The following is a 57,671-nucleotide window of genomic DNA, read 5'->3' as shown; positions in this document are numbered from 1 at the left end:
TCGCTATTTCAAAGCTTGTAGCGGAAGCTGATGCTACAGGTGACAGATCGAAAGTGAAGAAAATTTTAATCGTTTCACTCGCCATCACTGGTGTTCTAAGTATATTGATCACGATTGCTTTATTTATTGCAGCCCCGTTGTTAGCTCAATACTTTTTTACAGATAAAAGAACGATATGGCCGCTGCTCGCGATTGCACCTGTTGTTCCTGTAATCGCTGTATCCTCTGTATTGAGAGGATACTTCCAAGGACTGCAGAACATGAGACCTTCCGCTTATTCACAAGTGATCGAGCAGGTTGTCAGGATTGCCCTCGTAGCTCTTTTAACCGGCCTTTTTCTGCCATACGGCGTTGAATACGCAGCGGCTGGGGCGATGATCTCTGTAATCATCGGAGAACTCGCATCTCTGTTATACATGTTTTCCATGTTCAAAGTAAAAAAGAAAATGCGCATACGAAAAGGCTTCTTCAAACAGTTAAAAGAAGGACACGAAACACTGAAAGACCTTTTGAATATTGCACTTCCTACAACAGGAAGTCAATTGATCGGTTCGGTTTCGTACTTTTTCGAACCAATCGTTGTTGCAAAAAGTTTAGCACTTGCCGGAATCACCACAGCTTTAGCCACAGCCCAATATGGGGAACTTGCAGGCTATGTTATTCCTTTATTGTTTTTGCCAACGTTCATAACCTATTCTCTTTCTGTGTCTTTGGTCCCTGCTATAAGTGAAGCGAATGCACAAAAAAAATACCATCTTATCGAGCACCGGCTTAATCAAGCGTTGAAGCTCTCCATGCTATCAGGTGGTATTGCGGCAGTTGTAATGTATGTTTTTGCTGTTCCCATCATGGACTTGATGTATGATTCACCAGCATCTGCTTCTTATGTAAAGATTATGACTCCTTTTTTCTTTTTTCTCTATTTTCAAGGTCCATTGCAAGCTGTTCTTCAAGCCCTAGACTTGGCTCGGTCTGCGATGATCAATAGCCTTATTGGTGCACTAGTGAAATTAACAGCCATCTTTGCACTTGCTACACGTCCAGAATTTGGAATTATGGGCGCTGCTCTCGGTATAGTAATTAGTATAGTTGTCGTAACATTGCTGCACTTTGCTACAGTTATAAAAGCAATCAGCTATACAATCGTTGTGAAAGATTTTGTATTTTGTTTGCTAGCTATAATCATTACAGGCGGAGGCGCAGTATACTTATACCGTTATATGATGCCACAGTTTCCACCACTGCAAGGTCTAATCATCTGTGTTACAGCAACATGCTGCCTTTATTTGTTCACACTGATCTTTTTTAAGCTTTTAGGAAAAGAAGATTTAAAGCACATACCATTCATAAAAAAATGGGTATAAAACAGCCGCTCGGCTGTTTTATTTTTTCTTATTCATTTCATCAACATATAGTGATCCATCATCGTTAATTGTGCAGAAGGAAATGGTTTTAATATCTTTATAACCAACTTTTTTCAGCTCTTGTCTCAGCCAAAAAGGAGTTTTGTCCATTTTTTCTAAGTTGTCCTCTAACATTTTCCCGTCCAATATAAGTGGTAAGATCATCTGGAACGGAGTCTTGTTTGAATCTTCATTTTTCTTAATTACAGATAGTTTTCCTGTTGTTTCTAAAACACCAAATTCCACTTCATTTAAACTTTTTATGTTGTTCTCTCTTAATTGTGTGAGAAGGTCATCAAAATTATATCGTTGTTTTTTCATTTCTTCTTCATCTACTTCACCTTCACGAATGATTAAAGAAGGTTTTCCGTCAACAATCTCTCTCATTCTTCTGCTCTTCAAAGAGACTAAAGCTAACAAAAGCTGAATACCAAGCAATACAAAAATGGATACGAGGGAATTTAACATTGGAATTTTCGGATCTTCAATGGATATGACCGCTAACTCAGCAATCATGATGGATACGACAAAATCAATAATGGACAATTTTCCTATCTCTCGTTTACCCATCATACGAAAGATAACCATAATTAAAAAATATATAAAAAGCGTTCTAAATATAATCGTATAAAGCTCCATAATCCCCCTCCTTCCATAATCTTTCTCATCACATTCCATTTGTTAGTGTGGCACAGAAATGAAAAAACATGATACGAAGGTTTTGCCAATAACTAAGAAATGGGAACTGAAGGGAAAATACCTTGCTTGTACTTCTAATTCTGAAAAAGACTGAATAAAGTATATAGAAAGCTTGTAGGAATAAGGAGGATCAAAAGATGGGGATTAAGCATATGGCTTCTTCTATGGGACGGGGTTTGATAGCAGTACTTCTTATGATTTTGCTATGCAGTTTGGTTCTTTCACTGATATTACGATTTACCGGACTGACAGAAGCATCACTCAAATGGGTAACGATCGGCTTATCTTTTTTATCATTATTTATTGGCGGGATGATTTCTGGAAAAAAAGGACAAAGTAAAGGCTGGCTTTTAGGCGGCGGTACAAGTATTCTGTTCTCTTTTCTTGTTTTCCTCATTCAATATTTAGGTTACCAAAGTACATTTAACTCTTCTCAGTATATGTATCATGGGCTTTTTCTTCTGTTAGCAATGATCGGCGGTATTATGGGCGTTAACTTAAGTAGTCATAAGCAAACATATAAATAAGACCCGTTACATAACGGGTCTTATCTTTTTGCTATAGAGCAGCTTCTTCTTTTACTTCACGAATCGCGTTGCGGTCAAATGTTAGTTTTGCACCATCATTTGAACGAATAACTGCAACATTGTCATCAATGCTATCCAGCGTTCCGTGCAATCCACCGATAGTTACTACTTTGTCGCCTTTTTTCAGATTAGACTGCATTTCACGAACCGCTTTCTGTCTTTTTTGCTGCGGTCGGATCAACAGGAAATAAAAAATAGCAAACATTAAAATAATCGGTAATATTCCTCCAAGATTTCCCATACTTATTCACCCCTTTCTATAAGTTAAAGACTGTTTTCGAATACATCATTGCTTCCTGAAAGTGGTTGATTTCCGTTACAGGTGCTTCGCTTTCCGCGGGGCAGGCGGTGAGCCCCTTGCCGCTTTGCGCCCTAAGGGTCTCACCTGACCGCTTGTCCCGCAGGAGTCTCACACCTTCCACTACAATCAACTTGTCAATGCAGAGAAAGGACAAAATTTCTTTAAAGCAATGTTGCATGCTTTGCAGAAAGGCCTAATCTTATTTAAAAGTTACGAGCGTTTGGTTTATTAAAGCCGTACATTTCGAAAAATTCATTTCTAAAGTCAAGAAGCCTGTCTTCCATGATCGCTTGTCTTACTTGCTTCATTAAGTTTACCAAAAAATAAAGATTGTGGTAACTTGTTAATCTAAATCCGAATGTTTCGTTTGCTTTTACAAGATGACGAATATACGCTCTGGAATACGTTCTGCACACATGGCAATCACACTTTTCATCGATTGGACGGAAGTCTCGTGCATACTTTGCGTTTCGAACCACGAGTCTTCCTTCGCTTGTCATACATGTCCCATTTCTTGCGATACGAGTAGGCAGAACACAGTCGAACATATCTATTCCTCTAATCGCACCGTCAATAAGTGAATCTGGAGACCCAACACCCATCAAATAACGAGGCTTGTTTTCCGGAAGATGCGGAGTAGTGAAATCTAACACTCGGTTCATCACATCTTTTGGTTCTCCTACAGAAAGACCTCCAACGGCATAGCCAGGAAAATCAAGTGATACAAGGTCTCTAGCACTTTGTTTTCTAAGCTCTTCGTACTCTCCGCCTTGAACAATACCGAACAGAGCTTGATCCTGAGGTCTAGCATGTCCTTTTAAGCAACGTTCAGCCCAACGGCTCGTACGTTCTACAGATGCCTTCATATACTCATATTCAGCTGGATATGGCGGGCACTCGTCAAATGCCATCATAATATCGGAGCCTAGTGCATTTTGAATCTCCATTGCTCCCTCAGGACTTAAGAAAAGTTTTTCACCACTAAGGTGGTTTCTGAAGTGAACGCCTTCTTCCTTAATCTCTCTAAGGTCACTTAAAGAAAAAACTTGAAAGCCACCTGAATCTGTGAGAATCGGACGATCCCAATTCATAAATTTATGCAGTCCTCCTGCTTCTTTTACGATATCATGGCCCGGTCTTAGCCAAAGGTGATACGTATTGCTCAGGATAATCTCTGCACCGAGCTCTTTTAGTTCTTCAGGACTCATCGTTTTTACCGTAGCTAACGTTCCAACAGGCATAAAGATAGGAGTCTCGAACGTTCCATGCGGGGTATGGACTTTCCCGAGTCTAGCTCCTGACTGTTTACACGTTTTAATTAGTTCATAAGTTACTGCTGGTTTCATAACTAAAATATATCCCCCTTAAAGTATAAGCATCGCGTCACCGAAACTGAAAAAACGATACTTTTCTTCAACGGCTTCATGATATGCTCTTAAAACGAAATCTTTCGTTGCGAATGCGCTCACCAACATAATTAACGTTGATTTCGGCAGATGAAAGTTTGTGATCAGACCGTCGATCGCTTTAAACGTATATCCCGGATAAATAAAGATATCTGTCCAGCCCGAGTCTTCCTTAAACTCTCCATCAAATTTGTTTGCTACCGTTTCAAGTGTACGAGTACTCGTAGTTCCAACGGTAATGATCCTTCCGCCAGCCGCTTTAACTTCATTCAGTAGTTCAGCTGTCCCTTTTGTAATCTGATAAAACTCTGCATGCATGTCATGTTCGAAAATGTTTTCTACACTCACAGGACGAAACGTGCCTAATCCCACGTGTAGCGTTATAAACGTAACATGTACACCCATCGCTTTAATATCTTCAATCATCTCAGTTGTAAAATGCAGTCCAGCAGTCGGTGCTGCTGCTGATCCTTGATGCACAGCATAAACCGTTTGATAGCGGTCTTTCTCTTCAAGCTGTTCTTTAATATAAGGAGGAAGCGGCATCTGCCCAAGGTCATCGAGAAGTTCATAGAATATCCCTGAGTAGATAAACTTTAACTGCCTGCCGCCATGGTAGCTCTCACCCGTACAGACCGCTTTTAAGCGTCCGTCTCCAAACGTGATTTCCGTTCCAGGCTTTATGCGCTTTGCTGGTTTAACCAATGTCTCCCATGTGTCGTTTCCTTCTTCTTTTAAAAGAAGAACTTCAACCTTTGCACCTGTATCAGACTTTTGCCCAAAAAGTCTTGCTGGCAGAACACGTGTATCATTTAAAACAAGGCAGTCTCCTTCTTTTAAGGACTGCTTTAAATCATAAAAATGTTTATGCTCAATTTTTTCTTGTGATCTATCTAACACCATCAGCCTAGAAGAAGTTCTGTTCTCCAAAGGTGTCTGAGCGATTAGTTCTTCAGGCAGATGGAAATCAAAATCATTTACGTTCATGTATTGTATTCCTGCTTTCTATTTAAATCGACCTATAATCATAAAGATCAAGGAAAGAACAACACTGATGATAATGGAAGTCATGATTGGAAAATAAACAGTTGTGTTTCCTTTTTTCCAAACCATATCACCAGGAAGTTTGCCAATATACGTACCTACTAATCCTATTATAATCAGAACGATTCCTGCAATAATTAAGAGCCGATTCAATCTCCGGACGCCTCCAGTCCAAAATAATGATAGGCTTGTTCAGTTACCATCCGTCCACGAGGGGTACGCTGTAAAAAACCAATCTGCAGAAGATACGGTTCATACACATCTTCAATCGTCATGGACTCTTCTCCTATTGTAGCCGAAATGGTCTCTAGCCCGACAGGACCGCCCTTGTACGTGTGAATGATCCCTAGTAATAATTTATGGTCAATATGGTCCAAACCTAAACGGTCTACTTGCAGAAGTTCAAGTGCTTTTTGGCAGATGGGCAGCGAAATGGTATCTTTGCCTTCCACTTGTACAAAATCCCGAACCCTCCTTAAAAGACGGTTTGCGATCCTCGGTGTTCCTCTTGATCTTCTTGCAATTTCCTCAGCTGATAAATCATCAACCTTTACGCCAAATACATCACCGGTACGCCTTACAATTTCACCAAGTTCATCCGGTTTATAATATTCAAGCCTAGCGAGTACTCCAAAACGATCTCTAAGCGGAGCTGACAAAGACCCGGCTCTTGTAGTTGCTCCTATAAGCGTAAAAGGAGGAAGGTCCAGCCGAACAGACCTCGCCACCTCTCCTTTTCCAATCACGATGTCTAAGCAAAAGTCTTCCATCGCCGAATATAAAATCTCTTCAATGGCACGTGAAAGTCTATGTATCTCGTCTATAAATAACACATCACCAGGTTCTAATGAAGTTAGAATGGCTGCTAAATCTCCCGGGCGTTCGATCGCAGGACCACTGGTTGTCCTCAAATTAACTTCCATCTCGTTTGCAATAATTGAAGCCAAGGTCGTCTTACCAAGACCAGGAGGCCCATAAAGCAGGACATGATCAAGCGGCTCATTGCGGAGCTTTGCAGCTTTAATAAATATCCGCAAATTATCTTTTACGGAAGTTTGACCAATGTATTCATCTAACACTTCAGGGCGCAGGCTTAACTCGATGTTTGCTTCATCTTGACGTTCCTCTGAAGAAACAATTCTCTCTTCCATCCATCCTCACGTCCTTATGCATTCATTAACTTCTTTAATGCTGCTTTAACATATTCATTAGCAGACATCTTTTCTTTCTTTAAAGAGGGAAGTATCTTTTGGATTTCTTTTCTTCCATATCCTAAAACAGCCAGTGCTTCGAGTGCTTCATCAAGTTCATCACCAGCTGTTTCAACTTCAGCAAAAAGACCCTCTGTAATTTCAACATCAGCAAAGATAGACAGCTTGCCTTTTAAATCTAGAATCATTTGACGCGCTGTTTTCTTTCCTACACCTGGGAATTTCGTTAAGAACTTTTCATCTTCATGTTCAATGGCATTCACTACTTGTTCAGGCTGACCAAAAGCAACAATTGCTAGTGCTCCTTTAGGCCCAATACCTGAAACATTTAATAACTTTAAAAACAGATCCCGTTCTTTTCGATTTTTAAAACCGTATAATGCAAGAATATCTTCACGCACGTATTGATACGTATACACTGTTTTTTGTTCGTTTAGCTTATAGATAAATGGGTTTGGACATAACACTTTATAGCCGATCCCGTTATTATTCAATACTATATATTCTGCTGTTATGTAATCTACATTTCCAGAAATACTTTCTATCAACTTCTTCTCTCCCTAACGCTAAACCGAGCGTATGTTTCTATCCCCATTGTAACATAGCCCACCCCCTAATTCCTTATAAAAAGTGAATTTGGTTACTTTGTGTGCCCATTTGCTGAACTCTTTGGTTGAGTCGTGTTTTGTCGAATCGCCTATATTTTTCAATTATCGACTCAATTCTTTATATAATCGCTTTATACACTTTAGAAAACGCTTAATTTGGCCAGAAATCAACTTAATTCTCGCTCAACAAAAAAAGAACTGCTCAAAAGTTGAATAAACTTTTGACAGTTCTCTAAAGCTAGCGGTTGTTTTCGAAAGGACGTTTTATAGCATTTCCAAGATCGCTTCCTGCATTTACGATGTCTTTACTGATTCCGCGTACATCTGATTCAACTTCCGTGTATGCACGGCCATCACGCAGGTCATTATCAACATTCTCAATGCGGTTCACCATTTTTTGATCAGAAACAACCTTCACATCACGATTTGGCGCCAAATTAGCAGTGGTTTCCCTGACTTTTTTAGTCAGTTCTTCCCTTTTACTCTCATCCGTGTCTACTCCTACAATGACGTTGTTATCCTCAAGAATAACGTGAGCATCGTCTACACCCCGGATATTGTTTACTTTATTGGCGATACGTTCAGCGAGCTTACCATCATAATCTTCGTGGTAAGTTGAGGCATGATCGTTTACATCTCGGTCAGCCATATCAGAAATAAATCCACTACCACGGTCAAGATCACCACGATTATCTCCCTCATTGGAATAATATCCGATTGGGCGAGTATCGTTGTCATTCCTGTCCTGTGATTCATTTACACCGTTACAGCCTACAAGACCACTAGCAAGAATTGTTACGGTAAGTGTCTTTATCAATGCATTCAATGGAAAAACCTCCTTTCACCATTAGCTTGGCAAGAGAAGGTCTTAAATAATCTGTTAAATGTAGGATGTCATTTAATTCATTTTTTTTATGATTTTCTCAACAAATTTTTTTCTGTGAGAATAATCACGCAATGTAAATCTCGTTACGGCCTCAATCATGCCTTGGTCTTGATATTTCAAGGCCCTATTCCACTCCCTATAAAGATCTGTAGGAAAGACTAAACAACTGACAAACCATCTTTTTGTAAACATTTTCAAGAAATCCTCGTTACCCATTTCTTCCATTTTTTCATAAGACCAATACCAAAATGGTAAGATTCGATTCGCGTATTGCAGCCAGTCAAAAGCTTGAGGAACGGCCGCAAACAGATCAAAGTCAATCAGATAAGCTTTATTGGATTTTTCTTTATTGATTACAAAGTTATGCGGTGCCACATCTCCATGCGTAATTTCTTTTCTTTTATGCGCTTTTTTCTCAAGTGCTTCAATTGCATCATGATCAAAATTCTTTAAGCTCCAATTTCCCCACATTAGTATGTCAGAAATGAGCGGCTGCATTTGATGACTCCATTTTGCTGATTGAGCATGATATTTAAACGTATCAAACCTATCGCTCCACTTTTTGTAAAGTGAATAAGAGGATAATTGATCATAAACAGAGGAAGGAATGTTTTTTGAAAAAGAATGAAAACGACTGATTGCATCCATTCCTGCACTTACATCGGATTGATTGCCGAAATGAAGTCCTTCTCCTTTATAAAAAGGCATGATTGCCCATATATATTCTCCAAACTCCATCGACTTCTTTTGATTGGGATAAACGGTATAAGTTCCCATGATTCTAGGTTTTTGACCATGATAAAGTTTAGATAACTTTAATTGTTTTTTGCATGTTTCCGATCGGCTGAAACCCTTTAGAACATACTTACCTTGCCTAGTATTAATCCAAATTACATTATCACGGAAGAACCCGAAATCAAGGATTTCAAGACCCATTTCTTTCATCTTTTTTAAAAAAAGACGATCTCCTTGGAAACCGTCCCTACCATCCCTATTCATCGTCTTCGTTTTCTTCCGCAAAATCTTCCTGAAGATCACGAGACTGAGCTTGTGAATATGGGTTAGGCATGTTAACCATTCCTTGACCTTGTGGCATCATTTGAGGCATCATACCCATCTGACCCATTTGGGGCATTACTGGCATTCCTCCACCCTGTGGCGTCATACCCATCTGACCCATCTGCGGCATTCCTGGCATTCCTCCACCCTGTGGCATCATACCCATCTGACCCATCTGCGGCATTCCTGGCATTCCTCCACCCTGTGGCATCATACCCATCTGACCCATCTGCGGCATTCCTGGCATTCCCATTGGCATCATGCCCATCTGACCCATTTGCGGCATTCCTGGCATTCCTCCACCCTGTGGCATCATGCCCATCTGGCTGATCTGTGGCATTCCTGGCATTCCCATCGGCATCATACCCATCTGGCCCATTTGAGACATCTCTCCGCCTTGTGGCATCATGCCCATCTGTGGCATTCCTGGCATTCCCATCGGCATCATGCTCATTTGGCCCATTTGCGGCATCCCAGACATACCCATTGGCATCATACCCATATCACCCGATTGCTGCATGCCCATCTGCATTCCTTGCATGCCTTGTTGAGCACCAGGTGTATATTCTCCAGCTGGCATTTGATCCATTTCTGAATCAGGATATTCACCGAATGGCATGGAACCACCTTGCTGCATTCCAGCACCCGCTTGTTGACCTCCTTGTGGATACCCTCCACCGTAAAGTTGCGGCATACCACTAAATCCTTGAGGAGGCATCATACCATAACCTTGTGGCATCTGAGAATACGTTTGCGGCTTAGGAAACATCGACGGCATAGAGCCATACATATTTTGCATCATACCTGAGGACTCTTCCATTAAAAATTGATGTTTATTAGGTCCATAACCATCTTTTCCTGGATACAACCCATGTTTACTGGCTACATCAGGCTGGTTTGCCATATTTGGCTGATTCGCCATGTTTGGCATGTTTGCCATATTTGGCTGATTCGCCATGTTTGGCAAGTTTGCTATATTTGGCTGATTTGCTATGTTTGGCTGCTGATTTGGATAACCCATCGGAACATAATGGCCTAGGTTTGAAGACTCCATCATTCCGGCAAAATCTTTGTCATGAAGGGGTGCCATTGGTTCCTTCATAGGTGCTTTCATATGCGCCTTCATCGGTACATCTTTTTGCATAGGAGCATCTTTTTTCATTGGTGGTGCAACATCTTTTTTCATTGGCACATCTTTTTTCATCGGCACGTCTTTTTTGTCCATCTTAGCCGGGGCTGGTTTCATCGGCGCTGGTTTCATCGGTGCCGGTTTCATTGGCGCAGGCTTCATTTCTTGTTTTATAGGTGCCGGTTTCATTGGTGCTGGTTTCATCGGCGCTGGCTTAACCGGAGCTGGTTTTGGAGCCTCCTGTATAGGTGCTACCGGTTTTTCTTTCACTGGTACTATAGGCTGCTCTTTTTTCATTCCAGGCATCTTGATCGGGATTTTAATCTTTTCCCCCCGCTCGATTACATCTGTTTTGGAGAAACCAGGATTTGCTCTTCTTAGTTCTTGAACTGGAACATCGTATTTTTCAGCTATTTTGTCAAGTGTGTCCCCTTTTTGCACAATGTGAATTCTCACGCTGCAAAACTCCCTCCTGCCAAATTTCCTTACAGTATATGAACATTTGGGCATATTGCTACATCTTAATGAAGTGTCATTATTCCTTTATCAATTTATGCCTGATAAAAGAAGGATATGACAGAGGGGAGTTAGAGCTCTTACATCATTCGATTTAATGCCATTACGGCATATTTTTTTGTTTCATCATCCACTTTAATAATATTCTCCAGCTTACCATCTATAATATTTTCTAAAGACCATAGCAAGTGTGGCAGATCAATGCGATTCATTGTTAAACATGGACAAAGATTAGGGTTTAATGAAACGATTTTCTTATCTGAAAACTGTTGAGCTAACCGGTTAACTAAATTCATCTCTGTCCCGACTGCCCATTTTGTTCCTGGTGCTGCATGTTTTATGGTTTCAATGATGTAATGTGTTGAACCGTTCAGATCGCTTGCACTTACTACTTCATGCGTACATTCGGGATGAACGATGATTTTATAATCTGAGTAGTTTTGTCTAAAGTCTTGAATTTGATTAACTGTAAACTTTTCATGAACTGAACAATGGCCCTTCCAAAGAATCACTTTAATTTGCTCGATATCAGATCCTTCAAAGATAAGCTCATTTTTTATCGGATCCCAAATCGCCATATCCTGCAGCGGAATCCCCAGGGCAAAGGCAGTATTTCTTCCTAGGTGCTGATCAGGTAAGAAAAGCAGTCTTTCCTTTTGTTCAAATGCCCAGCTTACCATCTCTTTAGCATTGGAAGAAGTAACCGTAGCTCCTCCATTCTTACCGCAAAACGCTTTAATTTCAGCCGTTGAATTCACATAAGTCAGTGGAAGAATGGTGTCACCAAAAATTTTATTCAGTTCGTCCCAGGCTCTTTCGGTTTGATGAATATTAGCCATGTCCGCCATCGAACAGCCTGCTTTTAAATCAGGAAGTATGACAATCTGATTTACGCTGCTCAGCATATCAGCTGTTTCAGCCATAAAATGAACACCACAGAAAACGATAAAATCAGCTTCTTTGTTCCGAGCTGAAATTTTAGCAAGCTGAAGAGAATCACCCGTAACATCTGCAAATTGTACCACTTCATCTTTTTGATAATGATGCGCAGGAAGAAATAGCTTATTTCCTAGCATCTTCTTTATTTCCTTAATCCTGAGTTCCATTTCTGTTGTTGTCATATCTGAATAGCGAGCTGGCAATGTCTTATTCTTAGAAAAGGTTTTGAGTATAGTCATGCTTTATAACTCCTTTAACGTTCATGCTGATATCCAATGCTTTGTATGAGTGAGTTAAGTAACCTAATGAAATATAATGGACCCCTGTAAGGCTATACTCTGGAATCATCTCAAGTGTAATGCCGCCGGATGCTTCTGTAATCATGCCTTGAGGTACATGCTTCATCCTCTGTACGATTTCTTCTGGCGTACAGTTATCGAACATAATAATATCTGCTCCAGCCTGCACTGCTTGAATTACTTGTTCTTCCGTCTCAGTTTCAACTTCGATTTTTACCGTATGTCCAAACTTTTGTCTCGCTGCTTCAACTGCTGCTTGAATAGATTGAAATCCTGCAAGGTGGTTTTCCTTCAACATCACCGTGTCGTATAATCCAAATCGGTGGTTAAATCCTCCTCCGCACCTTACTGCATATTTTTCTAGCATCCTAAGTCCAGGTGTTGTTTTTCTTGTATCACAAATTCGTGTTTGTCCGTTGCAATTAGAAACAGCTTTTGCTGTGACCGTCGCGATGCCTGAGAGACGCTGCAGCAAGTTTAACAGCACTCTTTCTCCAGATAATACACTTTGTCTTTTACCAGTAATTTCTGCAAGTTTAGTACCAGCTTCAAACCATTCACCATCACTCACATAAATGTTTGTTTGAAGAGTTGTGTCAATCAGTTCATAACCTGCTGAAAGTATCTGTCCACCTGCAAATACACCTTGATCCTTTGCAATAATCGTTGCGGTAACTTCTGCGTTTCCTTCAAACAGTGAAGCTGACAAGTCTCCTGATCCAATATCTTCAATTAAAAACTCTTGCAGCTGCTTTTTGAGCAATAATGGATTCATCATGCCGTAAACTCCTTATAATCTTTTTTTGTTCCCACTCACTTTGTGGAAATGGATAGTCCTTTCGATAATGACTGCCCCTGCTTTCTTCACGCTTCAGAGCGCTCGTTAAGGTTAGCCAAGCCATTGTTTGCATATTTAATCTCTTAATCACAGATAAAGGCTCATTGATAAGTAGTGGATTCCAAGTTGTTAACTGCAGCATCTCTGCCGCTGCTTTTAATCCTTCTTCGTGCCTACAAATACCAGCATGCTTATCCATTATGGATCGAATCTGCTCTTCACTAAGCAGTTCCGATGCTAGCGCATAGTCCTGAGTTGGCGTTTCTAATTCGCGAAAAGAAAATGAACTCGTGTTACAGTCATCTGTGAGAAGGATACTTTGTGCTGCCGACTTTGCAAAAACTGCTCCCTCTAAGAGAGAGTTGCTAGCGAGACGATTCGCTCCATGTACTCCTGTATTCGCACATTCTCCTATCGCATATAGTCCTGCCATTGATGTTTTGCCGTTCTGATCTGAAACAATACCACCCATTGTAAAATGAGCACCCGGGGCTACGGGAATCAACCCTTCGTTTAACGAAACCCCCGCTTTTTCGCACAACATACTTACACCAGGAAAGTGTTTTTCAAAACCAGTAATACCTCTAATATCGAGATAAACTCTTTCACCATGATTATGAATCTCTTCAAATATTCTTCTTGAAACGATATCTCTCGGTGCCAAGTCTTTAAGAGGATGAACACCTTCCATAAAAGGAATTCCTTTAGAATTGACTATGACACCACCTTTGCCTCTTACTGCTTCTGTAATCAATCCAACTGTATTTCTCCCCGTTAGTAATGTTGGATGGAATTGAACAAATTCCAAATCAGAAAGTTCAACACCCGCTCGGTATGCCATACATAAAACGCTTCCATCAGATCCAAAAGCGTTAGAAGTAGTCGCATAGATTCCTGCATAACCACCACCTGCTAAAATCGTATTCTTCGCATGAAAGAAGGTAGAATTACCTGCATCATCCTTACAATACACTCCGGTACATTTGTTATTCTGTATGATTAAGTCTACGGCGTATTGATATGTAATCACCTCGACTTTATCCTTTACTCTGCGTATAAGAGCGTCCATAACCTTTTTGCCAGTTTGATCTCCACCTGCATGAACAATTCGATTTCGGTGATGCCCACCTTCTTTTCCAAGCATAAAAGAACCATCTTCTGTTCTGTCAAACCGCACTCCCCACTGTGCAAGAGTATGGATGACGTTTTTTCCTTCTTGAACGAGGTTCTTTACCATCTCATGATCATTGTGAAGATGACCGGCTTTAATGGTGTCTAGAAGATGCTCCACCCATGAGTCTTCTTTATCAACGGCTGCAGAGATCCCGCCTTGTGCTAAATAGGAATTTGATTGCTCTTCAGAAAACTTTGTGATAACTATCACATTCTTATGCGAACTTAAATATTCAGCAGCCATCAATCCAGCGATTCCTCCACCGACAATTAATACATCTGCTTCAATATGAGTCATTCATTAGAACACCTCTACTTTACACGTGTCTTGACACCTATATTTACATAGATTTAAACTAGATACAACTATTTTATTTAAACAGAGGTGAAAACCTTGATATATCTCGATTTTGCTGCTACTACTCCTATGTCAGAAACAGCTTTACAAGCATTTATCCATACATCAAAAGTTTTTTTTCACAATACGGAAAGTCTCCACGATGGCGGTTTAAACGCAAAGGATTTATTGGAACATGGTAGAACTTCATTAGCAAATTTATTAGGAATAGAAGGAGAAGGAATCTATTTTACTGGCGGAGGTTCTGATGGGAATTTTCTTGCCATTACTTCTTTAGCGTTTGGCGCACAGAAAAAGGGGAGACACATTATTACTTCAAACATAGAACACCCTTCTGTTGAATACGTTCTTACCTTTTTAGAGAAGAATGGATATGAAGTTTCAAGAATTCCTGTGAACAATAACGGGAAAATTTCTATCGATCAATTGCAAGCCACAATCCGGAAAGATACCATTCTGGTTACCATTCAACATGTAAACAGTGAGACAGGAATGGTTCAAGACATCAAGGAAATAGGAACCTTCTTAGCCGATAAAGATATCTTGTTTCACAGTGACTGTGTTCAATCATTCGGAAAATATAGCATTGACTATTTCAGCTCAGCTTTCATAAATTCTTTTACTGTCTCTGCACATAAAATTCATGGACCAAAAGGAACGGGAGCTGTTTACATCTCACCGTCAGTTCATATAAAACCACTTCTTTCTGATGTAACACATGAGCGTGGCTTCCGGCCAGGAACGGTTGACATGCCCTCCATTGTAGCTTTTGTTACTGCGGCAGATGAGTATATAAGTAAGCAACCTGTCGTTTTTCAGCATGCTGAAGATATGCGAAAAAGGTTCTTATCGCTTATACTTACAAATAAAGATATTATCTTTGAAGGAAAAGCTGATAGCTCGCCTTTCATCATTCCAATCAGAATTTTAGGAATGGAAGGGCAAATTGTTATGCAGGAACTTAACAGAAGGAAGATTGCCGTTTCCACAGGATCTGCATGCAAAAATGGTCAGCAAGAACCATCTAAAGCATTACTTGCAGTAGGAAGAACTGACAGTGAAGCCCATGGTCTAGTACGGATTTCACTTAGTCACCAAACAACGATAGAAGATATCACGATGTTAGGAAAAGCACTTAATGAGATTACAAATAAATTCAGATCTGTTAGTGAGGTTTTATCCAGATGAGCAAACTCGATAAATTAAAAGGTGATGATAGAAGGTCGCTGCTTATATCATGGCTGATAGAAGCTGAAGAGCCCCTTAGCGGTTCATTACTCGCCGCCAAAACAAACGTTAGCAGACAAGTTATCGTTGGGGACATGTCGCTACTTAAAGCGAGCGGTGAGCCGATTATGGCAACTGCACAAGGCTATGTTTATATTAAGCCCGATATTAAAAACTCTTTCACGCGCGTGATTGCTGCAAACCATCTTCCAGAAGAAACGATCGACGAACTCCATACAATCGTGGATTACGGTGTAACCATTGAAGATGTTACAGTTGAACACCCTGTTTATGGAGATATTAAAGCTTCACTAAAGCTCTCCACTCGGAAAGATGTTGAGAATTTGATTAAGCGGCTTAAAGATACGAACGCCACTCTGTTAAGTGAGTTAACAGAAGGCATTCATATGCATACACTCTCATCTGATTCGCAGGAAAAGTTAGATAAAGTTTGTGATGCGTTACAAGAAAAGGGATTTTTATTGTAGTTTTTTTGGAAAACTTTGTTGTTTTGGAAGTGATTGATTTCCGTTCCAGGTGCTCGCTTTCCGCGGCGCAGGCGGTGAGCCACATTTGTACGTTTCACTCTTAAGTGTCTCACCTGCCCGCCTGTCCCGCAGGACAAGGAAGGCTACGGCAGCGAAACATCGCACGAAGAAAATTTGAAGTTTAATTTTCGAGGAGGCTCGCCCCTTACACTCCAATCAACTGTCACAGAAGAAAATAAAAGTGAGGTTTGAAAGTAACCGCCTTTTAGAAATACTGTTGCGTAATCGTTGTACTCTTGTAAGTATTGCTCTCTATTTGGTTGGTCTTAACACTCGGATGGCGCTCGTATTTCTCGGATGGCGCTCGTATTTCTCGGATGGCGCTCGTATTTCTCGGATGGCGCTCGTATTTCTCGGATGGCGCTCGTATTTCTCGGATGGCGCTCGTCCAGCGAGCTTATCATCCGCTGAACGAGCGCAAATCTCCATGAACCGACTTTCACCCACCTTTTCAAGATTCATAAAAACACCCCCTAACTTAATTAGCTAGGGGGTGTTGTCTTATGCACCTGTTCCTACGACCTCTACTCGTTCGACGGTTTCCATTCTATTAAGCGTACTTAACAGATCCTTTAAGTCACCTTGCAGCATGTTCGTTTCAATCGTTAATGTAATATGTGCTCGTCCTTGTAATGGGATCGTCTGATTAATTGTTAATACGTTGCAACCTTGAGAAGCAACAACTGTTAAAAGGCTCGACAGGGCACCGGATCTGTCTTCAAGATGAATAGAAAGCGTAATAATTTTCTCTTTTACCATTGTATGAAACGGAAAGATTCCATCGCGGTACTTGTAAAACGCGCTTCGGCTCAAGCCCACTTTCTCAGCAGCTTCTGCTACCGTCTTAACTTTTCCTCTATCTAAGAGAGATTTAGCTTCCAAAGCTTTTTGCATAGATTCAGACAAAACATCTTCTCTAACCATATAATATTGCTGATCATTTTTCATATAACTTTCCTCCGGTGTCAATCTTACCTCTATTATAAATAAAATAAAAGAAAATGTCTATTCCAGGCGGACATTTGTATACAAAAAGACAGCCTATAAAATAGGCTGCCTCGTATTAATCAATAAATTCGAATTCATATTTCAAGATACGAACAACATCACCGTGCTCTGCACCCCGATCACGCAGCGCCTGGTCAACACCGAGTGTACGCATCTGACGCGCAAAACGTTTCGTCGCTTCTTCGCGAGAAAAGTCTGTCATCTTGAACAGCTTTTCGATCTTTGGACCATTAATAACAAAAGTTCCTGCCGGATCACGAGTAATATAAAAACCTGCATCCTCTTTTTCGTGCTTATATAGAACCCTTTGCTGCTCCACACCATCATCATGGATAAGCGGGAATTCAGGAGTCACTTCAAGAATATCAGCGGTCGTAAATAATACTTCACGAATTCCTTGACGAGAAATTGCTGAAATCGGAAATACTTGAACATCTTCTCCGACTTTTTCTTTGAACTCTGCAAGGTTTTCTTCTGCGCCCGGAATGTCCATCTTGTTTGCAAGTACAATTTGCGGACGTTCCATTAATCGCATGTTGTATTGATTAAGCTCTTCGTTGATTTTCACAAAATCATCGTAAGGATCTCGGCCTTCCATCCCAGACATATCGATAACGTGAAGAATTACACGTGTTCTTTCGATGTGTCTTAAGAACTGGTGTCCTAGCCCAACACCCTCATGAGCCCCTTCAATCAATCCTGGCAAGTCAGCCATAACAAAGCTGCGACCATCTTCTACTGCAACTACTCCTAAATTCGGAGTGATTGTTGTAAAATGATATTCCGCAATTTTCGGTTTAGCTGCAGACACGATCGATAAGAACGTTGATTTTCCTACACTAGGGAAACCAACTAATCCAACATCCGCTAACACTTTTAATTCTAGTGTAACTTCACGTTCTTCACCTGGTTCACCATTTTCCGCGATCTCAGGAGCCGGATTCGCCGGAGTTGCGAAACGAGTGTTTCCACGTCCTCCACGACCACCCTTTGCTACAATCGCTTGCTGCTGATGATGAACTAGGTCTGCAATCGTTTCACCTGTATTAGCATCTGTCACAACAGTCCCTGGAGGAACTTTTACGATCATATCATTAGCTTTTTTTCCATGCATGCCCTTAGACATACCATGCTCGCCACGTGGCGCTTTAAAATGACGGTTGTAACGAAAATCCATCAGCGTACGCAAACCTTCTTCTACTTCGAAAATCACGTTTGCACCTTTTCCTCCGTCACCGCCTGCAGGACCACCATCTGGAACATATTTTTCACGGCGAAATGCTACCATTCCGTTTCCGCCGTCACCTGCTTTTAAATAAATTTTGACCTGATCGACAAACATTTAATTCTCCTCCTTCCTTTAAGAAGTTAACTGAATATCAAAATAACACTTATTTTCCTGGTTATAGCTTTCGATGAGTAACATGCTTTTATGTGTTGAAAAAATATTCTTCATGTTTTCAAAGGTACTCTCCCCGTCTGTCAGTGCCCCTTGAAAGGCGTAACAAACACGAAGAGCTGCAGGATCAAATGTAACAGTAAGTGAGTATTCATCATAACCCGAAATGGAATTGTTCAACACATCGCATACTTCTTTCGTTGTATGTAACAATTCGTCTTCAAATAAGCTGAAATCCCCGCTTTCCCCATTTACTTTTCCATACAATTTAACCGGATGTTTCAACCAATTATATGTTAATAAGTACTCCGATAAATTCGGGGTTTTCAGGTTAGAGATTCTTGATTCTTCCCGGGATAGTTCAATTACTTCATTCATAATCTCTTTTGCCCGCTCAGTGCGGTCAAGTGATAAGTTTGCTTTAATAAGCTGTAGCTGGTTTAGCCAGTCATGCCTGGCGTGGCGCAAAAGATCGACAGTTGTCCATTTTTTTGACATTATCGCACTCCTAGCCTTTCCTTTTAATATGGCTATACCTTACACCAACAAATTTAGCGCAGTACTTAAATTCAATAAAGCAAAGAAAAAACTCTAACCAATCTGGTTAGAGTTTTCATCTCCCTCTTACGCTTCTTGCGCGATTGGGTAAACACTTACCTTTTTGCGGTCACGGCCATAACGCTCGAAACGAACGATTCCGTCTACCTTAGCAAATAGTGTGTCATCTCCGCCTTTACCTACGTTTGTACCAGGATAGATCTTAGTACCACGTTGACGATAAAGAATTGAACCACCAGAAACGAATTGTCCGTCAGCACGCTTAGCGCCAAGACGCTTAGACTGTGAATCACGACCATTCTTTGTGCTACCTACCCCTTTTTTAGAGGCAAAGTATTGAAGGTTTAATTTAAGCATTCGTTGCACCTCCTTCATGTTCAGTCAATTTTATATACTCGTTGTACCCTTCTTCAATTGAAGCAAGAGATACAATCATGCCTTCCAAAAGCCATTGCGTTTTTTGATAGGTAGAATCATCAAGATTATTCGGTACTTTACACTTTAGAAACCCACCATCTTCATGAGTGGTCACTTCCGGCTCAAAGCCGCAAAGCTTTTCAATAGCATTAATTGTACCGAACGACACGGCTGTTGCGGCTGCACAAACCAAATCTTGGCCATGTGGAGCAAAATCAGCATGTCCATCCATCGTAAACGAAAGTATGTTTTGATTACGGTTTCTGTAAATAGAAACTTTAATCATGAGAATTACCCGTTAATCTTGTCAATCACAACTTTTGTGTATGGTTGACGGTGTCCTTGCTTACGACGATAGTTCTTCTTCGCCTTAAACTTGTAGACAACGATTTTTTCGCCACGGCCATGTTTTTCAACTTTTGCCGTAACTGTAGCACCTTCAACTAAAGGAGCTCCTACTTTCAAGCTGTCTCCACCGACCATCAATACATCTTCGAATGTTACTGTTTCACCAGCTTCAACATCTAGTTTTTCAACATAGATTGCTTGACCTTCTTCAACTCGAACTTGCTTACCACCAGTTTGAATAATTGCGTACATCAACGTGCACCTCCTCTTATACTCAGACTCGCCATCCTAGGCGTATAAAAATACTTAAAACCTAGTCTGTGCGGTTGGAGCGGGTGCTCCAAACACTAACGAAAAAAGGATACCATGTTTGGCACCCTTGTGTCAATCTGAATCTTTTAACATTCTGCTTCTTACTTCGTTTTCTTTGCCTGACTGCCTCACGATTATTTCACGGTTTGATGAGCCTGCCGATAGAAACAAAACGAGTCCAGTTTGTTCCTTAATCACTTTCAGTTTGTCGGGATTTTTTTGCATCCATTCTGAAAAGTGATGAGGCACTTCTATCCATAACGCTTCTACATCTTCAAATGTGTATTCCTTAACCAACCGCTCCATTTTGAAATACAGTGTTTCTGAACGAAGTATATACCCATCCATCATATGGCTTTGCTTTTCCGCTAGCGTTTCTAGAAGTGATGGACGTTCTTTTTTTCTAGTCATCTCAAACAATCCCATTTTTGTGAAGCCATGTAAAACCATGGTGGAAGAATCTTTTCTCACTTCCTCGCGCATTGCCTTAATAATTTGTTCTTTGTCTTCATTTGATTGCATGGTAATAAAATCGATAACGATCATCCCCGCTATATTGCGTAAGCGGAGCTGTTTCATTATTTCTTTGGCAGCGATTAAGTTCGTCTCAACCACTGTTTTAGAACGGTCTTTTTTTCCGGTGAATTTTCCCGTATTCACATCAATTGCCGTTAAAGCTTCAGTTACATTGAAGTACAGAAAAGAACCATTCTTTAACCACACAAGAGGAGAAAGTGTTTTTTCGATGTCTACGTCAATTCCAAACTTGTGAAAAAGAGGTTCTTTTTCATTGTACAACTTTACAGAATAAGGATTACGATAGGAAGCTGCATATTCTTTAACGAGATTATACGTGTCATAATCATCCACGACGATCTCTTCTACATTTGCGTTAAGCCATCTTTCTAATAAAGGATAGAAAAAAGGGGGCTGAACGATTAGAGCAGGCGCTTTTTTGCCAGCTGACTTTTTTTCAGCCTCTTTTAATTGTCTTCTTAAGTTCTCAAGCTCATGATTCATTTCCTGCTCAGGAAAGTCCTCACATCCTGTTCGAATGATTAATCCTTCCGCACCAGATAATACTGAACTTCCCCATGTTTGCAGTGCACTCCGTTGGGATTCTCTTATTTTTTTCGATATCCCAATGTGTGGGGTGAACGGGAAATATACGAGAAGGTGACCGGTAAAAGAAATAAGTCCTGTTAACTTTGCCCCTTTATCTCCAGTCTCTTCTTTTGATACTTGAACAAGAATCGATTCTCCTTCTCTTATAAGATTCGAAATAGATGCCTTTTTCTTATCATCCTCCGAAAGCTGTTGATAAGCAGGAAGGTCATCTTTGTGAAGAAAACCATTCTTATCTGTTCCAATGTCTACAAACACCGCCTGCATGCCTGGTAATACTTTTTGAACTTTACCTTTGTATATGTTTCCTGTTAACGGCTTTTCAGTTGGCCTATGGATAGCACATTCTATAAGCTTTTCGTTATCAAGAAGTGCAGTACGTTTTTCCATTCCTGCTGCATTGATTACCACTCGCTGCATCTTTAAACTCACATCTCCCTGTTTTCGCATCTTCTTATTATTCTAACGAAAAACTTTCCCAATTGCACATTCAGGAGGATGTTTATGAAAATAGGCATCTAAAAGCTCTGCTTCTTTTATCTTAATGGGTTTGAGGTTCTTAATGACGATGTAATGTGTAACCCCTTTCATTAGTTGATGTGTAACTTTTGAAAGTGGCCATGTTGGCGGAACAATAATCGTTCGTGTGGTTCTTGATGAAGTTTGCTGCACCCTGCTTAATAAGAACCGCATAAAAACATAATGTCTGCTTCTCCATTCAAGGACATGTGCTAATCCTAAGAATGTGCTTATCACCCATAAATTCAAATGTGTTGGCTGTATGGATAGCTGCCAAGCGCTCCCGATGATTAATAAGCCTCCCGATACTAGTAAAAAAATGCGTTGTGCTTCTTTAAAAGGAATCCATTTGGCGAAGAGGGCAAACGCCACTTTCCCACCGTCCAAAGGCCATATTGGAAGAAGATTAAAAATAAACAATGTAACGTTTAAAAGAAAGAACCAATAAAAGTCATCAGCAGAAATGATCTCTCCTTGCCTTAAAGCATATGCAATTCCAATTAACCATACATGCTGCAGCGGCCCAAGAACTGCCACCCATATTTCTTCGTGAAAGGGCCTTGTACCGTGCTCTTCAACGACAGCTGCTCCTCCAAAGGGAAGAAGATCAATTCTTGAAACTCTCCATTTAAAAAGACGGGCCCCAGCAAAGTGACCCATCTCGTGAATAAGAACAACGAAAAACCAAATGATAATTTCCCTGAAGTGTCCTGTATAGACGGCTCCAAAAATAACAATCCAAAAGAAGGGATTGATCTTTATTTTTCGTATAAATTCGAATATTAATTTAATCAATATCAATCACCTTGCTCGGATCGATAAAACTCTTGTCTTTTTTAATCGCAAAGTAAAATTTACCTGATTCCCCATCCTCGTTTTCTGATACTTTACCGAGTCGTGTACCGCTTTCAACATAATTATAAAGCTTTATAGACTTATCGATTTCCTTTAGATTTCCATACCAAGATTCTTGCTCGTCCGAGTGCTGAATAATAACGGTAAGCCCGAGATCATCCTTTTTTCCAGCATATACAACATAGCCATCTTTTGCCGTTTCAACATCTTCTTCTTTTCCTGTTTCAATCACGATCCCTTTACCATTTGTACTAAATGTCTCATATACTTTTCCATCAGCAGGAACCGCAAATACTTCACTCACTTCTTCTGTTTTTTGTTCCTTTTGCAGCTTATCTTTAGGCAATAATGCTAAAGGCTTTCCAAATTTATCTTCATACCAATCTTTTGCGGCAGCAAACTGAAATTCATCTTCATACACATATTTAATAAAATTTTGTGCTTTAGCCGTGTGCTCTCCATTGTTTTTAAAGATAATGCCTACTATTAAAAATAAGATGATGGAAAACATGACCTGCATCAGCATGGCATGACGGTTAAATAGAGGATGAGATTTCTCCGGTTCTTCTCTAGAAGTCATAACTGAACCATTTTCTTTTGAACTGCCGTTCTTAGAAATATTTCCGTACTTTTTTCGGATTTCATCTGCTCTATTTTTCATAACCGTGCCTCCATTTTTATCATATATGTACATCCTATGACTTGTCCGGAAGAGATATGAGTAAAATGGTTTTGTTGATTAGGTTGTTTACATTGTTGCCTTAGAAAGTAGTTGATTTCCTCTCCAGGTTGCTCGCTTTCCATGGGGCGTGCGGTGAGCCTCCTGCCGCTTTGCGCCATTAGGAGTCTCCACCTGACCGCTCGTCCCATAGGAGTCTCGCAACCTTGCGATCCAATCAACTTGCAAATGATGAGAATAAAAAAGAGTCAAAAGCAGTACTCCACACAACCTTACAAAAGGACGCAAAGAGGACGTTCACTTTAAAACCTTAGACGCTAGAGCAAAGGTGGTTGTTACATACTAAGTGGGAGATGGACCTACAGTTCAACAGATTTCTGGAACCCGAAATAACCACTCTTGATAAAAGACACCATTGATTAATTGATTGGAGTGCAAGGTCGAGACTCCTGGGGGATTAGCGAAACAAGCGAGACCCTTAAAGGCGCAAAGCGGCAAAGGGCTCACAGCCTGCCCCGCAGAAAGCGAGCTCCTGAAACGGAAATCAACCACTTTCAAAAGCTACAAAGCTTGAAGATTAGCCTTTAAAAGACACCTTTGAAGTTGATTGGAGTGCAAGGGGCGAGACTCCTGCGGGACAGGTGGGCAGGTGAGACACTTAAAAGTGAAACGTCCCAATGTGGCTCACCGCCTGCCCCGCGGAAAGGGAGCTCCTGAAACGGAAATCAACCACTTTCAAAAGCTACAAAGCTTGAAGATTAGCCTTTAAAAGACACCTTTGATACTTGATTGGAGTGCAAGGGGCGAGACTCCTGCGGGACAGGTGGGCAGGTGAGACACTTAAGAGTGAAACGTCCGAATGTGGCTCACCGCCTGCCCCGCGGAAAGCGAGCTCCTGGAACGGAAATCAACCACTTTCAAGAGCTACCTGTTAAAAAAACAACAAAAAAAAACATCAGCGCAAAGCTGATGCTTTATTTCATCCCTAATAACGTTTTAATCTTTCCAAAGAAACCTTTTTCTTCTTCTAAAGAAAGTAGTGGCACAGACTCACCTAAAATTCTTCTCGCAATATTTCTATATGCAATAGAAGCTTTCGAGTCAGGCTGCATCGCAACAGGTTCACCTTTGTTCGCTGCTTTAATCACATTTTCATCGTCAATAACGACTCCTAATAGCTCAATAGAGAGAACAGAAACAATCTCATCTACATCTAACATATCTCCACTTTTAGCAAGATGATTACGAAGGCGATTCACGATTAGTTTCGGAGCTTCAACCTCTTCTTGTTCTAGAAGTCCAATGATTCGATCAGCATCACGTACAGATGAGATCTCAGGATTTGTTACAACTATGGACTTATCTGCGCCTGCTACAGCATTTTTGAAGCCTTGTTCAATACCAGCAGGACAGTCGATAATCACATAGTCATAGTCTTGTTTTAACTCCTGAACGATTTTCTTAACTTGTTCAGGGGTTATGGAAGATTTATCTTTTGTTTGAGCTGCAGGGAGCAGGTACAAACACTCAAAGCGCTTATCTTTTATTAAAGCTTGGTTCAGCTTGCAGCGTTCTTCTGCAACATCCACAAGATCATAGATGATTCGGTTCTCGAGTCCCATTAATACATCAAGGTTACGTAAACCGATATCTGTATCTACAAGGCATACTTTTTTTCCAGAAAGAGCTAGAGCAGTCCCTATATTGGCAGAAGTCGTTGTTTTACCGACCCCACCTTTCCCAGACGTAATGACTATCGCTTCTCCCATGCTTCATTCCCCTTTCTATACCAAACTGTTCAACATCGGTCTTAATCGGTGAACAGCACTGATTCGATCAATACGAATCTGTTGTTCTTCATTGGATATGTAAGCAAACTCCATCTCGTTTCCTAGTTCCGGATAAGAGTCTGGTGCTCTATTAATATGTTGAGCAATCCTTAGCTGAGAAGGTTTCATTACGGATGCTGCAATGATCGCTTCTTCGTTGCCCTTTGTTCCGCAGTGAGCGATTCCCTTGAGCGAACCGAGAATATAAATATTCCCCGTCGCCATAACAGTACCGCCAGGATTAACATCGCCAATCAAGAGCAGATCTCCTTGAATATCAAGGACCTGTCCTGACCTGACGATCTTTGAAACCGTTACAACTTGGGCATCTTTCCTCATTTCTTCAGCTTCTGCCTTTGTTATAACTTCTGACTCAATATGCTCTAGAATCAGATTTTCTTTTTGTTTAAGCGATTCTCGTAATTTTTCCTCTTGCTCAGCTGTTACATAACGCTTACCCGCTTTTACTTTTACAGAAATAACGGGTCCGTTTAACAACTGGCCGCTTCCCGCGGTTAATTTATCATTAAGCTCCTCGATTAACTTCTCGAAAGAACACTTATCATCCAACAATAAAATGAGGCCGTCTTTTGTACCTTTTATTGTTACGTTGTGCTGGAGTTTTTGTACCATTGCCATTGTTCACCTCAACGTACTAACATTCGACAGCTAGGTCTAAATTCCTCTTTGCAGAAGTTAGTTTTCTTTTAGGGTATCCTTTATTTGGTTCAGCTGCTTTACAAACGGATAATAAATGAGTATCGCAAATAAACCGTTTAAGATGAGGGTAGGCAACAATCTTTTATAAAGAAACACATCAATCATTTGATTGCTGATTCCTATCAGACTGTTCAAACCGTATACAAAAAACTCTAGGATAGATACTCCTACAATGGAAAGAAGCAGTGTCACAATTAAATTACCAAATAAGTATCTAGAAAAAACAGACGTAATATAGGCAGTAGCAGCCATTGAGAACAGGTAAACACCAATGATGTCTGTATAAAGAAGGTCCGTCAATAGACCAAAAGCCAGTCCATACAGAAGTCCATATGTAGTATTCAAATAGATAGCAACAAATAAAATCATAACCATTGAAAAACGGGGAATCAATTGCCAATCCATACTGTTTTCATGAGGCAAGAAAGCTTGAACTAAAGAGCTTTCACTAATAAAAGCTAAAAAGATAAGAAAAGGAAGAAGGATTTTTTTCATCATTCTTCCTCCTTTTCTTTTAAACTTTCATCCACTGCAGGCATTTCTCGTTCAAGCACCATTACATGATCAATATCATATAAATCTGCAGAAGGCTTCAAATAAGCAGTCTGTGTCAAACCTACTTCATCCGGCTCGATATCAACAACTTCTCCAATCAGAAGATTAGGCGGGAAAACATCTCCCAAACCAGAAGTAATAACTTTCTGGCCCTTTTTAATCTTTGCGTCTACTGGAATCTTTTTAAACAACAAAGCTTGCTTTTTGGCATCATAACCTTCAATCGTTCCAAAGATGTTCTTCTCACCTTGAACAATGGCAGAGAAACGATTTGTACGGTCATTATCACTGATTAACTGAACCGTTGATTGAAACAAGGATACATTCGTTACTTTACCGATAAATCCTTGTGGTGAAATGACAGCCATCTTCGGTTTGAGCCCGTCCTTTTCACCTTTATTGATATAGATGAATTGATTCCATTGATCCGGGGAACGGCCAATCACAGTTGCTTCTCTCACTTTAAAATCGGTGAGATCTTCTTCCTTTTCCAATTGTGCTTTTAGTGTTTCATTCGTTTTTTTAACTTCCTCATACTGAACATATAGTTTTGCGTACTCATCTAACCTAGCTTTTAACATTTGATTCTCTTTGTAAAGCTGTTTCATTTCAGCTAAATTCTCAAAGAAACCCGCTATTGTATTAGCGGGTTTATAGAAAATCGTTTGTGTTAGTCCTGCAGAATCTTTTAAAAACTGCTCAGGTAAGGTTAGGCTTTCCCTTTTTTTCATCGAAAAACCAATCAAAGCTACTAGAATAATAATACTGACTAGCAGAATGATAAGGCGTTTATTCGAAAAAAAATGTGGCATGAAAATACACCTACTTACTTGGATTTAGATCTAGAAGTTATACCAGCTTTGGATTTAAAAAGGTGCAGGTTTTCAAGCGCGCGGCCAGTTCCAACTGCTACACAATCCAATGCATTTTCCGCCACGATAACAGGCATTTTTGTCTCTTCGCTGATTACTTTATCCAAGTTTCTTAATAAAGCACCACCACCTGTTAGTACAATACCGCGATCCATAATATCAGCAGCAAGTTCTGGCGGTGTTTTTTCAAGAGTAACTTTAACTGCATCCATAATGCTGTTTACAGTATCACGCAACGCACTGGAAACTTCTTCCGCCGTAATCGTAATTGTTTTTGGAAGACCTGTCAACAAATCTCTACCACGGATGTCCATGTCTTCGATACCTTCAGGCGTTCCAGCTGATCCAATATCAAGTTTGAGCGTTTCAGCCGTTCTTTCACCAATCATTAAATTATAAGTCTTTTTAATGTAAGCGATGATTGCATCGTCCATTTCATCCCCAGCAATACGGATTGATTGGCTAGTAACGATACCACCTAAGGAAATGATAGCTACTTCCGTAGTTCCTCCACCGATATCAACAACCATACTTCCCGTTGGTTCCCAAACTGGAAGATCTGCACCGATTGCAGCTGCAAATGGCTCTTCGATTGTATACGCTTCACGCGCTCCTGCTTGCTTAGTTGCATCTTCTACAGCACGTTTTTCAACCGCTGTAATTCCTGAAGGCACACATACCATTACGTATGGCTTACGTGCAAAAACAGAACGGTTCTTTTGGGCTTGCTGAATAAAATACTTCATCATAGTTGCCGTTGTTTCAAAATCAGCAATAACTCCATCTTTCATAGGTCTTACAGCAACGATATTACCTGGAGTACGTCCAATCATATTTTTAGCAGCATTACCTACTGCTTCAATTGAACCTGTGTCAGTACGCAAAGCAACAACGGAAGGTTCACGCACAACAACACCCTTGCCCTTCACGTAAACAAGTGTGTTTGCAGTTCCTAAATCAATTCCTAAATCTCTTGAAAATCCACCAAACATTTATGTAGACTCCTTTCATCAAGCAAAACTCATAAGTTTGATTATACGCTAAAAAAGAAACAAAAGACAATGTTAAACATATCCTTTTTCTTTTAAACTTACGTATTTTTGATCACCTATTATGATGTGATCCAACACTTCAATTCCTAGCATTTTTCCGCACTCTACTAACCTTTTTGTAACCTCGATGTCTTCCCTGCTAGGCGCAGGATCACCGCTTGGATGATTATGAAAACAGATGATCGAAGCACTTGAACGTTTGAATCCTTCTTTAAATACTTCTCTTGGATGAACAATAGAAGTATTTAAGCTTCCTATGAATATGGTCTGCTTATGCAGCACTTGGTTCTTTGTGTTTAAGTACAAACAAACAAAATGTTCTTGCTGCAAGAAACGCAATTCATCCATTAAATACCTTGCTCCATCTTCTGGAGAACGAATCGTATACTTTTCTTCAAACTGAAGACGGCTGATGCGTTTACCAATTTCGATTGCAGCCATTAGTTCGACTGCTTTTGCTGATCCGATACCGTTAATCTCTTTTAATTCACCTATTGTCGCTTCTTTAAGATGCCTCAATCCTTCAAATTGCTGAATGATATGATGCGCAAGTTGGATAGCTGACATTTGTTTCGTACCCGTTCTTAAAAGAATAGCTAACAATTCATAGTTGGATAGGGCTTCAGGTCCATCATTCAACAGCCTTTCTCGCGGCCTCTCCTGTACTGGGTAATTTTTTATCATAAGCGGTTTAGTTACCACTTACGTTCCCCCTTATTATTCAGTCTGCGTGACTGACTCGGTGAATAAAAATCCAAAATCTTTTAGTGAACGAACCACTTTTGAAATCGGTAAACCTACAACATTAAAGTAATCACCTTGAATTTTTTCTACTAATAATGATCCATGGCCCTGAATCCCATAACTTCCGGCCTTATCAAATGGTTCACCTGTGTTTATATACCAAGAGATTGTTTTTTCATCTAACGTGTAAAAAGTTACCTCTGTTTTAACGGAGAAAACCACTTTCTTTTCTTGGTCTAATAAACAAACACCAGTGTAAACTTCGTGGGTTTGTCCAGAAAGCATTCTTAACATATCAGCCGCGTCGTCAGCATTTTTTGGCTTACCTAGGCGATTGTTATGAAAAGAAACGATCGTATCTGCACCAAGAACCACACAATCAGCTTTATACGTAAAAACATCTTCAGCTTTTTGTTCAGCTAGTGATTCAACCAATTGACTTGGAGTAAGGGAAAGGTCCATTTTTTCTTCAAGTGTACTTGGATACGTTTCAAATGGAAGAAGCGTTAATGACAGAAGTTCATGTCTTCGAGGTGAAGCAGAGGCTAATATGAGGCGTTTCATGTAATCACCTTTCATCTAATTCATTGATGTTATTTTTTGTACAGTTTTACAATAACAAACTTGTAAAAATTAGACAAACCACGCCAAAAAACATACTTCTATTACTTTTTCGATAATATTCAGCATTTTATGTGGGCAAATGACAATATTTATAAACAGTTTACAGCGAAATGCTTAAAAGCGAAATATTGATCAATCTTATCAATTCTAGACTAAATATAAAAATAAAAAGAATGGCTCATCAGTATTTACTGATTTGAGACATCCTTCAAGTTAAGGCATCATGAAACGCTCACTTTGGTTATTTATGTTGTTTCAAATGAAATGGTTTAAAGCAAGATTGCTAGACTCAAAGTCCTGTGCTACAAAATTTTGTAAAAGCCTATTTCAATGTTGACAGGAGATTAGTATACGCTTGGAAGCTATCCATCACTTTTTGCTGGAACGCCCAATTTATTTCCCCTTTCTTAGAATCCTTTAGTGCTAAAAAAGCACCTTCCAGCTGTTTTTCAAAATCAGATGACGCCTTTGCGGTATTTTCTTTCCATTTACCTTTTTGGTTATTCCCATACTCTTTCCATTTATTAAAGTCGTTTAACGTACGATCAAGACCAGAACCTTTTGCTTCAGGCATTTGAGAAAGAGTAAGCACATTTTGAAGTAGGACTTGCCCATTCTTAAAATAGATTTCATCAAGATTATTTGGCGTTTTTAGGTTTTCGAATGTAAAAGAAAGAGTTTTAGAAAGCGGCTTATCCATTTTCTTTTGATAAGCTTCATTATATTTATCTAATTGATGTTTTTCATTTCCCATGCCTACGATTACCGAGTACTTCTCTTCATCTGTTTTTACAATAACAGCCGAGAATCCATTTTCTTCAATAGATTTCACTACTCCTTCTGCACGTTCTTTAGATGAAAAGACACCTGCTTGAAGAGCTGAGAACTCTAGTTTGATAGGGGTTAACGCTACAGATTTTTCATTGTTAGCTGGTTGTTCTGTTTTTACAACTGGTGCTTCCACCTGTTTATCACCAGCTTCAGTAATATCTGAAGAGAACACCATCAATACGAATACCCCTAAGATCGTGCCAGTCACTACCGCACCCATTACGGCAGCAAGAATTTGCTTTGAAAGTGTTTTATTTTTTTGAGGCATTGGAAAGCTTGTCTTCTTATGTGAAAATACATGCCAGTTCCTTTTTTTCAAGAAGTGATCTGTTTTCTTTACAGGTGCTGCAAGAATCGTATAACCATCTCTGTTTACAGTCTCTATCGCAGCCGCAACCTCACTTTGAGCATGCTCTTGATTATCTGCTGTTTTATCTTTATTAAAATTCTTTTCTTTCCCATTTATTAAAATTGAAATCTCTTGTTTCATCACGAATCCGCTCCTCTCTATCATCTACTAAAACATATGCAAAATTCATTTTAATAGAACTTGAAAATGAGAGGAAGAACGCAAATATCAAGACGAGTATAGAAGACAAAATTTGAAAGCAACAATCTTTTAGAAAAGAGCGAAATAAAAAAACTTTAGGAACTAACCCTAAAGTTTTCTCTAACCTACATAAGCTGCTACTTTATTTCGCCCTTGCTGTTTTGCTCCTGTATACATTGCGCGATCTGCGTTTCTAACTAGAGTAAGCGCATCTTCTCCTTGATGTGGTGCTGTTGCAACCCCAATACTTGCTGTTATGTAAATGTTATGTCTGCATTGATCTGTGAGATCGTTATGTATTTCAAATCCGTTATTCGAAATGATTGAACGAAGCTGTTCAGCTAGAACTAAACATTCTCTCTCACCAGATTCAGGCAAGACTATTATAAATTCCTCACCGCCATAGCGAGCAACTGTACCCCGTTCACCAATAAATTTCTCCAGTCTTCTAGCTAATAGGATCAGCACTTCATTTCCACTTTGGTGTCCATATGTATCATTCACTTTTTTGAAATGATCGATATCCAAAAGGATAACTGAAAATTGCTTTCTGAAATACTCATAATTCTGATACATATTCGTCAAAAGATCTTCAAAATAACGATAATTATACAAACCCGTTAATGGACATTGTTCACTTTTTAATTTTGTAGACTCATAGTTTCTAGCATTATCGATAGCAACAGCCAAATAGTTGGCTAAGATCTCAAGAATAATTAAATGGTGATTATGAAACGCATGCTTATCTTTTGATGCAAAGGTAATGATTCCAACAATTCTTTGATTTCGTATCATTGGGACAGATAATACGGATTGGGCTTTCCCTTGAAAGAACAGCTCTGAAATCTGTCGCCAAGCTTTCAGTTTGCTGTAGCGAATACTCTTTCCAGTCGCCCATACTCTCCCGCTGATTGCTTCATGTTTTTTTATAGGAACTGCTGTTAATAAACCCTCTTCACTTTCATATTGGCGTATGATTTTAAGGTGTTCTCCTGCATCAGCATCATAGATAAATGCAAAATCCACATTCATAAAACCAATTAATTTTTCAATAAAAACATCCAAGATATGATTCACTTTCAAATGTTCAGAAAGCTGCTGGCCGATCTCACTTGCTTTTTGAAGAGCATCGTTAATCTGCTGGCTAGAATGATACAGATTAATAATGATAGAGAGCGATAGAAAAGGAAGTCCTACGTAAAAGATGCCCGGCCGTCCTAATTGAGAATAAAGAACAAATAACATAAGACCGACTGGAATCGCTAGTACTTCTGAGACAAAGTCCCACACTGCATCACGTTCAAAGAAAGCGACTTCTTCTTCGTATAGAAATTTTACAATAAAATATATGGCTACATGATTTAAGACTAGGCCTGTGCCTACATAGGCTATAACAGGGATTAAATTGATCGTTTCGTTTACTTCAAACGCCCCCGTTTCCCCTCCAAAAAGATGGAATACGGTGCTTTCACAGATGATAATCCACGAAAACATAAGCGTGTTTGCCATATATCTATAATATTCTTTGACGATATTTATTTTTAGAGACAAGAACATCGCGATCAGTGATAAAAGCGTCATGTATAAAGCAGGTGCAAGCCCAAAATATAAAAATACAGCCAAATTAATACCAGACATAAAAGAGATGTTTGAATTTAAAACTTTAATAGGAAAACAAGAAACAACAATCGCTAATAAGGAAATAATGCCCAAATCAATAAAGTTAATATCAAGATGGTTATTAGTCATCTGAGTAGCTGTCCAAATGGCCAGCGGGAATAAACATACCCATGCAATTACAAGAGACATCCGTTTTTTTCTATTTACCATTCGCGTTGTCATTAACTTGTCCTCCTCTCTATATAATTGTCTGTCTATCAATCTTTCCTAGTGAAAACACATCTTTTTTACTAGGACAAATTCATTATCTTTTATTTTATCAAAAGTTCAAAAAATTACAATAAATGTTATTCCAAATTTTGAAATGTTTTTCTTACTTCTGAAATAAAGTAAAGCGATCCCGTAATAATGAGGACATCTTCTTCGTTTAATTGTCCTCTAACATGATTTAAAGCTTCTTCCCATAAAGAAATAGCAATCGACCTTTTAAAAGGACTTTCTGCTAGTAGTTCCTCGGCAGAAGCAGCTCTTGGAAAATCAAACGTGGTGAAGCACGCTTCGTAAATGACACTTTCCAGGTCTTTCATCATTTCTCCATATGCTTTATCCTGCAATGCTGCAAAAAGCAAAAAAATCCTTTTAGACTTATAGTGGTTGAGCAATGTTTTTTTAAGTGCATGAACGCCTTGCTGATTGTGCGCGCCGTCAATTATTATATCGGGTGATTGTGATACTTTTTCAAATCTCCCAGCCCAATTTGCTTTATTTAACCCTTTTTTTATTTCGGAAGCAGAGATGTTAAATTCACCCGACTTCACTAAATGCATAATGGCAGCTGCTGCCAGACCTGCATTCTTTATTTGATGTGTTCCTTTCATGGAGATAAGGTATTCATGCTCCGTCTTATCAAAATCCTTAAAAATAAACCGCTCACCTTGATCCATGCTCTCAAGATGACGCACAGAAAAGTCGCGATCTAAAAGATATAATCCTGACTTCGTTTTCTTTGCTTTTTGTTTTATTACCGTGATGGCACTATCTTGTTCTACTGTAGTAATAACTGGGGTATTCGGTTTTATAATTCCAGCCTTCTGAAACGCAATGTCCTCAAGTGTGTCGCCGAGTATTCCCATGTGGTCAAAGCCGATGTTGGTTATAAGACTCAAGATGGGTGCAATTACATTTGTAGAATCGTAAAGACCGCCAAGCCCTGTTTCATACAAAACTACATCTGGCTTTTTGTCAGCAAAATACAGAAGGGAAATAACCGTGATCACTTCAAACTCGGTAGGACTTCCAAGTGATGTTGAAGACACCTCTTCAACTAGAGGCTTTAAAATCCTCGAATAATGAAGAAGTTCTTCATCGGCTATCGGCACACCATTTATCGAAACTCTTTCATTGAAAGTTATCAAATATGGTGATGTAAAAGTACCTACAGAGTACTCTGCTTCATTAAAAATGCTTCTTAAATACTCTACGGTTGATCCCTTTCCATTCGTTCCTGCAATATGTATGAGGGTTAATTGCTTTTCAGGATTCCCTGTTCTTTCTAACAGCCATTCCACTCTTTTAAGTCCTGGTTTAATACCAAATTTTAATAAGCTATGAATCCACTCTAGCGCATCATTGTAAGAATTCACGTTTTCCCCGCCTTTCTTAAAAGTAAAGAAGGCGAATCCCTGCTGTAATAAGGATCCGCCTCATATTGTTAAATTTTAGCTTTGAAGTTCTTTGATACGTGCTAATACGTTATCATACTTTTCCTGATAATCTGCTTGTTTTGCACGTTCTTCATCGATAACCTTTTCAGGTGCTTTTTTCATGAAACCTTCATTGCTTAATTTTTTCTGTACACGTTCTACTTCTTTCGCATACTTTTCTGCTTCTTTTTCAAGTCGCTTAATCTCTTCATCAATGTTAAGCAGTCCTTCAAGAGGAAGGTACATTTCTAAACCTGTTAATACGGTGCTCATGCTTTTTTCAGGTGCAGAAATTTCATCTGAGATTACAAGTTCACTCGGGTTACAGAAACGAACTAAATATTGACGGTTCTTTTCTAGCGCAGCAAGAATTTCTTTGTTCTTCGGCTTGATTTGAAGCTCAATAGGTTTACTTGGTGCAACGATCATCTCTGATCGAATGTTACGAACAGAACGAATTACTTCTGTAATAAGAGCAAACTCTTTAGCTGCTTCAGGGAAATGAAGATCTTCTTTCTTTTCTGGCCATGCTGCAACCGTTATAGATTCCCCGTTGTGAGGCAGATGCTGCCAAATCTCTTCTGTAATAAATGGCATGAACGGATGAAGCAATCTCAGTGTATTGTCTAACACATACGCGAGTACCGAACGTGTTGTTTTCTTAGCTTCTTCATCTTCTCCGTATAAAGGAAGCTTTGCCATTTCAATGTACCAGTCACACAAGTCATCCCAGATAAAGTTATAAAGAAGACGTCCAACTTCTCCAAATTCGTAAGCATCGATCAGACGAGTAATATCTTCTGATGTTTCGTTCAATCGAGTAAGAATCCATTGATCAGCGAGTGATTTCTTTCCGCTTAAATCGATTTCATCATACTGCATGCCATCCATGTTCATCAAAGCAAAACGAGATGCGTTCCAGATTTTATTTGCAAAGTTCCAAGTAGATTCTACCTTTTCCCAATAAAAACGAAGATCGTTTCCTGGTGAGCTTCCTGTAGATAAAAAGAATCGTAATGCATCCGCACCATACTTCTCTATAACATCCATCGGATCTACACCGTTGCCAAGTGATTTACTCATCTTTCTGCCTTCAGAGTCACGAACAAGTCCATGGATTAATACGTCATTAAACGGCTTTTGATCCGTAAATTCAATGGATTGGAAGACCATTCTTGAAACCCAGAACGTAATAATATCGTAACCTGTTACAAGTACATTGCCAGGGAAGTAACGTTTAAAATCCGCAGCTTCTTCATCTGGCCAGCCCATCGTTGAGAAAGGCCATAAAGCAGATGAGAACCAAGTATCAAGTACATCCGTATCCTGCTCCCAATTTTCCGGATCTTTTGGCTCTGTTTTGCCAACGTAGATTTCACCCGTTTCTTTATGGAACCAAGCTGGTATACGGTGTCCCCACCACAACTGACGTGAAATACACCAGTCACGAATATTTTCAACCCAGCGCATGTATGTGTTCTCAAAACGATCTGGAACAAAGTTTATTTTGTCTTCACTTTTTTGAAGTTTGATCGCTTCTTCTGCTAAAGGCTGCATTTTAACAAACCATTGAGTTGATAAGTAAGGCTCAACAACAGCTCCACTTCGCTCAGAGTGTCCAACTGAGTGCATATGTTCTTCAATTTTAAACAATACGCCTTGCTCCTGCAGATCTTTAACAATCTGCTTACGGCATTCAAAGCGGTCTAAGCCCTGATACTTTCCAGCGTTTTCGTTCATCTTTCCGCCTTCATCCATAACAAGGATACGCTCAAGGCTATGTCTATTTCCAATCTCAAAGTCGTTTGGATCATGTGCAGGCGTAATCTTTACGGCACCCGAACCAAATTCCATATCAACATAATCGTCACCAACAATTTCAATCTCACGGCCAACGATCGGCAGAATTGCTTTTTTGCCGATCAGCTGCTGATAACGCTCATCTTTTGGATGTACGGCAATCGCTGTATCTCCGAGCATCGTTTCAGGACGAGTTGTCGCTACTTCAATGTGACCTGATCCATCAGCTAACGGGTATTTCATATGATAAAAGGCACCTTGAACATCTTGGTGAATAACTTCAATATCAGAGAGTGCTGTTTTTGTCTGCGGATCCCAGTTGATGATATACTCACCGCGGTAAATTAATCCTTTTTCATAAAGATTTACAAATACCTCTTTAACTGCTTCTGAAAGACCTTCATCAAGCGTAAATCGCTCGCGGGAATAGTCTAGACCCAGTCCTAGCTTCGCCCATTGCTGACGGATAAACTTAGCATACTCATCTTTCCATTCCCACGATTTTTCTAAAAACTTTTCACGTCCTAAATCATAACGGGAAATACCTTCTTCACGCAGTTTTCCTTCTACCTTTGCCTGTGTAGCGATTCCAGCATGGTCCATTCCTGGCAGCCATAAAACATCATAGCCTTGCATGCGTTTTGTGCGAGTTAAGATATCTTGAAGGGTTGTGTCCCATGCATGCCCAAGGTGCAGTTTTCCTGTAACATTTGGAGGTGGGATAACAATCGTATAAGGCTGCTTCCCTTCCTCGCCTTTCGCCTCAAAAAACTTACCTTTCAGCCAAAAATCATAACGGTTTTCTTCCGTTGCCTTTGGATCATACTTTGTTGGCATCGTCAGTTCTTTCTGTTCGTTCGTCATTCTATTCTCCTCCTTTATTTCTAAAAAACAAAAAAGCCCTTTCGTCGAAAAGGACGAAAGGACTCCGCGGTACCACCTTAATTTACGGCAAGTCTAAATAAACTTGCTGTACACTTCATTTATAACGGATGTACCGTCTTCTCCTACTACATTTCAAAGAAGATGCTCAAGGGCGACTTCCAACGAACTTTCCTTAAGGATTCTTTCAGCAGATGAATCCTCTCTCTAAAAGGCGTTACATTTGTACTATTCCCTATCTACGCAACAATATAGATTCTGAGTATATTTTATACAACATATCTGTTTTTAGTCAATAGCATACCCGTATCTTGTAAAAGTTATTCTATGTAACATCCCCCACTTTAGTGAATGCATGTCTTTCACATTAATCGTATATTTGCATAAATTATTTAAAATGGGCGAATGGGGGGCTTTTCTTGGCTAGAAAGTATTTTCGAAAAGCACGTTTTCCTGCTGGCTGGTTTGTAACCCTTAAACAAACGATCGGACAATTGACTGCACCACTCATTATCTTTCAACTGTTAAGGACGATACTATTTCCATCTGCTGTAGATTTTATTATTCTTTTAACCTTAGTGATTCTCCATATATGTTTTGCTTACGATATGCTGTAAAAAGTAGAACTTGTTTCACCAATCGCATGTTTTAGCATAGTTGTGTTGTTATGGTACGTGTTCTTTTTTTAAAACATATTCGCGCAGCTACCCTTTGTTTACGCCCACTTAAATGGAGTTTACGCGCAGTAACGTTAATCTGCACGCACAAACGAACCAACTGCTGAAGGTAGTATGAATAGTGGGTTCTTTACTTCCAATACCAACAAAGATTACGAAAACGCCCATAAAAAAAGATCACATATACGTGTTATATGTGATCTCCTTCGTCATTTATGTGAATTTTCGTCGGAACAGTATTCGAATTATCTAAAGGTGCAGGAGGAGGTGCCAGCATAATCGCATCGCAAAAATCCCGGATTTTTTTCATTGCTCTTATTCTGCTCTCCAGACGATGCACCATTTCAATTTGAGAATAATCGTTTCGTCTGCTGCAGTATAGGTCCACTGCATTAAAAACGGGTTCAGGATAAGATAAATAACTAATTAATAATCCTCTTTCCTCATTCAACAATGGTACATGTTTCTCGTAAAGATCTAATAAAAACTTTCCTTCTTCTACTGTCCATTCTCTTTGATGTGCAGATCTTCTGAAGTAAACCGCTAGGTCTCTTACTGGCGTATCAAGTACTGCTTTCTCAAAGTTTAGAAGATGACCTTCACCTGTCGGGTTAAAGATCAAGTGATTTCTTGAAACTTTTCCGTGACAAAGGACGCTCCGGTAGCGTTTTTCCCTTTGACATGTATCGTACCAGTCTTTCAATCTTCTTTTTGCTTCTTCGGTCATTCTCATGATTTGATGAAAATGACTTAAATAGGTTAATTCAAATGGTGACATATACGTTTTCTGTTCTGCTTCTTCTGTAAACCGTTCCATCTCATATTGCCGATTTTCCCATCTGTTCATGAGATACTGATAAGAATGTTCCACTACTTCATTTGAAAAGTCCTGTTCTTTTAGCGTTAAGGCATGAATTTTTCCTAAGTGATCGAGAAGCACCTCATCTTTTGCTTTTTCGTTTCTCTCATCTGAAGCAAACCAAGGCATCAGATAATACGTTCTTGTGCCTAGCTGTACTGTGTAATCACCAAACTTTGTTGGATACAGAGGTACAACCTGGTGAAAGCCTATTTCTGAAAGACGCTGGATTACATGAGTAAACCAGCTTCTTTCATCCTCAGTCATCTCTGCTTCTTTTAGTGCAAATGTACCCCTTTTCGTTATGACCTTCTTCACTTTCCCATGCTGCTCCAATTTTTCAGGAAATAGATCATAATGAAAAAGGACGGGCCCGTAATTTAAAGTTTCCTTTTCCGTTGTCATAGGGCCACCTTCCTTCTTTTTTCATCAAACCATTCTGTTACCGTCTTAACAAGAGTTCGATTTGCCTCCCAGCATTCTTCATACCTCTTGAGTCCCTCTACCATTCTTTCTAAAGAACTGTTATCCAATTGTTTTAAACAATCATAGATTTCCCAAGGTGTAACGATCTCAGCTAAAAGAAGTAATCCTTGCTCCTGGTCCAAAGAAAAGTGTTTGTTTACCTCTGTTAAAAGCCCTTTTAACGAAAGAGGTGAAGAATGTTCCAGCCACTCTAATAAGAACGTTCGAAGAGGCAGATATCCTCTAACCGGCCAAGCATCACCACCCTGGTAAAATAAGAAATGAAAGATTTTTTTACCGTTTTTAACACTCATCTCTCTTTCTAAAACAGGCAATGAACTTTTCTTCACCTTACTTCTGATCGCCTCAGAAAGCTTAAGACGTTCTTTTGCTTCAAAAATACTCGTTGTTATAAAGGAAAAGTTTGCTTCCATGTACTTTTGAGACAAACGTAAACAATGATTCATATCAAATACCGGAAGTTCTGTTTGAAGGGCTGGGTTCTCTTTAACATCATAATTTACTGCAGATTTTAATAACATACCGATGAACTGCGCCCATCGTTCTACCTCATCACAGCCGAATAAAGCATCTGCATGGTCATGTAAGGATATCCATTGTTCACCATATTGTATTGCAAATTCCCCGCTTTTAGTACGAATCATACGGTCTGGCACGGCGCCTGAGCCTTTTGAAGACTCATCGCGCCACTTAACATGCCATTTTAGCCTTTCGTGCTCCGTCCAATAACGGATGCGTTTCTCCCCCGAATCAGTCAGAATGATATGAGGTTTTTCTTTCCATCTTATCCCGTACAGTTCATATTCATTTTCCAAGGTGTTAATCAGCCCCATAACAGCACCTCATCTTAACGTGAACTTACAGGGATATATATAATCTGCCCCTCAGATACTTCACCTTGCTGAAGTCGATTCATGCGCATCAGTGTATTTAATGAGATATCATACCTCTCACAAATATGCTCTAAAGAATCTCCTCGCTGTAGAATGTACATTCTCATCTTAGAAAAACGATCTTCTTTAGCAGAGAGCATTTTTGTTAAATAAAGAGCGTTCTCATCTCTAGGTTCATCACGTTCAACCTGTTCAGCCACTGGCTGTGATTCAGGTTCTGTTTCTGCATAACTATTATCTTCATATTCATAAGATGCATCATGCTCTTCCGCACTTTGCTGATAGCTTGAATCTTCGTATTCTTGTTCAGCCTCATATGATTGTTCACCATACTCATATTCATTGGAATAAGAAGGACGTTCAGAATGATTTTGCTGATATTGATAATTGGCATAGTGATTAGCTTGCTGCTGGTACGCTTGTTGCTGCTGATACGGATTATAAGAATATGGTCGATTCGTATCTTGATAAGGCGACTGACTTTGATAGCTGTTTGGTTGATCTTGATACGTTTGTGCTTCATAATCTGGTGTTTGCTGAGCTTGATAGCTTTCATAAGCCTCTTCTTCTTCATGATCATATGCTTCTGAATAATCATTTTGATCTGAAGCTTCTACTTCACCGTACACTTCATGATCTTCTTCATAGTGAGCTTCGGGTTCATCTATGGAAGGTGGGTCAGAATGGCGAGTATCTTCACTCGAAAAAGCAATGGCCTTCAGCGAATCAAAGGTAGCCTCCATTGTGCGGTCATCTAATGCTTCAAAATGCGGTTTAAACTCAAAAGCTGCTTTCTTTTCATCACGAACTTCAGCATTATTCTCATTAAATCGAGCTAAAAACTCGTTTGGCTGAGGCTGTGACGGTACTCCACCGCTTTGACGCGCTTCAAATTGAAAAGGAGTAAAAATATCTTGCTTCTCTTCTTTTTGTGCCGATCTCTCTTCAGCGGCTACCGAACGTATCTCCTCTTTTGGAGAATCATACGCAGGGCTTTCTTGACGCTGCTTTTCATCTTTTATGCCGTAAATACAGATGGAAGCAGAAAGTTCAAAGCAAGTAGAATTGGGGAGCTCGTATTCGAATGATTCCACTTCCACTTTTACCTCATTTGCATCTTCTACACGATAGGACGGGATGGTAATGTCCACCGGAAAACGATGCACCAGGTCTGTTACTCCATCTTCTGCAACACTTAACTGTGTAAGTGAACGATAAGAGACACTCTCAGCCAGCGGGTTTAGTTCTGGATCACCCGCATTCTGATCTTGATTCTCTGCACGGTATCTGCCGTTTAAAATAAGGGCTCCCTTGATATAAACCTGTCCGGCTTCCTCTGTAATACGAATATCAGGATCAAGTGACATCGACAAGACTTCAGCTACTTCCTGTCCTTTCTTAAGCCAAACAGACTCCTCAATGGAGAAACGCAGCTTCGATTGACTCATGCCCTTCTCCTCCTTTCGGTTTGCATATAGTTATACAATATAGGTGTATGAGGGAAGAGGACGAAATATGAATCAAATAAAAATAGCGCCCGCTTTTATAAGCGAACGCTATTAGATCTCATTATTTTAATTGAGAAAAAGCTTTTCTGAACGCAGCTACCGTTTTGTTAATATCTTCCTCCGTATGAGCAGTAGATAAGAACAATCCTTCAAATTGTGATGGAGGCAAAGAAATTCCCTCCTGAAGCATCGTTTTGAAAACAGAATTAAAATGATCTAAATTCGATAATTTTGCTGTTTCATAATTAATGACATCTTTATTTGTAAAGAAGAACCCAATCATACTTCCCGCACGGTTGATTGTATGTTCCACTCCATAATGTTCTGCAGCTTCAGAGATCCCTGTTGCCAACAGATCACCCAGCTTTTGAAAGTATACATAGCTTTCTTTTGTAAGCTGTGAGAGTGTAGCAAACCCAGCAGCCATAGCAAGCGGATTTCCTGATAACGTTCCCGCTTGGTAGATCGGACCACTTGGCGCAATCTGTTCCATGATCTCGCGTTTCCCGCCATACGCACCTACAGGAAGTCCGCCTCCAATTACTTTTCCTAAACATGTTAGATCTGGAGTCACACCAAAATAACCTTGTGCACATTCATAATCCACTCGGAATCCTGTCATCACTTCATCAAAGATTAATAGAGAGCCATGCTGCTCCGTCATTTTGCGAACGCCTTCAAGGAAACCTTTTTGCGGAGGAACAACACCCATGTTTCCTGCGACAGGTTCAACAATAACACATGCAATATCTTCACCAAATTGATCAAAAGCTACTTGTAGACTTTCAAGATCATTATAAGGAACAGTTATTGTATTTTGTGCAATACCTTCAGGAACACCTGGAGAATCCGGCAGACCTAGTGTTGCTACACCAGAACCTGCTTTAATCAATAAAGAATCTCCATGCCCGTGATAACATCCTTCAAATTTAACAATCTTGCTTCTTCCAGTGTATCCACGTGCTAAACGCAGAGCACTCATCGTTGCTTCTGTCCCTGAATTCACCATACGAACAACTTCAATGGATGGTACGCGATCGATCACAAGCTTGGCCAATTTTGTTTCCATTTCATTAGGAGCACCAAAACTTGTTCCAAGTTCAGCTGTTTCTTTAAGCACTTTTACTACTTGATCATCGGCATGTCCTAAAATTAATGGTCCCCACGACAAAACATAATCGATATACTCATTTCCATCGATGTCATAAATTTTTGATCCTTTTCCTCGCTCCATAAAAACAGGGTCCATTTTTACTGATTTAAATGCTCGAACAGGACTGTTAACACCGCCTGGCATTACTTCCTTCGCTTCGTTAAAAGCCGCTATTGAACGTTCAAAGCTTCTCATACCAACACCCTTTCTCTTATTTTTCATTCAGCCATCTTGCAGCATCTTTAGCAAAGTAGGTAATGATTAAATCTGCTCCTGCTCTTTTCATTGAAATTAATTTCTCAAGCACGATGCTCTTTTCATCTACCCATCCATTAATTGCAGCTGCTTTTATCATGGAATATTCTCCGCTTACGTTGTATGCAACCAATGGAAGAGGATATCTGTCTTTTAGTTCTCTTAATATATCCAGGTAAGAAAGGGCTGGTTTTACCATTAAAAAGTCAGCACCTTCAGCAATATCCGATTCAGCTTCACGCAGAGCTTCTAAGCGATTTGCCGGGTCCATCTGATATGTTTTTCTATCACCGAACTGAGGCGTGCTATGTGCAGCGTCACGAAACGGACCGTAAAAAGATGATGCATATTTAACAGCATAAGACATGATGGGCACGTCGTAGTATCCTGCTTCATCCAATCCTTGTCTGATTGCCGCAACAAAACCATCCATCATGTTTGAAGGGGCAATAACATCCGCTCCAGCTTTTGCTTGAGAAACAGCTGTTTTGGCAAGCAGTGATAGCGTTTCATCGTTTAGCACTTCACCGTTTTCAATCACACCGCAATGGCCATGGTCTGTAAACTGACATAAACAAGTATCGGCAATTACAGTTAAAGAAGGTGCAATCTCTTTAATTTGAGAAATCGCTCTTTGTACAATTCCATTATGGTCATAAGCTGAGCTTCCGCAGTCATCTTTTTCGTTTGGCACTCCAAACACAATTATTGACTGTATGCCTAAACTTTCGATTTCCTTAACTTCTTTCTCAAGTAAATCTAGTGATAAGTGGTATACACCTGGCATTGAAGGTACTTCTTTTTTTACATTCTCACCTTCAACAAAGAATAGTGGGTAAATAAAGTCGGATACTTGAAGATGCGTTTCACGTACTAATGAACGCATGGATGCAGATTTTCTTAAACGGCGATGACGCTGAAAATTCATATTATCTTCCTCCTTGAAAATAAGAGATGGCACAGTTCACCATATCTTCTGCTGTAAAATTACTAGGCATAAAAACATGCTTAAATCCGTACTTTTCAGCCGCTGTTTTTGTTGTAGGGCCTACACAAATTACAGGCGTTTTGTAGATCATGTTATTTTGACTGTCAGATAAACCTTTTATCATAAATGAAACAGCGGATGGACTCATAAAAAAGAAACAATCCGTTATATCAATTAACGACCAGTCCAAACCGTCTTCGGGCTCTGTTTTATAAACGACCATCTCTTCCACAACAGCTGTACTTTTGAGTTCTTCTTTAAGAAAAGAAGGAGCTAGGTTACCTTTAGGAAACAAAATTCTTTCATCTTTTAAAACATGTTTTTTTAACGTTTCAGCTAAGTCTGCCGCATCATAACGTTCTGGAACAAGTATAGATGTTATACCATGACGCCTTAACGTCTCGGCTGTTTTTTCGCCTACAGCAGCAAACTTATAGTCTCCTAAAGAAATCCCTAACTCATTAATCAACCGAAAAAAGTAATCTACAGCATTCTTGCTCGTGAAAACGATCCATTGAAAAGTGTTTAACTGATTTAGGCGTGCCGCTGCCTGCTCGTTCTTCACAGCTTTTATAGATATTATAGGAAAAGAAAGAGGAGTTCCCCCATTCTCTTCAATAAGCTTAACCAATGAATCTGCCTGGTTCTTCGGCCTTGTAACAAGTATCTTTTTACCTGCTAATGGTCCACCTGACGTATTCATTAAGCATTTAGATCCTTTTTCACAGCATCAAGTATGGTCTTTGCTCCTAAAGTCTTTAACTCTTCAGCAAGCTCGACCCCTACACGGTGTGAGTCTTTTCCTGTTCTCATTTCTTTAAGTACTTTTTTGCCTTCTGGGTCTGCAACGAGTCCTGTTAACGTTATTTCATGATCATCTGCCATCGTTGCAAACGCAGCGATCGGCACCTGGCAGCCGCCTTCTAACGTGTTAAGGAAAGAGCGTTCTGCCTCAACCGTCTGATACGTATAAGCGTCATTGAGGGTAGCAAGAAGTTCTTTTACTTCTGAATCATTACTTCTGCATTCAATCGCTAATGAACCTTGACCTACAGCAGGCAGACAAAGATCAATGTCCAAGAATTCAGTAACGACATCTTTAGACCAACCCATTCTTTCTAAGCCGGCCGCAGCTAGAATAATCGCATCAAATTCTCCTGATTTCAGCTTCTCAATCCGTGTGTCAATGTTGCCGCGAATCGATTTTATTGAAAGGTCAGGGCGTCTGTTCAGCAACTGCGCCGCTCTTCTTAAAGAGCTTGTTCCTACAACGGCACCTTCAGGCAAGTCTCTTAATGAAGAATACTTTTCTGAAATAAGAGCATCCCTCGGATCAACACGCTTAGGTGTGCAGCCTATTTCAAGTCCCTCTGGCAATTCAGACGGCATATCTTTCATGCTGTGAACCGCTATGTCAATCTCTTTATCTAACATCGCTTGTTCGATTTCTTTCACAAAAAGGCCTTTTCCGCCTACTTTTGATAATGTGACATTTAAAATAACATCACCCTTCGTCACGATTTCTTTTACTTCAAATTCAAAGGGCATACCAGCTTTTTTTAATTGCTCAATCACCCAGTTTGTTTGTGTAAGAGCTAATTTACTTCTTCTTGAACCTACTATAATTTTTCTCATTATATGAATCTCCTATCTCTTTACTTATACCATAGATGGAATTCTGTAAACGTAGTCGCTAGAAAGTAGTTGATCAGTACTACCAAAAAAGCGGCAGCATTCCATAGAGCTAACGTTTTACCTTGAACGCCTCTTCCTACCTTTTGATATAAGTAAGTACTATAAACCAAAAGAACAATAAACGATGAGATGACTTTTGCATCAAGAAGTGTAAAGTCATTTATTTTCCAGAATGCCCATACGACACCCAATATTAAACTGAGCAGAAGGAGCGGCACCCCAATCGTATTCAATCGAAAAGATAATTTTTCTAAGTATGAAAGACTGCCAAACCGCTGAAGTCTTTTGCTCCATTTTTTTCGTTTTAACATCCCATGCTGCAGCAAGTACATGAACGAAATGATAAACGAAAGGGAGAATGCTCCGTATGAAATAAAAGCCATTGTGACATGAATGATTAACAGCTCTGATATAAGCTGCTTCTCCAGTACGGCACTAGCTTGTCCTGTAGGTGCGAACAAATGAATAGACACGAGCAGGAACCCTAGTACGTTTGTAAAGAACACTAGAAAATCGACCCGGAAAAATCTGCTCATGACCACTGAAAAGGTCACAAGGATCCAGGCATAAAAAAACAGGCCTTCAGAAGGTGTTAATATAGGGAACCGCTGATCTTTCAGCATCCTTAACACAAAAAAGACCGTTTGAAGTATCCAGACAATAGAAAGCAACCAGAAAGCAAATTGGTTCGCTTTCCGGTTGTTTTGAAGAAAATCTATAAAATAGCCTATGATGCTAAGTGCATATAGAACAATAGTCAGATCATATATCCAATTCATTTTGCTCACACTCCATGAGCCCGAGGGAAACGAAAAATTAAGTTCTTACTGCAGAAGAATGAATCACTTCATCTGTAAGAGAAGCCTTCTCTTTTCTGTTTGCAGCAAGCCCAGTTTCCAACTGCTTCTGTTTATCCAAATATTCTTCTAACCCGAAAATTTCAGTGAATAATTGTAATTGCTCTTCTGCTCCTGGTTCTCCAGCCATTTCTTTAGCTCTAGTAACAGGTTCACGAAGCAATTGATTCACGATACTCTTTGTATGCTTGCTTAATATCTTTCTTTCGCGATCTGTAAGATCTGGAAGCTTGCGTTCAATGCTCTGCATCGTTTCTGCTTGAATGTTTAACGCCTTTTCACGAAGAGCAGAGATTAATGGTACAACGCCAAGCAGTGAAATCCAGGACTGAAAAGCAACAATTTCAGCTTCAATCATAATCTCGATCTTTTCGGCCTCTTTCATTCGCTCCGCTAGATTAGATTCTACGATGCCCTCTAAATCATCAATATCATAGAGAAAAACGCTTTCCAAATCATGCAAAGCGGGATCTAAGTCTCGCGGAACAGCGATATCCACCATAAACAATGGAAGACCCTTACGTTTCTTTACAGCAGGTGCCGCTGTATCTTTCGTGATAACAAACTTACTTGCTCCAGTTGAAGAGATAACAATGTCTGCTTTTACGAGTAAGCTTTCAAGATTCTCAAACGGATGAGCAGTACCGTGAAACTTCTCCGCTACCTCTTGTGCTTTTTCAAAAGTACGATTGATCACTAAAACTTCATTTCCACCGCTTGCATGCAAATGTTTCGCAGTAAGTTCACCCATTTTGCCGGCTCCAACAATTAAAATCGTTTTGTTTTGCAAACCGCCAAAAATTTTCTTCGCGAGTTCAACGGCTGCATAGCTGACAGAAACAGCATTTTCACCGATATCAGTTTCAGAGTGACATTTTTTTGCAAACGTGATCGCTTGCTTCATAAGTTTATTAAAAATAGTGCCTGTTGCATCAAGCTTCTGTGATTCTAAGAAACCATCTTTCACTTGACCCAGTATCTGTGTTTCACCAATAACCATAGAGTCCAAGCCAGCTGTAACTCTAAAAAGATGCTCAACAGCAGCTTCTCCGTCTCTAATGTTTAAAAATGGTGAAAGTTCTTCTTTATCTATTGAAAACCAGTCCGCCAAAAAAGATTTGATGTAGTATCTTCCGGTATGAAGCTGATCGGCAACCGCATAGATTTCAGTACGGTTGCACGTTGAAACGATTACACATTCAAGTATACTTTTTTGTTTTCGGAGTGTAGAGATCGCATCAGATAATTCAGCAGGCTGAAATGAAACTTTTTCCCGAATTTCTACGGGTGCCGTTTTATAATTAAGTCCAACCACTAGAATATGCATGCGCTCACCTCCCTTAATTATGTATGTCATTATTATAACATGTCCTAAAATACGGAATATCCAATATTGTGAACAGAATATAAACGTTTATGCTATGATGGGTTTATCACATTTTAATGTGTGTTCAGCAGTTTTAGGATAACCATATTTACTAAAACTTAGCACCAATAATAAAAATAACAAATTTCGACCAATTTAGCAAAGGTTTACGTTTAAGATGGAGGCATTATGAAACAAAGAAACACTTTTAGTGGTATCATTTTACTCGGAATCGGATTATTCTATTTCACTATGAGAATGGAAATTGAACTTCTTCAGCCTTATATGACATGGCCTACTCTAATCGTAATTATTGGGACAGCCCTAATTATGCAAGCAGGTTCTGGCAAAGACTCGTCAAACTTGTTTTCAGGTGTTTTCTTAACAGGACTGGGTTTGCATTTTCATGCTGCAGCAAAAGTAGCTGCATGGCCTGAGCCGCTTCAAATGATTATACTGCTTGCAGGAGTATCATTTCTGATTCAGTACAGAAAAACAAAAGAAGGACTAATCCCTGGGTTATTATTATCTCTGCTAGCTCTATGGTTACTGTTCTTTAAGAGTAATACCCCTTCTGTAGAAAATATATTTGTAAAAGCAGAAGATTTTTGGCCTATTATCTTAATGATCCTAGGTGCTTACCTTATGTTTTTTAAAAAGAAGAAATAGAGAAACCCCCTGTGTTTTAAGTACTAAACACAGGGGGTTTTCTTTATTATTTGGCTTTCAATAGGTGTCTTTTGTCTATATTTTTACTTCTCTTCAATGACAAGTTGATTGGAGTGCAAGGCGCGAGACTCCTGTGGGACAGGCTGGCAGGTGAGACACTTATACGTGAAACGTACGAATGTGGCTCACCGCCTGCCCCACGGAAAGCGAGCGCCTGAAACGGAAATCAACTACTTCTTAGAAAACAGTTGAAGCTTTAAAAATGGTTCTTACTTCGTTAAATAAGAATTAAGGACTCCCCATGCTTCATCTTTACCGTGTCCCGTTTCGGATGAGAAGAGTATGATCTTATCCGTCGGGTCCAAGTTTAAAGTTTCTTTCACTACTTTCTTATGTTTATCCCATTTTCCTTTTGGAATCTTATCACTTTTCGTTGCCACAACAATAACAGGCAGTTCGTGATATTTGAGCCAATCATACATTAACACATCATCTTTTGATGGTGGATGTCTGAGGTCAACGAGCTGAACGACCGCTTTTAACTGATCACGTTCAACCAGATATTGCTCGATCATCTTGCCCCACGCTTCTCTTTCTGTTTTTGACACTTTCGCGAATCCATATCCAGGTACATCCACGAAATAAAAACTTTCATTTAAGATATAAAAGTTTAAAGTTTGTGTTTTTCCTGGTCTAGAAGAGGTTCTTGCTAGATTTTTACGATGAATCATCTTATTGATAAAAGATGATTTTCCTACATTCGATCGCCCTGCCAGAGCAATTTCCGGAAGATTGCCTTCCGGATATTGTTTTGGTCCAACTGCCGAAATTACGATTTCTGCTGTATTTACTTTCACTTTCCATCACCTGCTAATGCAACTTTTAATACTTCATCCAAATGAGAAACTGTTATAAATGATAACCCTTCTTTTACCGTATCAGGAATATCTTCTATGTCTTTTTCGTTTTCTTTTGGAAGAATAATGGTCTTGATTCCCGCTCGATGTGCACTCAGCGATTTTTCTTTTAAACCGCCTATTGGCAGCACACGGCCTCTTAATGTTATTTCACCTGTCATACCTACATCTTTTCTTACAGGCTTTTTCGTTAACGCAGATACAAGCGCTGTGGCAATAGTAATACCTGCTGAAGGTCCATCTTTTGGTGTTGCGCCTTCAGGTACATGAATATGGATATCCGTTTTTTCGTAGAAATCCGCATCAATTCCGAGATCTTCTACTTTTGTTCGAACATAGCTTAATGCCGCCTGTGCTGATTCTTTCATCACATCGCCTAGTTTACCGGTAAGGATTAGCTTACCTTTACCTGGTGAAAGCGCTACTTCTATTGAAAGTGTATCCCCGCCTGCCGTCGTATAAGCTAATCCAGTTGCTGCACCAATTTGGTCTTCTAGTTCCGCCTGTCCATATCGGAAACGAGGCTTACCTAGATAATCTTCAAGGTTTTTAGCTGAAAGCACAACCTTTTTCTTCTCTTCTGAAACAATCTGTTTGGCTGCTTTTCTGCATAATCCTGCAATTTGGCGTTCAAGATTTCGCACACCAGCTTCCCGTGTATAGTTACGGACTAACTTTAAAATACTTTCATCCTTAAACTGAATCTGGCTCTTTTTTAAACCATGTTCTTTAAGCTGTTTTGGAATCAAGTGGTTTTTAGAAATGTGAAGCTTTTCTACTTCTGTATAACCAGCGATCGAAATAACTTCCATTCGATCTAAAAGCGGACCTGGAATCGTTGAAAGAGAGTTTGCCGTCGTCACAAACATAACTTTTGATAGATCATACGGCTCTTCAATGTAATGATCACTGAACGTACTATTCTGTTCAGGATCCAAAACTTCCAGCATAGCAGAGGACGGATCTCCTCTAAAGTCACTTGACATCTTATCGATTTCATCAAGCAAAAACACAGGATTTATCGTTCCTGCTTTTTTCATACCTTGAATTAACCTTCCTGGCATTGCTCCAACATACGTTCTTCGGTGACCTCTGATCTCAGCTTCATCCCGAACACCACCAAGGGAAATTCTCACAAAATTTCTGCCGACGGCACGTGCGATTGACCTAGCTAGTGAGGTTTTACCCACTCCAGGAGGTCCGACTAAACAAAGGATAGGTCCTTTCAGTGAGTTCGTCAGTTTTTGAACAGCTAGATATTCTAAAACTCTGTCTTTCACTTTTTCTAGTCCGTAATGATCTTCGTTTAACACCGTTTCTGCATGCGGAATATCAAGATTATCTATCGTTTCTTGTTTCCACGGAAGATTAACGAGCCACTCGATATACGTTCTTATAACCGAACTTTCTGCAGAAGAGTTTGGCATTTTTTCGTATCGATCCAGTTCTTTCTTAGCTAGCTCCATGACATGTTCTGGCATATCAGACGCTTCAATACGCTCTTTCAGCGTACTGACCTCACCAACTTTACCTTCTTTGTCACCAAGCTCTTTTTGGATGGCTTTCATCTGTTCACGCAAATAGTATTCCTTCTGCGTTTTTTCCATCGCTTTTTTAACACGCTGACCAATCTTCTTCTCAAGACCGAGTACTTCTTTTTCATTGTTTAACAAAGAAAGCAAGTGTTCAAGCCTTTCTTTCACATCGAAGATCTCAAGAATTTTTTGTTTTTCTTTAATCTTGAGGGAAAGGTGTGAAGATATAACGTCCGCCAATCGCCCAGGCTCTGTAATATCTTGAACAGAGGCAAGAGTCTCAGGAGTCACTTTCTTTGATAGATTTATGTATTGTTCGAATTGTGCCAGAACTGCTCGCATCAACGCTTCCGTTTCAGCTTCTTTCACATCAACATCATCTGTTAGCTCTACTTCTACTTCCGTATGGGTTTTTTCATCCATAAAAGCAGTGATTTTCCCGCGTTTAATACCTTCTACTAGTACTCGTATCGTGCCGTTTGGCAGTTTGAGCATCTGATTGACTTTTGATAACGTTCCTACATTATAAATTTCCTCTTCAGCTGGATCTTCAATAGATACCTCTTTTTGTGTAGATAGAAAAATCATCTGGTCATCAAGCATAACTTTTTCAAGCGCTTGAATGGACTTTTCTCTTCCTACATCAAGATGAAGCACCATCGTTGGATAGACCAACAATCCGCGTAGAGGGAGGAGCGGAAGAACTCGTTTTTCCCCCATTAAAAACACCTCCGAAAACTGCTATGTAATCATTAATTATATGCATAGTCTTTGTACAATTCTACCGATAATGCTTAACTTTGTCTAATGTAAGCTATGTTTTCTATAAAGCTTGTGTGACCTGCCTCTAGAAGCAGAATAAAAAGAAACCCCCTTCTTCTCCTTAAACAGAAGAAGGAGGGGAGTTTAATGCTGCTGATGCAGGTACGGATTGCTCTTCACTCTCATCTAAAAAGGCATGCTGAAAGACTTCCGAGAGTTTTTTCACCGGGATAATTTCCACATCTTCAATGCTGTCAAATATCTTTTGATTATTTTCAAACGGAATGAGTACACGCTTAGCACCTGCGTCTTTAGCAGCCAATATTTTGGCCATTACCCCTCCGACCGGCTTTACTTTTCCGTGGATACTAATTTCCCCTGTCATCGCGAGCTCGTGATCAATTTTTATATTATGAATCGCTGAATAGATGGAAGATGCAATCGCGATTCCCGCTGAAGGACCATCTACCGGGCCACCGCCTGGAAAGTTAACGTGTATATCATACATGCTTGCGTCTACTCCCATATATCGAAGAACGGTAATGACGTTTTCTACTGAACCTTTAGCCATACTTTTTCTTCTAATGGACTTTGATTGATTTCCGATACTCTCTTCCTCGGCAATTCCTGTTATTGTAATAGTACCCTGTTTCTTAGCAGGAAGAACGGTAGTCTCAATCTCTAATAACGCTCCGCTTGTAGGGCCATACACAGCAAGACCATTTACTAAACCAATCTTAGGCTTTTCTCCAATTTTCCGCTCTGGCCTTGGTGCCATCCTGCTTGAATGTGTAACCCACTCTACATCACTTTTTGTAATACTTTTACGTTGTTCTGTAATCGCTAATCCCGCTGCTATCTGGATCATGTTGACAGCTTCTCGGCCATTTCTTGCATACTGAGCCATGTATTTTAATGACTCTTCATCAATTCCTAGTTGGATTTTATCTGCAGCTCTTTTTGCAATCTGCTCGATTTCAGCCGGCTGTAATTCTCTAAAAAATACTTCTAAACATCTTGAACGAATCGCAGGTGGAAGTTCTTCTGGCATACGTGTTGTTGCCCCGATCATACGAAAATCGGCAGGCAGACCGTTTTGGAAAATATCATGAATATGCTGAGGAATGTTTGCGTTCTCCTCAGAATAATAAGCACTTTCTAAAAAAACCTTCCGATCTTCTAATACTTTTAAGAGTTTGTTCATCTGAATAGGGTGAAGTTCACCAATCTCATCTATAAATAAAACTCCACCATGCGCATTCGTAACCGCCCCTTGTTTAGGCTGCGGAATTCCTGCCTGTCCCATCGCACCAGCACCTTGGTAAATAGGATCATGAACAGAACCAATTAGAGGATCTGCTATTCCCCGTTCATCAAAACGGGCTGTAGTTGCATCTAATTCAACAAAAACAGCTGTCGAACGAAAAGGTGATGTGTTATTTCGTTTTGCTTCTTCTAAAACTAAACGAGCAGCAGCTGTTTTACCTACTCCTGGTGGTCCATAGACAATAACATGTTGGGGATTAGGTCCACATAACGCCGCTTTCAAAGCTTTTATCCCATCTTCTTGTCCTATAATATCTTCAAATTTACCAGGACGTACTCGTTCAGACAATGGTTCTGATAACGAGATCGAACGCATTCTTCTGAGCTGTTCCATCTCTTTTCTTGATTCTTTATCTACGCTCACTTTTTGAGAACGCTGGTTTCTCAGCAGGTTCCAAAAATACAGACCGATTATGATTCCAAAAAATAATTGAATGAGTAATGCTATGCCAGTCCAGTTCATTGTTTTTCCTCCCGGTACCTATGTAGTGATAATCATAGTATCTCCGAGGAGGTGATTAACTAAACGGTAATCCTGTTAAAAAGAAAGGAATGATGAGAAATGTTCTTTATAGTAGAGAACTGCGGGGAACTGCAACTAGGAAGTTCTTTTTTTAATATGAAATCATCGAAACAATCAGTTTGGTACAAAACTGATCGCGTTTTGTTCTGAGAGGTAACTTTTTAAGACATTAAAGAGTAGGTTTTTGCTGGGGCATGCGATAAATGTACTTTTCACAAAAACATACATACCTTATGTGCGTTTGGGAGTAACAGCCCAAAATATATTCACATTAAATGACTTTTATTCACGTTAACTTAGATTATATTCACGTTAATTTAAATAATTTCACGTTATTCCAAATAATTTCACGTTAGCAAGGTTTCGGTTTCGGCGGCAGCGATATTCTTGAAAACAAACAAAAAAGACCAGCATAAGCTGGCCTTAAAATTAAGCACTCTCTTTTGGAGTTTCTTTTGATTGTTCGATTACAGTACCATCTTCAAGCTCTAACGTTGGAGGTACTTTGTCAGAGATCGTTTCTTTCGTTACGATACATTTGACAACGTCTTCTCTAGATGGCAGCTCGAACATAACGTCAAGCATAACCCCTTCAATAATCGAACGAAGTCCACGGGCACCCGTTTTACGTTCGATCGCTTGTGCAGAAATCTCTCGAAGAGCTTCATCTGTAAATTCTAATTCTACACCATCAATATCCAATAGTTTTTGATATTGTTTTACAAGTGCATTCTTAGGCTTTGTTAAGATTTCAATCAATGCGTCCTCATCTAAAGGATTCAAGTTTGAAATGACCGGTAAACGACCGATAAATTCTGGAATTAGACCAAAACGAAGCAAGTCTTCTGGAAGAACTTTTGATAAGTATTCTCCAGCTTTTAAGTCCGCTTGCTTAGAGTCAGAACTAAAACCGATTACTTTTTTCCCGAGACGGCGCTTGATAATTTGTTCAATTCCATCAAATGCACCACCGCAAATGAATAGAATATTCGTAGTGTCAATCTGGATAAACTCTTGATGAGGGTGCTTTCTTCCTCCTTGTGGCGGAACACTCGCTACCGTACCTTCAAGAATTTTAAGAAGTGCTTGTTGAACACCTTCACCTGAAACATCTCTTGTAATAGAAGGATTTTCAGATTTACGTGCAATCTTATCGATCTCATCAATATAGATGATCCCTTTTTCTGCTTTTTCTACATCATAATCAGCAGACTGAATCAATTTAAGAAGGATGTTTTCTACGTCCTCTCCAACATATCCAGCTTCTGTTAAAGATGTAGCATCGGCAATTGCAAAAGGTACATTTAAGATACGAGCCAATGTTTGAGCAAGAAGGGTTTTCCCGCTACCCGTTGGTCCGATCATTGCAATATTACTTTTTGCAAGTTCAACTTCATCCGATTTTTGAGTAGAATTAATACGCTTATAATGATTGTAAACGGCTACAGAAAGAGATTTCTTTGCCTGATCCTGTCCGATTACATACTCATCAAGTATCTTTCGAATTTCAACTGGTTTTGGTACTTCTTTTAGTTCTACATCCTCTTCTGTACCTAGTTCTTCCTCTACGATTTCTGTACAGAGTTCGATACACTCATCACAAATATATACACCTGGTCCAGCAACCAGTTTTCTTACTTGATCTTGTGTTTTGCCACAGAAAGAACACTTCAATTGCCCTTTTTCATCATTAAATTTAAACAATGATATCACCCCTAAAACAAGAATATGGATGAAACGCTTGACCCGATTTCAGATATTTTCTGAAGGAAAGTCTGTTTTATTTATTTCGACTGCTTAAGCATTCCGTTGATTATAATGGATTGTATCACACTTCCATATTAAAACGGAAATAATAACGCTTAATAAATATGTATGGTATGGCTCTATATAAGTATGAACAATCCTACGAGTTTTAAAACCTATTTTTCAAATAGGGGTAGTAATTACCCATATTTTGTTATGTATTGCAAAACAAGGCACGATAAATAAGGAATCGCGCCTTGTTTCATTTTAAACTGATTAAATTATTTTAATTAAGCAGTCTTGCTGTTTTCAACAAGAAAATCAATCGCTTTACGCACTTTCAAGTCAGCAGCAACTGCGTCATTTCCACCTTGCATTGCTAGCATTTGCTTGATTTGTTCTACTTCCATTTTGTACATTTCAGCCATCTTGCTAAGTTCTGCATCGATTTCTTCTTCAGAAACTTCGATGTTTTCAGCTTCAACGATTGCTTCTAGTACAAGGTTTGTACGAACGCGCTTTCCAGCATCTTCTTTCATTTGTTCACGAAGAGCTTCTTCGCTAGTACCAGAGAACTGGTAGTAAAGGTCAAGGTTCATACCTTGCATTTGCAAGCGCTGACCGAATTCTTGTACCATACGATCAAGCTCAGTATTAACCATTGCTTCCGGGATATCCAACTCAGCGTTTTCAGAAGCTTTTTCAATCACAGTTTCACGTGTTTTGTTTTCAGCTTCTTGCTTTTTGCTTTCTTCAAGCTTAGTGCGAAGTTCTTTTTTAAGATCTTCTAATGTTTCAGCATCGCCTTCAGCTTCTTTAGCGAACTCATCGTTTAGTTCTGGAAGTTGTTTAGATTTGATGTCATGAATTTTCACTTTGAATACAGCAGGCTTACCCGCTAGCTCTTCAGCATGATATTCTTCAGGGAAATTAACGTTAACGTCTTTTTCCGCACCAGCTTTTTCACCAACTAGTTGCTCTTCAAAGCCTGGGATGAAAGAACCAGATCCGATTTCAAGTGAATAGTTCTCAGCTTTTCCACCTTCGAACGCTTCTCCATCTACGAATCCTTCAAAATCGATATTTACAGTGTCACCGTTCTCAACAGTACCTTCTTCTTTAACAACTAGCTCAGCTTGTTGTTCTAGTAAACGAATAAGTTCGTCTTGAACATCTTCATCAGTTACTTCAGTTTCAGTCTTTTCTACTTCAAGACCCTTGTAATCACCTAGTTTAACTTCAGGCTTAACAGTTACTTTTGCCGTGAATACTAGGTTGCTTCCTTGCTCCATTTTTTCGATGTCAACTTCTGGACGATCAACAGGCTCGATACCTGTTTCTTGTACAGCGTCTCCATATGCTTTTGGCAATAGGATATCTAAAGCGTCTTGATATAAAGATTCTACTCCAAAACGTTGCTCAAAAAGTCGGCGCGGCATTTTCCCTTTACGGAATCCTGGTACGTTAACTTGCTTTACAACTTTTTTGAACGCTTGATCAAGCGCTGTATCTACTTCAGTAGCCTCAACTTCAACCGTTAAGACACCTTGATTGCCTTCTAACTTTTCCCATTTAGCAGTCATTAAATGTTCCCTCCAACATCGGTATTTCCATAACTATCATATAGATTACAACCATTCCATTATAGCATAGCCGTTCTGTATTTCAACAAGTTACATCACTTTCTCGTTAAGTCTGCATATAAAATCTTTCCAATTCAACGAGAAGCTTTACTGCATTTTGCAATTCTTCTTCTTCGTTTTCTATTTCTTCTTCTATTCCACATAGAATGGATGCCGCTAAAACGGAGGCTTCATACCATAGAAGTTTGTTTTCAGGCTTTGGAGAAAAAGGATAAAGAGCCAGCGTGTAATCCTTCCATACAGCAAGTGCAATGTCTAGTAATGATGGGTTTTCTTGTTCAAGCTCATCTTGAATTAATGTTTTTACTTCCTTATAAAAAGGATGTTCGTTTAATTCTTGCAGTTTTGCTATGTCGATTTCATCGGTTTGACCGTATTTTTCAACTTTAACCGTTTTATTTATTTGATTTTCTTTTAAATATTGAAGGATCAGACTTTTTACAGCCGGATGTTTTTTCTCATCCACTAAAAAAGATTCAAAAATCGGAACGGTCATTTCAGGTCCAAGCCGTTTTAACTGCTGAACAGCAATCCATTGCGAGTCTGCTCTCTCACTGGACAGCATCTCTTTTAATGCTTG

General features: G+C 39.6%; 62 protein-coding genes and 2 other annotated features (2 of these 64 only partly in view). Of the genes, 10 read left to right on the top strand and 52 right to left on the bottom strand.

Features of this window, described 5'->3' with window-relative positions:
- Nucleotides 1-1,364, top strand: the 3' portion of a protein-coding gene (gene spoVB, locus QUF49_RS07010) for a stage V sporulation protein B (protein ID WP_289494995.1). It extends 187 nt beyond the left edge of the window; only the last 1,364 of its 1,551 coding nucleotides appear in the window; the start codon falls outside the window, past its left edge; its stop codon occupies nucleotides 1,362-1,364.
- Between the two features lie 18 nt (nucleotides 1,365-1,382).
- On the opposite strand, the gene QUF49_RS07005 is transcribed toward spoVB, so the two are convergent.
- Nucleotides 1,383-2,042 (bottom strand): DUF421 domain-containing protein, encoded by a 660-nt coding sequence (locus QUF49_RS07005; protein ID WP_289494994.1) that lies wholly within the window; start codon nucleotides 2,040-2,042, stop codon nucleotides 1,383-1,385.
- Nucleotides 2,043-2,239: 197 nt separating this feature from the next.
- Here QUF49_RS07005 and QUF49_RS07000 point away from each other — a divergent pair, with 197 nt between their 5' ends.
- Nucleotides 2,240-2,629, top strand: coding sequence for a TIGR04086 family membrane protein (locus QUF49_RS07000; protein ID WP_289494993.1), 390 nt, complete (start codon nucleotides 2,240-2,242; stop codon nucleotides 2,627-2,629).
- A 31-nt stretch (nucleotides 2,630-2,660) separates the two neighbouring features.
- Here QUF49_RS07000 and yajC read toward each other — a convergent pair whose 3' ends face one another.
- From yajC to nadB, 13 genes are all read right to left on the bottom strand, one after another.
- A complete protein-coding gene (yajC, locus tag QUF49_RS06995; protein WP_066239553.1) occupies nucleotides 2,661-2,930 on the bottom strand; it encodes a preprotein translocase subunit YajC in 270 nt (89 codons plus the stop codon).
- A 16-nt stretch (nucleotides 2,931-2,946) separates the two neighbouring features.
- On the bottom strand, nucleotides 2,947-3,120 hold the full coding sequence (locus QUF49_RS06990; RefSeq protein ID WP_289494992.1) for a hypothetical protein: 174 nt from the start codon (nucleotides 3,118-3,120) through the stop codon (nucleotides 2,947-2,949).
- Nucleotides 3,121-3,193: 73 nt separating this feature from the next.
- Nucleotides 3,194-4,336: a tRNA guanosine(34) transglycosylase Tgt gene (tgt, locus tag QUF49_RS06985; protein ID WP_289494991.1), complete on the bottom strand. Its 1,143-nt coding sequence runs from the start codon at nucleotides 4,334-4,336 to the stop codon at nucleotides 3,194-3,196.
- Between the two features lie 18 nt (nucleotides 4,337-4,354).
- A complete protein-coding gene (gene queA / locus QUF49_RS06980) occupies nucleotides 4,355-5,383 on the bottom strand; it encodes a tRNA preQ1(34) S-adenosylmethionine ribosyltransferase-isomerase QueA (RefSeq protein ID WP_289494990.1) in 1,029 nt (342 codons plus the stop codon).
- A gap of 18 nt (nucleotides 5,384-5,401) precedes the next feature.
- Complete coding sequence (locus QUF49_RS06975; protein ID WP_066239545.1) at nucleotides 5,402-5,593, bottom strand: DUF2905 domain-containing protein; 192 nt, start codon at nucleotides 5,591-5,593, stop codon at nucleotides 5,402-5,404.
- A complete protein-coding gene (ruvB, locus tag QUF49_RS06970; RefSeq protein ID WP_289494989.1) occupies nucleotides 5,590-6,591 on the bottom strand; it encodes a Holliday junction branch migration DNA helicase RuvB in 1,002 nt (333 codons plus the stop codon). The genes QUF49_RS06975 and ruvB overlap by 4 nt, the downstream gene beginning before the upstream one ends.
- A gap of 14 nt (nucleotides 6,592-6,605) precedes the next feature.
- Nucleotides 6,606-7,199 carry a Holliday junction branch migration protein RuvA gene (gene ruvA / locus QUF49_RS06965; RefSeq protein WP_289494988.1) on the bottom strand — a complete coding sequence of 198 codons (594 nt, stop codon included), beginning with the start codon at nucleotides 7,197-7,199 and terminating at the stop codon, nucleotides 6,606-6,608.
- Nucleotides 7,200-7,497: 298 nt separating this feature from the next.
- The gene (locus tag QUF49_RS06960; RefSeq protein WP_289494987.1) at nucleotides 7,498-8,085 is read right to left on the bottom strand and encodes a YhcN/YlaJ family sporulation lipoprotein; all 588 of its coding nucleotides are present in this window, start codon (nucleotides 8,083-8,085) and stop codon (nucleotides 7,498-7,500) included.
- A gap of 72 nt (nucleotides 8,086-8,157) precedes the next feature.
- Nucleotides 8,158-9,090, bottom strand: a complete 933-nt coding sequence (locus tag QUF49_RS06955) for a phosphotransferase (protein WP_289494986.1) — start codon at nucleotides 9,088-9,090, stop codon at nucleotides 8,158-8,160.
- Nucleotides 9,091-9,136: 46 nt separating this feature from the next.
- Nucleotides 9,137-10,789, bottom strand: a complete 1,653-nt coding sequence (locus QUF49_RS06950; RefSeq protein ID WP_289494985.1) for a LysM peptidoglycan-binding domain-containing protein — start codon at nucleotides 10,787-10,789, stop codon at nucleotides 9,137-9,139.
- A 140-nt stretch (nucleotides 10,790-10,929) separates the two neighbouring features.
- Nucleotides 10,930-12,027: a quinolinate synthase NadA gene (gene nadA, locus QUF49_RS06945; protein WP_289494984.1), complete on the bottom strand. Its 1,098-nt coding sequence runs from the start codon at nucleotides 12,025-12,027 to the stop codon at nucleotides 10,930-10,932.
- Nucleotides 12,002-12,862 (bottom strand): carboxylating nicotinate-nucleotide diphosphorylase, encoded by an 861-nt coding sequence (nadC, locus tag QUF49_RS06940; RefSeq protein WP_289497597.1) that lies wholly within the window; start codon nucleotides 12,860-12,862, stop codon nucleotides 12,002-12,004. Before nadC ends, nadA begins: the two co-directional genes overlap by 26 nt.
- Nucleotides 12,816-14,396: an L-aspartate oxidase gene (gene nadB / locus QUF49_RS06935; RefSeq protein ID WP_289494983.1), complete on the bottom strand. Its 1,581-nt coding sequence runs from the start codon at nucleotides 14,394-14,396 to the stop codon at nucleotides 12,816-12,818. The genes nadC and nadB overlap by 47 nt, the downstream gene beginning before the upstream one ends.
- A gap of 87 nt (nucleotides 14,397-14,483) precedes the next feature.
- Here nadB and QUF49_RS06930 point away from each other — a divergent pair, with 87 nt between their 5' ends.
- Both QUF49_RS06930 and QUF49_RS06925 read left to right on the top strand, forming a co-directional pair.
- The gene (locus tag QUF49_RS06930) at nucleotides 14,484-15,644 is read left to right on the top strand and encodes an IscS subfamily cysteine desulfurase (protein ID WP_289494982.1); all 1,161 of its coding nucleotides are present in this window, start codon (nucleotides 14,484-14,486) and stop codon (nucleotides 15,642-15,644) included.
- Nucleotides 15,635-16,171 (top strand): transcription repressor NadR, encoded by a 537-nt coding sequence (locus tag QUF49_RS06925; RefSeq protein ID WP_425590492.1) that lies wholly within the window; start codon nucleotides 15,635-15,637, stop codon nucleotides 16,169-16,171. Before QUF49_RS06930 ends, QUF49_RS06925 begins: the two co-directional genes overlap by 10 nt.
- Here QUF49_RS06925 and QUF49_RS06920 read toward each other — a convergent pair.
- From QUF49_RS06920 to QUF49_RS06865, 12 genes are all read right to left on the bottom strand, one after another.
- Nucleotides 16,163-16,336 (bottom strand): hypothetical protein, encoded by a 174-nt coding sequence (locus tag QUF49_RS06920; RefSeq protein WP_289494980.1) that lies wholly within the window; start codon nucleotides 16,334-16,336, stop codon nucleotides 16,163-16,165. The genes QUF49_RS06925 and QUF49_RS06920 overlap by 9 nt on opposite strands.
- A 147-nt stretch (nucleotides 16,337-16,483) precedes the next feature.
- Nucleotides 16,484-16,660: a hypothetical protein gene (locus QUF49_RS06915; RefSeq protein WP_289494979.1), complete on the bottom strand. Its 177-nt coding sequence runs from the start codon at nucleotides 16,658-16,660 to the stop codon at nucleotides 16,484-16,486.
- A 72-nt stretch (nucleotides 16,661-16,732) separates the two neighbouring features.
- Nucleotides 16,733-17,179 (bottom strand): ACT domain-containing protein, encoded by a 447-nt coding sequence (locus QUF49_RS06910; RefSeq protein WP_066239516.1) that lies wholly within the window; start codon nucleotides 17,177-17,179, stop codon nucleotides 16,733-16,735.
- A 115-nt stretch (nucleotides 17,180-17,294) separates the two neighbouring features.
- Complete coding sequence (gene obgE / locus QUF49_RS06905) at nucleotides 17,295-18,581, bottom strand: GTPase ObgE (RefSeq protein WP_289494978.1); 1,287 nt, start codon at nucleotides 18,579-18,581, stop codon at nucleotides 17,295-17,297.
- Between the two features lie 18 nt (nucleotides 18,582-18,599).
- The gene (locus QUF49_RS06900) at nucleotides 18,600-19,136 is read right to left on the bottom strand and encodes a Spo0B domain-containing protein (protein WP_289494977.1); all 537 of its coding nucleotides are present in this window, start codon (nucleotides 19,134-19,136) and stop codon (nucleotides 18,600-18,602) included.
- Between the two features lie 126 nt (nucleotides 19,137-19,262).
- Nucleotides 19,263-19,553 (bottom strand): 50S ribosomal protein L27, encoded by a 291-nt coding sequence (rpmA, locus tag QUF49_RS06895; RefSeq protein ID WP_066291343.1) that lies wholly within the window; start codon nucleotides 19,551-19,553, stop codon nucleotides 19,263-19,265.
- Nucleotides 19,546-19,899 (bottom strand): ribosomal-processing cysteine protease Prp, encoded by a 354-nt coding sequence (locus QUF49_RS06890; RefSeq protein WP_289494976.1) that lies wholly within the window; start codon nucleotides 19,897-19,899, stop codon nucleotides 19,546-19,548. Before QUF49_RS06890 ends, rpmA begins: the two co-directional genes overlap by 8 nt.
- Before the next feature lie 5 nt (nucleotides 19,900-19,904).
- On the bottom strand, nucleotides 19,905-20,213 hold the full coding sequence (rplU, locus tag QUF49_RS06885) for a 50S ribosomal protein L21 (protein WP_289494975.1): 309 nt from the start codon (nucleotides 20,211-20,213) through the stop codon (nucleotides 19,905-19,907).
- A gap of 14 nt (nucleotides 20,214-20,227) precedes the next feature.
- Nucleotides 20,228-20,299: a sequence feature (ribosomal protein L21 leader region), on the bottom strand.
- A gap of 46 nt (nucleotides 20,300-20,345) precedes the next feature.
- Nucleotides 20,346-21,818 (bottom strand): Rne/Rng family ribonuclease, encoded by a 1,473-nt coding sequence (locus QUF49_RS06880; protein WP_289494974.1) that lies wholly within the window; start codon nucleotides 21,816-21,818, stop codon nucleotides 20,346-20,348.
- A gap of 42 nt (nucleotides 21,819-21,860) precedes the next feature.
- Nucleotides 21,861-22,712, bottom strand: coding sequence for a M50 family metallopeptidase (locus tag QUF49_RS06875; protein WP_289494973.1), 852 nt, complete (start codon nucleotides 22,710-22,712; stop codon nucleotides 21,861-21,863).
- Nucleotides 22,705-23,433, bottom strand: coding sequence for a M23 family metallopeptidase (locus QUF49_RS06870; protein WP_289494972.1), 729 nt, complete (start codon nucleotides 23,431-23,433; stop codon nucleotides 22,705-22,707). Before QUF49_RS06870 ends, QUF49_RS06875 begins: the two co-directional genes overlap by 8 nt.
- Before the next feature lie 87 nt (nucleotides 23,434-23,520).
- The gene (locus QUF49_RS06865; protein WP_289494971.1) at nucleotides 23,521-23,655 is read right to left on the bottom strand and encodes a hypothetical protein; all 135 of its coding nucleotides are present in this window, start codon (nucleotides 23,653-23,655) and stop codon (nucleotides 23,521-23,523) included.
- A gap of 219 nt (nucleotides 23,656-23,874) precedes the next feature.
- On the opposite strand from QUF49_RS06865, the gene QUF49_RS06860 reads away from it, so the two are divergent.
- Genes QUF49_RS06860 through QUF49_RS06850 form a run of 3 tightly spaced genes read left to right on the top strand, consistent with a single transcriptional unit; the run spans nucleotide 23,875 to nucleotide 24,386 of the window.
- Complete coding sequence (locus QUF49_RS06860; RefSeq protein ID WP_289494970.1) at nucleotides 23,875-24,039, top strand: hypothetical protein; 165 nt, start codon at nucleotides 23,875-23,877, stop codon at nucleotides 24,037-24,039.
- 19 nt (nucleotides 24,040-24,058) lie between these two features.
- Nucleotides 24,059-24,220, top strand: coding sequence for a hypothetical protein (locus QUF49_RS06855; RefSeq protein WP_289494969.1), 162 nt, complete (start codon nucleotides 24,059-24,061; stop codon nucleotides 24,218-24,220).
- A gap of 16 nt (nucleotides 24,221-24,236) precedes the next feature.
- Nucleotides 24,237-24,386 (top strand): hypothetical protein, encoded by a 150-nt coding sequence (locus tag QUF49_RS06850; protein WP_289494968.1) that lies wholly within the window; start codon nucleotides 24,237-24,239, stop codon nucleotides 24,384-24,386.
- A gap of 39 nt (nucleotides 24,387-24,425) precedes the next feature.
- Here QUF49_RS06850 and minD read toward each other — a convergent pair whose 3' ends face one another.
- The 11 genes from minD to QUF49_RS06795 form a co-directional block, all read right to left on the bottom strand.
- Nucleotides 24,426-25,220: a septum site-determining protein MinD gene (minD, locus tag QUF49_RS06845; RefSeq protein WP_289494967.1), complete on the bottom strand. Its 795-nt coding sequence runs from the start codon at nucleotides 25,218-25,220 to the stop codon at nucleotides 24,426-24,428.
- Nucleotides 25,221-25,235: 15 nt separating this feature from the next.
- The gene (gene minC / locus QUF49_RS06840) at nucleotides 25,236-25,913 is read right to left on the bottom strand and encodes a septum site-determining protein MinC (RefSeq protein WP_289494966.1); all 678 of its coding nucleotides are present in this window, start codon (nucleotides 25,911-25,913) and stop codon (nucleotides 25,236-25,238) included.
- A gap of 63 nt (nucleotides 25,914-25,976) precedes the next feature.
- Nucleotides 25,977-26,498 (bottom strand): rod shape-determining protein MreD, encoded by a 522-nt coding sequence (gene mreD / locus QUF49_RS06835; protein ID WP_289494965.1) that lies wholly within the window; start codon nucleotides 26,496-26,498, stop codon nucleotides 25,977-25,979.
- Complete coding sequence (mreC, locus tag QUF49_RS06830; RefSeq protein WP_289494964.1) at nucleotides 26,495-27,367, bottom strand: rod shape-determining protein MreC; 873 nt, start codon at nucleotides 27,365-27,367, stop codon at nucleotides 26,495-26,497. Before mreC ends, mreD begins: the two co-directional genes overlap by 4 nt.
- A gap of 14 nt (nucleotides 27,368-27,381) precedes the next feature.
- On the bottom strand, nucleotides 27,382-28,419 hold the full coding sequence (locus QUF49_RS06825; RefSeq protein ID WP_289494963.1) for a rod shape-determining protein: 1,038 nt from the start codon (nucleotides 28,417-28,419) through the stop codon (nucleotides 27,382-27,384).
- A gap of 72 nt (nucleotides 28,420-28,491) precedes the next feature.
- The gene (gene radC, locus QUF49_RS06820) at nucleotides 28,492-29,163 is read right to left on the bottom strand and encodes a RadC family protein (protein ID WP_289497596.1); all 672 of its coding nucleotides are present in this window, start codon (nucleotides 29,161-29,163) and stop codon (nucleotides 28,492-28,494) included.
- Nucleotides 29,164-29,196: 33 nt separating this feature from the next.
- Nucleotides 29,197-29,787, bottom strand: coding sequence for a Maf family protein (locus QUF49_RS06815; protein WP_425590491.1), 591 nt, complete (start codon nucleotides 29,785-29,787; stop codon nucleotides 29,197-29,199).
- Between the two features lie 382 nt (nucleotides 29,788-30,169).
- The gene (locus tag QUF49_RS06810; protein WP_289494961.1) at nucleotides 30,170-31,168 is read right to left on the bottom strand and encodes an SPOR domain-containing protein; all 999 of its coding nucleotides are present in this window, start codon (nucleotides 31,166-31,168) and stop codon (nucleotides 30,170-30,172) included.
- A gap of 180 nt (nucleotides 31,169-31,348) precedes the next feature.
- Nucleotides 31,349-33,070 carry a GGDEF domain-containing protein gene (locus tag QUF49_RS06805; protein ID WP_289494960.1) on the bottom strand — a complete coding sequence of 574 codons (1,722 nt, stop codon included), beginning with the start codon at nucleotides 33,068-33,070 and terminating at the stop codon, nucleotides 31,349-31,351.
- 125 nt (nucleotides 33,071-33,195) lie between these two features.
- Nucleotides 33,196-34,491: a bifunctional folylpolyglutamate synthase/dihydrofolate synthase gene (locus QUF49_RS06800; RefSeq protein WP_289494959.1), complete on the bottom strand. Its 1,296-nt coding sequence runs from the start codon at nucleotides 34,489-34,491 to the stop codon at nucleotides 33,196-33,198.
- A 75-nt stretch (nucleotides 34,492-34,566) separates the two neighbouring features.
- Nucleotides 34,567-37,215 carry a valine--tRNA ligase gene (locus QUF49_RS06795; protein WP_289494958.1) on the bottom strand — a complete coding sequence of 883 codons (2,649 nt, stop codon included), beginning with the start codon at nucleotides 37,213-37,215 and terminating at the stop codon, nucleotides 34,567-34,569.
- Nucleotides 37,216-37,261: 46 nt separating this feature from the next.
- Nucleotides 37,262-37,484 (bottom strand) — a binding site (T-box leader).
- A 168-nt stretch (nucleotides 37,485-37,652) separates the two neighbouring features.
- Between QUF49_RS06795 and QUF49_RS06790 the strand changes: the two genes are divergently transcribed.
- Nucleotides 37,653-37,850 (top strand): hypothetical protein, encoded by a 198-nt coding sequence (locus QUF49_RS06790; RefSeq protein ID WP_289494957.1) that lies wholly within the window; start codon nucleotides 37,653-37,655, stop codon nucleotides 37,848-37,850.
- Between the two features lie 250 nt (nucleotides 37,851-38,100).
- Here the strand turns inward: QUF49_RS06790 and ysxE are convergent, their stop codons facing one another.
- The 9 genes from ysxE to hemA all read right to left on the bottom strand — a co-directional run bounded on the left by ysxE (nucleotide 38,101) and on the right by hemA (nucleotide 47,931).
- Nucleotides 38,101-39,174 carry a spore coat protein YsxE gene (gene ysxE, locus QUF49_RS06785; protein WP_289494956.1) on the bottom strand — a complete coding sequence of 358 codons (1,074 nt, stop codon included), beginning with the start codon at nucleotides 39,172-39,174 and terminating at the stop codon, nucleotides 38,101-38,103.
- Nucleotides 39,171-40,088, bottom strand: coding sequence for a hypothetical protein (locus QUF49_RS06780; RefSeq protein ID WP_289494955.1), 918 nt, complete (start codon nucleotides 40,086-40,088; stop codon nucleotides 39,171-39,173). Before QUF49_RS06780 ends, ysxE begins: the two co-directional genes overlap by 4 nt.
- 14 nt (nucleotides 40,089-40,102) lie before the next feature.
- Complete coding sequence (locus QUF49_RS06775) at nucleotides 40,103-41,596, bottom strand: LysM peptidoglycan-binding domain-containing protein (protein ID WP_289494954.1); 1,494 nt, start codon at nucleotides 41,594-41,596, stop codon at nucleotides 40,103-40,105.
- Between the two features lie 121 nt (nucleotides 41,597-41,717).
- Nucleotides 41,718-43,004 (bottom strand): glutamate-1-semialdehyde 2,1-aminomutase, encoded by a 1,287-nt coding sequence (gene hemL, locus QUF49_RS06770; RefSeq protein ID WP_289497595.1) that lies wholly within the window; start codon nucleotides 43,002-43,004, stop codon nucleotides 41,718-41,720.
- Nucleotides 43,005-43,020: 16 nt separating this feature from the next.
- The gene (hemB, locus tag QUF49_RS06765; protein ID WP_289494953.1) at nucleotides 43,021-43,992 is read right to left on the bottom strand and encodes a porphobilinogen synthase; all 972 of its coding nucleotides are present in this window, start codon (nucleotides 43,990-43,992) and stop codon (nucleotides 43,021-43,023) included.
- A gap of 1 nt (nucleotide 43,993) precedes the next feature.
- On the bottom strand, nucleotides 43,994-44,755 hold the full coding sequence (locus tag QUF49_RS06760) for a uroporphyrinogen-III synthase (protein WP_289494951.1): 762 nt from the start codon (nucleotides 44,753-44,755) through the stop codon (nucleotides 43,994-43,996).
- Nucleotides 44,755-45,687, bottom strand: a complete 933-nt coding sequence (hemC, locus tag QUF49_RS06755) for a hydroxymethylbilane synthase (RefSeq protein WP_289494950.1) — start codon at nucleotides 45,685-45,687, stop codon at nucleotides 44,755-44,757. The genes QUF49_RS06760 and hemC overlap by 1 nt, the downstream gene beginning before the upstream one ends.
- A gap of 20 nt (nucleotides 45,688-45,707) precedes the next feature.
- Nucleotides 45,708-46,526, bottom strand: a complete 819-nt coding sequence (locus QUF49_RS06750; RefSeq protein WP_289494949.1) for a cytochrome C assembly family protein — start codon at nucleotides 46,524-46,526, stop codon at nucleotides 45,708-45,710.
- 37 nt (nucleotides 46,527-46,563) lie between these two features.
- Entirely contained in the window at nucleotides 46,564-47,931 is a 1,368-nt protein-coding gene (gene hemA, locus QUF49_RS06745) for a glutamyl-tRNA reductase (protein ID WP_289494948.1), read from the bottom strand.
- A 228-nt stretch (nucleotides 47,932-48,159) separates the two neighbouring features.
- On the opposite strand from hemA, the gene QUF49_RS06740 reads away from it, so the two are divergent.
- Both QUF49_RS06740 and QUF49_RS06735 read left to right on the top strand, forming a co-directional pair.
- Entirely contained in the window at nucleotides 48,160-48,639 is a 480-nt protein-coding gene (locus QUF49_RS06740) for a hypothetical protein (RefSeq protein WP_289494947.1), read from the top strand.
- A gap of 108 nt (nucleotides 48,640-48,747) precedes the next feature.
- Nucleotides 48,748-48,891, top strand: coding sequence for a hypothetical protein (locus QUF49_RS06735; RefSeq protein ID WP_289494946.1), 144 nt, complete (start codon nucleotides 48,748-48,750; stop codon nucleotides 48,889-48,891).
- Nucleotides 48,892-48,908: 17 nt separating this feature from the next.
- On the opposite strand, the gene yihA is transcribed toward QUF49_RS06735, so the two are convergent.
- The 6 genes from yihA to QUF49_RS06705 form a co-directional block, all read right to left on the bottom strand.
- A complete protein-coding gene (gene yihA, locus QUF49_RS06730) occupies nucleotides 48,909-49,496 on the bottom strand; it encodes a ribosome biogenesis GTP-binding protein YihA/YsxC (RefSeq protein ID WP_289494945.1) in 588 nt (195 codons plus the stop codon).
- Nucleotides 49,493-51,811 carry an endopeptidase La gene (gene lon / locus QUF49_RS06725; RefSeq protein WP_289494944.1) on the bottom strand — a complete coding sequence of 773 codons (2,319 nt, stop codon included), beginning with the start codon at nucleotides 51,809-51,811 and terminating at the stop codon, nucleotides 49,493-49,495. The genes yihA and lon overlap by 4 nt, the downstream gene beginning before the upstream one ends.
- 163 nt (nucleotides 51,812-51,974) lie before the next feature.
- Complete coding sequence (gene lonB, locus QUF49_RS06720; protein ID WP_289494943.1) at nucleotides 51,975-53,642, bottom strand: ATP-dependent protease LonB; 1,668 nt, start codon at nucleotides 53,640-53,642, stop codon at nucleotides 51,975-51,977.
- A gap of 489 nt (nucleotides 53,643-54,131) precedes the next feature.
- Entirely contained in the window at nucleotides 54,132-55,406 is a 1,275-nt protein-coding gene (gene clpX / locus QUF49_RS06715; RefSeq protein ID WP_289494942.1) for an ATP-dependent protease ATP-binding subunit ClpX, read from the bottom strand.
- 332 nt (nucleotides 55,407-55,738) lie between these two features.
- On the bottom strand, nucleotides 55,739-57,031 hold the full coding sequence (tig, locus tag QUF49_RS06710) for a trigger factor (RefSeq protein WP_289494941.1): 1,293 nt from the start codon (nucleotides 57,029-57,031) through the stop codon (nucleotides 55,739-55,741).
- Nucleotides 57,032-57,137: 106 nt separating this feature from the next.
- A protein-coding gene (locus QUF49_RS06705; protein ID WP_289494940.1) for a hypothetical protein crosses the window boundary here: on the bottom strand, nucleotides 57,138-57,671 show its 3' portion. 480 nt of this gene lie beyond the right edge of the window; only the last 534 of its 1,014 coding nucleotides appear in the window; its start codon lies beyond the right edge, outside the window; the stop codon is at nucleotides 57,138-57,140.

This window comes from Fictibacillus sp. b24 (assembly GCF_030348825.1).
In the GTDB taxonomy this organism is placed as follows: Bacteria; Bacillota; Bacilli; order Bacillales; family Fictibacillaceae; genus Fictibacillus.
This window is presented reverse-complemented; position numbering and strand designations above follow the sequence as displayed.

Coding starts and splice junctions, on each gene's coding strand:
- yajC (WP_066239553.1), bottom strand. CDS start 2,930: ATGGGAAATCTTGGAGGAATATTACCGATTATTTTAATGTTTGCTATT.
- QUF49_RS06760 (WP_289494951.1), bottom strand. CDS start 44,755: ATGAATACGTCAGGTGGACCATTAGCAGGTAAAAAGATACTTGTTACA.
- tgt (WP_289494991.1), bottom strand. CDS start 4,336: ATGAAACCAGCAGTAACTTATGAACTAATTAAAACGTGTAAACAGTCA.
- QUF49_RS06815 (WP_425590491.1), bottom strand. CDS start 29,787: ATGAAACGCCTCATATTAGCCTCTGCTTCACCTCGAAGACATGAACTT.
- QUF49_RS06890 (WP_289494976.1), bottom strand. CDS start 19,899: ATGATTAAAGTTTCTATTTACAGAAACCGTAATCAAAACATACTTTCG.
- ysxE (WP_289494956.1), bottom strand. CDS start 39,174: ATGACAACGGAAAAGGAAACTTTAAATTACGGGCCCGTCCTTTTTCAT.
- QUF49_RS06780 (WP_289494955.1), bottom strand. CDS start 40,088: ATGGGGCTGATTAACACCTTGGAAAATGAATATGAACTGTACGGGATA.
- minD (WP_289494967.1), bottom strand. CDS start 25,220: ATGGGAGAAGCGATAGTCATTACGTCTGGGAAAGGTGGGGTCGGTAAA.
- QUF49_RS07000 (WP_289494993.1), top strand. CDS start 2,240: ATGGGGATTAAGCATATGGCTTCTTCTATGGGACGGGGTTTGATAGCA.
- hemA (WP_289494948.1), bottom strand. CDS start 47,931: ATGCATATTCTAGTGGTTGGACTTAATTATAAAACGGCACCCGTAGAA.
- lon (WP_289494944.1), bottom strand. CDS start 51,811: ATGGGGGAAAAACGAGTTCTTCCGCTCCTCCCTCTACGCGGATTGTTG.
- mreC (WP_289494964.1), bottom strand. CDS start 27,367: ATGCCACATTTTTTTTCGAATAAACGCCTTATCATTCTGCTAGTCAGT.
- QUF49_RS06825 (WP_289494963.1), bottom strand. CDS start 28,419: ATGTTTGGTGGATTTTCAAGAGATTTAGGAATTGATTTAGGAACTGCA.
- QUF49_RS07005 (WP_289494994.1), bottom strand. CDS start 2,042: ATGGAGCTTTATACGATTATATTTAGAACGCTTTTTATATATTTTTTA.
- mreD (WP_289494965.1), bottom strand. CDS start 26,498: ATGATGAAAAAAATCCTTCTTCCTTTTCTTATCTTTTTAGCTTTTATT.
- QUF49_RS06900 (WP_289494977.1), bottom strand. CDS start 19,136: ATGTCAAAAAAATGGACAACTGTCGATCTTTTGCGCCACGCCAGGCAT.
- minC (WP_289494966.1), bottom strand. CDS start 25,913: ATGGTACAAAAACTCCAGCACAACGTAACAATAAAAGGTACAAAAGAC.
- ruvB (WP_289494989.1), bottom strand. CDS start 6,591: ATGGAAGAGAGAATTGTTTCTTCAGAGGAACGTCAAGATGAAGCAAAC.
- hemC (WP_289494950.1), bottom strand. CDS start 45,687: ATGAGAAAAATTATAGTAGGTTCAAGAAGAAGTAAATTAGCTCTTACA.
- obgE (WP_289494978.1), bottom strand. CDS start 18,581: ATGTTTGTCGATCAGGTCAAAATTTATTTAAAAGCAGGTGACGGCGGA.
- QUF49_RS06880 (WP_289494974.1), bottom strand. CDS start 21,818: ATGCAGCGAGTGGTAATCAATGCAGCAGGAATGGAAAAACGTACTGCA.
- QUF49_RS06915 (WP_289494979.1), bottom strand. CDS start 16,660: ATGGAGATTTGCGCTCGTTCAGCGGATGATAAGCTCGCTGGACGAGCG.
- nadB (WP_289494983.1), bottom strand. CDS start 14,396: ATGACTCATATTGAAGCAGATGTATTAATTGTCGGTGGAGGAATCGCT.
- QUF49_RS06775 (WP_289494954.1), bottom strand. CDS start 41,596: ATGAGTCAATCGAAGCTGCGTTTCTCCATTGAGGAGTCTGTTTGGCTT.
- hemB (WP_289494953.1), bottom strand. CDS start 43,992: ATGAATTTTCAGCGTCATCGCCGTTTAAGAAAATCTGCATCCATGCGT.
- lonB (WP_289494943.1), bottom strand. CDS start 53,642: ATGAACTGGACTGGCATAGCATTACTCATTCAATTATTTTTTGGAATC.
- QUF49_RS06810 (WP_289494961.1), bottom strand. CDS start 31,168: ATGAAACAAGAGATTTCAATTTTAATAAATGGGAAAGAAAAGAATTTT.
- QUF49_RS06805 (WP_289494960.1), bottom strand. CDS start 33,070: ATGACAACGCGAATGGTAAATAGAAAAAAACGGATGTCTCTTGTAATT.
- QUF49_RS06750 (WP_289494949.1), bottom strand. CDS start 46,526: ATGAATTGGATATATGATCTGACTATTGTTCTATATGCACTTAGCATC.
- QUF49_RS06740 (WP_289494947.1), top strand. CDS start 48,160: ATGAAACAAAGAAACACTTTTAGTGGTATCATTTTACTCGGAATCGGA.
- QUF49_RS06910 (WP_066239516.1), bottom strand. CDS start 17,179: ATGAAAAATGATCAGCAATATTATATGGTTAGAGAAGATGTTTTGTCT.
- nadC (WP_289497597.1), bottom strand. CDS start 12,862: ATGAATCCATTATTGCTCAAAAAGCAGCTGCAAGAGTTTTTAATTGAA.
- nadA (WP_289494984.1), bottom strand. CDS start 12,027: ATGACTATACTCAAAACCTTTTCTAAGAATAAGACATTGCCAGCTCGC.
- rplU (WP_289494975.1), bottom strand. CDS start 20,213: ATGTACGCAATTATTCAAACTGGTGGTAAGCAAGTTCGAGTTGAAGAA.
- rpmA (WP_066291343.1), bottom strand. CDS start 19,553: ATGCTTAAATTAAACCTTCAATACTTTGCCTCTAAAAAAGGGGTAGGT.
- radC (WP_289497596.1), bottom strand. CDS start 29,163: ATGATAAAAAATTACCCAGTACAGGAGAGGCCGCGAGAAAGGCTGTTG.
- hemL (WP_289497595.1), bottom strand. CDS start 43,004: ATGAGAAGCTTTGAACGTTCAATAGCGGCTTTTAACGAAGCGAAGGAA.
- queA (WP_289494990.1), bottom strand. CDS start 5,383: ATGAACGTAAATGATTTTGATTTCCATCTGCCTGAAGAACTAATCGCT.
- QUF49_RS06870 (WP_289494972.1), bottom strand. CDS start 23,433: ATGAAAAATAGAGCAGATGAAATCCGAAAAAAGTACGGAAATATTTCT.
- QUF49_RS06955 (WP_289494986.1), bottom strand. CDS start 9,090: ATGAAAGAAATGGGTCTTGAAATCCTTGATTTCGGGTTCTTCCGTGAT.
- tig (WP_289494941.1), bottom strand. CDS start 57,031: ATGACTGCTAAATGGGAAAAGTTAGAAGGCAATCAAGGTGTCTTAACG.
- QUF49_RS06795 (WP_289494958.1), bottom strand. CDS start 37,215: ATGACGAACGAACAGAAAGAACTGACGATGCCAACAAAGTATGATCCA.